This is a genomic window from Streptomyces sp. NPDC087901, assembly GCF_044742205.1.
GTDB lineage: Bacteria > Actinomycetota > Actinomycetes > Streptomycetales > Streptomycetaceae > Streptomyces.
Genome location: NZ_JBIUUC010000016.1, coordinates 1 through 56534 on the forward strand (window position 1 = coordinate 1; position 56534 = coordinate 56534).

Consider the following 56534-nt stretch of genomic DNA (forward strand, 5'->3'; position numbering starts at 1 on the left):
AAACGCCCGGTTACATTCCGAACCCGGAAGCTAAGCCTTTCAGCGCCGATGGTACTGCAGGGGGGACCCTGTGGGAGAGTAGGACGCCGCCGAACAATCTTTGAAGGACCCTTGGTCCCAGCGTTCAACGCTGGGACCAAGGGTCCTTTTTGTTTTTCCGAAGCGCGTCGGTTGACCGGCTGCGCAAGAATGTCTGTAGTACCCGATGACAGGAGCACCACCGATGTCCACCAACTCTCCCGACGATCGTTCGGAGCGCGAGCCGCGTCGCCGGGACGGCGGTGACCGGGGCGGCTTCAGCAGCGGTCGTGACGACCGGTCAGGCGGCCAGCGGCGGGACAACGACCGCGGCGGAAACCGTCGTGACGACAGCCGTCCCACCAGCAGTGGTGGCGGAAACCGTCGTGACGACAGCCGTCCCACCAGCAGTGGTGGCGGAAACCGTCGTGACGACAGCCGTCCCACCAGCAGTGGCGGCGGCTTCCGTCGCGACGACCGTGACAGGGATCGCGCGCCGCGTCGTGATGACAGCCGTGGTGGTTCGTCGTCCGGTGGTGGCTTCCGTCGTGACGACAGCCGTGGTGGTTCCGGCGCCTCGGGTGGTGGGTTCCGTCGTGATGATCGGGCTCCGCGTCGTGATGATGACCGTGGTGGGCGTCCGAGTGGTGGCTTCGAGCGTCGTGACGACCGCCCGCGCGGGCCGCGTCGCGACGACGACAACCGCAGCGGCGGCTTCCGTCGTGATGACAGCCGTGGTGGTTCGTCGTCCGGTGGTGGCTTCCGTCGTGACGACAGCCGTGGTGGTTCCGGCGCCTCGGGTGGTGGGTTCCGTCGTGATGATCGGGCTCCGCGTCGTGATGATGACCGTGGTGGGCGTCCGAGTGGTGGCTTCGAGCGTCGTGACGACCGCCCGCGTGGCCCGCGTCGCGACGACGACAACCGCAGCGGCGGCTTCCGCCGTGACGACAGCCGCGGTGGTCCGTCGTCCGGTGGTGGGTTCCGTCGTGATGATCGGGCTCCGCGTCGTGATGATGACCGTGGTGGGCGTCCGAGCGGTGGCTTCGAGCGTCGCGACGACCGCCCGCGCGGCCCGCGTCGCGACGACGACAGCCGTGGTGGTTCGTCGTCCGGTGGTGGGTTCCGTCGTGACGACAGCCGTGGTGGTTCGTCGTCCGGTGGTGGGTTCCGTCGTGACGACAGCCGTGGTGGTCCGTCGTCCGGTGGTGGCTTCCGTCGTGACGACAGCCGCGGTGGTTCGTCGTCCGGTGGTGGCTTCCGTCGTGACGACAGCCGCGGTGGTTCGTCGTCCGGTGGTGGGTTCCGTCGTGATGATCGGGCTCCGCGTCGTGATGATGACCGTGGTGGGCGTCCGAGTGGTGGCTTCGAGCGTCGTGACGACCGCCCGCGTGGCCCGCGTCGCGACGACGACAACCGCAGCGGCGGCTTCCGCCGTGACGACAGCCGCGGTGGTCCGTCGTCCGGTGGTAGCTTCCGCCGTGACGACAACCGTGGCGGTGGCGGTGGCTATCGCGGTCAGCGGGACGACCGGGACAAGGGCGGTTACCGTGGGCGCGACGACCGCGGTGGGTACGAGCGGCGCGACGACCGTGACCGTGAGCCCATCAAGCGGCTTCCCATCCCTGACGACGTCACCGGTCACGAGATCGACAAGGACGTCCGTCAGGAGCTGATGAGTCTCCCGAAGACTCTGGCCGAGGACGTGGCCAGGAACCTGGTCATGGTGGCCCGGCTCCTCGACGAGGACCCCGAGCAGGCGTACGCGTACTCCCGCATCGCCCTGCGGCTCGCCTCCCGTGTGGCCGCTGTGCGTGAGGCCGCCGGCTTCGCCGCCTACGCGACCCAGAAGTACGCGGAGGCCCTGGCGGAGTTCCGGGCGTCCCGGCGGATGACCGGTTCCGTGGAGCTGTGGCCCGTCATGGCGGACTGCGAACGCGGACTGGGCCGGCCCGAGCGGGCGATGGCCATGGCGGGCGAGCCCGAGGTGCAGAAGCTGGACAAGGCAGGCCAGGTCGAGATGCGCCTGGTGGCAGCGGGGGCCCGCAGGGACATGGGGCAGATCGATGCCGCCATCGTGACGTTGCAGAGTTCCGAGCTCGCGTCCAGCGCCGTGCACCCGTGGACGCCGCGTCTGCGTTACGCGTACGCAGACGCGCTGCTGGCTGCAGGGCGCGAGGACGAGGCGCGTGAGTGGTTCGGCAAGGCCCTGGAGGCCGACAAGGACGGCTCCACGGACGCGTCGGACCGCCTTGCCGAGCTGGACGGTGTCGAGTTCGTCGACGCCCTCGGTGACGACGAGGAAACCACCGCCGCCACCGCCGACGTCGAGGCGCCGGTCGTCGTCGATGCGGACGACGACATCGACGACGATGACGATGACGACGACGTGGATGACGAGGACGACGGTCCGGTCAAGGCGTAACGCATAGGAGGAGGGCGGCACCCATAGGGGTGCCGCCCTCTTCTGCGTTCGGGGCGGGTCAGCCGAGAGTCAGGCTGCGCAGGACCAGGCCCGTGGCCGGCTTGGGGCCGAAGGAGGTCGACTTGCGGGGCATGGTCACACCCTGCCGGGCCAGGTCGCGGACGACCTCTTCGCGTACCGGATGCATCAGTACGGCCGTGGAGTCGTGGCGCTCGGCCTGTTCGACGGCTGCCTCGGTGTCGTGGATGTAGGCGATGTGCGCAGGGTCGTCGGGGATCTGCCAGACATGGTCGAGCAGCGCCGAGTGCAGGACCGTCGCATCGAGGGTGCGCCAGGCCGCCGGCCGGTCCGCCGGAACGGTTCGGGCCAGCAAGGGCTCGGACGGGCGGTCGACCAGATGGAAGGCTCCGTCGCCCGCGAGCAGGAAGGCATTGCCCTCCGCTGCCGCCTCGGCCAGGGCGTCCAGGGCCTGGGGGAGCGGCCCCTCGACGATGCGGACGCGGAACAGGCCGTCCAGCGCGGCGAGCGCGTCGGCGACAGGCAGTCCGTGCAGCAGCCTGTGTATGGAGCGGACCCGGAGCGGGTAGCGAGCCGTGTCGACCAGGAGGACCAGGCCGAAGTCCCAGGGGCCGGGGCCGGAGTGCTCCTGCTGGAGGCGGAGGTAGGTGGCCCAGCGGTGATGGCCGTCGGCGATGAGAGCCTGATGACCGGCCAGGTCCGTTTCGATCTCCGCCCGGTCCGTGGGATCGGTGACCGCCCACAGCCGGTGGCTGTAGCCGTCCTCGGTGGTCGTGGCGAGCAGCGGCGGACGGTGGATGGTCCGCTCGATGACCGCGGTCGCGCCTGTGGCGTTGCCGTCGCTGCGGTAGGTCAGCAGCAGCGGTTCGAGGTGGGCTCCGGTGGTCCGCATCAGATCGGCCCGGTCCTCGACGACATGGGCCATCACGTCCTCGTGCGGGAGCACGATGCCGTCCGCGGGGCCCGAGAGTGCCAGGGCGCCGACGACGCCGCGTTGCAGGATCTCGCCGTTGCGCTGCTCGTAGACGTACAGCGCCGGTTCGGCATCGGGGGCGAGGACGCCTTCGGCCAGCCAGCGGTTCAGGGTCGCGGCGGCCTGTTCGTGCCGGGCCGCCGCGGTGTCGGCCTGCGGCAGGATCAGCCGAACGATGTTGTGCGGGTCCGCGGATTCCAGGTGGTGCAGCCCGTCGGGCCGTACGACCACGTCGTACGGGGGCGAGGTCACCGCCGCGAGGCTGCCTACCCGCTCGGGGACGTAACGCAGTCCACGGAACGGAATGAGACGCAGTCCCTCGTCCTCGGGGCCTCGTGTGTTCATTTCTGCATCGTATGTGCGGTCCGGCGATGCGCGATGATCGGGGGACAGACAGGCAATGAGGAGCGCAGGATATGAGCCAGGCGAGCAGGACCGGACCGAGCGGGAGCAGCACCGCGCTGAGCGAGGCGTACGACACGGCGCTGCTCGATCTCGACGGGGTGGTGTACGCGGGTGGGCAGGCGATCAACCATGCCGTCGATGCTCTCGGTGCCGCACGGGACGGCGGTATGCATCTGGCGTATGTCACCAACAACGCGCTGCGGACGCCCGCTGCCGTGGCTCAGCATCTGACCGAAATCGGGGTGCCCGCCGAGCCCGCCGACGTGATCACTTCGGCGCAGGCCGTGGCCCGGCTGGTCGCGGATCAGCTGCCGGCCGGGGCACGGGTGCTGGTGATCGGGGGCGAAGGGCTGCGGGTGGCGCTGCGTGAACGCGGGCTGGAGCCCGTGGAGTCCGCGGACGACGACCCGGTCGCGGTGGCGCAGGGATATGGCGGGCCGGACATGGCGTGGGGCAGGTTCGCCGAGGCCTCGTACGCGATCAATCGCGGACTGCCGTGGTTCGCGTCCAACACGGACCTGACGATTCCGAGCGCCCGCGGCATCGCGCCGGGCAACGGAGCGGCCGTGGAGGTCGTACGGATCGCGACCGGAGCCGAGCCGCAGGTGGCCGGGAAGCCGCTGCCGCCGATGCACCGGGAGACGGTGCTGCGGACCGGGGCCGAGCGGCCGCTGGTGATCGGGGACCGCCTCGACACGGATATCGAGGGGGCGTTCAACGGGGGAGTGGACTCGCTGCTGGTGCTGACCGGAGTGACGGATGCTGCCCAGCTGGTGGCCGCGGTGCCCGAACACCGGCCGATGTACGTGGACGCCGACCTGCGCGGGCTGCTGACGGGGCAGCCCGAGGTGACGCGGACGGACAACGCGCACGCCTGCGGCGGCTGGACGGCCTCCGTGCGCGGTGAGGAACTGGTGCTGGAGGGCGACGGGGACGCGCTCGACGGTCTGCGGGCACTGTGCGGGGCCGCGTGGACGCATGCAGGGGACGGCTCGTGCGCACTGGACTCGGGGAAGGCAGTGGCCCGGCTCGGGCTGTAGCGGTGGTGAGGGGCTCCCCGCTGTCGGCGGGCGCGCTCCCGGTCAGCTGAGAACGGCGAGGTCCAGGCGCTGGAGGCGTGCGGGGTCGGCGATCACGTCGTACTCGGCGATCCGGTCGTCCTCGACGGTGAAGGTGAGCGCGAACAGCAGTCGGCCTCTCGGGGCCACGACGACCCCCACTGTGCCGTTGACCAGCGCCAGTTCGGCGAGCTGCGACCTGTGGGCAAGGGCGGCTGTCCCCTCCGCGACGGCTCGCGCACCGCGGGCCTCGGTCGCTCCGCCCGGCGGCACCGCGACGGGGTCGGCCCGTCGCACCACATCGGGAGCCAGTACCGCGAGGATCGCGGTGAGGTCACCGGCCCGCGCGGCGGCGAGAAACGCCGAGACGACCTGGCGGTTCCGGACGAGTTCGTCCGCCGGGGCCACGGGAGTGCCCTGCACCTTGTGGCGCGCGCGGCTGGCGATCTTCTTCGCGGTGACCGGTGTGCGCTCCACGATGGGTGCGATCTGCCGGAACGGCACGGCGAACATGTCGTGCAGCACGAACGTGATCCGTTCGATGGGCTCCAGGGTGTCCAGAACCACGAGCAGTGCACGGCTCACCGAGTCGGCGAGCACGGCCTCGTCTTCCGGGGGACTCCCCTGAGCGGCGGCCGAGACCTGGTCGAGTACCTGTTGATCGGCCAGGTCCTCCCTGCGTGACCTGCGAGAACGCAGCATGTCGAGGCAGATGCGCGTGATCACGGTCCGCAGCCAGCCGGCCAGGTTGTCGACCTCGTCGGCGTCGACCCGGCACAGGCGTAGCCATGTCTCCTGGACGGCATCATCGGCCTCGTCCAGCGAACCGAGCATCCGGTGGGCGACTGCGCGCAGCCGGCCCCGCTGCGCCTCGAAGCGTTCCGCCAGTGTCTCGTGTTCGTCCATCGGTCACCTCTCCCGGTCCTGCTCCGTCACCTCTCTTGTCCCATGACGAACGCAACCCGGCTGAAGTGACAGGAGAAACCGGTGACCTCCTTGCTGCACCTGGATTCCAGTGCCAATCGCTCCGACGCCTCGGTCAGCAGGCGATTGACCACGTTGTTCGCGGACACGTGGCGGGCGGTGCACGGCCCGGCCGGATACCGCTACCGGGATCTGGCCGCCGACCCCGTGCCGCCGCTGGAGACCGCCTACTGCTCGCTCGGCCGGCGAGTCGAACGAAACGGCCTTGTCCCCCCGGCCGGAGTGGACACGCTGATCGGGAGCCCGGCCGAGAGACGGGAGTGGGCGCTGACCCGCCCACTGATCGATGAACTGCTGGAGGCCGACACCGTGCTGGTGGGAGCCCCGCTGTACAACTACTCGGTGTCAGCGGCGCTGAAGACGTGGATCGACCGGGTGGGTTTCCCGGGAGCGTTCACCGACCCGGACACCGGGGACAGCCTGTTGCGGGGGACGAAGGTCGTGGTGATCAGCTCACGAGGTGGTGCCTACGGCCCGGGGACCCCACGGGAGGGCTGGGACTTCCAGACGCCCTACCTCCGGGCGTACTTCGGTGACAAGGGGGTGGAGGAGGAGGACGTGCGTTTCATCAACGTCGAGATGACCATGGCCGGCCTGGTCCCGGAGCTGTCCCGGTTCAGGTCGTTCGGGGCGAGCTCTCTGGCTGCGGCGCGCGCCGAGGTGACCGCGGCCGCGTCCGGCGGGTAGCCGGACCTCGGTGGCGGTGGCGGTGGCGGTGGCGGTGACGGAGGCCAGATCAGAGCCACAGCAGGCTAGGCTAACCTAACCCCGTGTTGGTTGAGAGTCCTCCGAACCCGAGCGCAGGCCCGATAGCCGCGCCGGACAGCGCCGCGCCTCCCAGGCGCCATGCGGTACGTGCCGCAGGGCTCCTGGTGGCGTCGGCCGCCCTGGTGCTGATGTGCCTGGCAAGTATCGCGATCGGCGCCAAGGGCCTGCCGCTCGCCGACGTGTGGCACGGCCTGTTCCACTACGCGGGGAGCGGCGACGACGTCCTCGTACGGAAGGTGCGGATCCCCCGGACCGTGCTCGGGCTGATCGTCGGCGCCGCACTCGGGCTCGCCGGGGCCGTGATGCAGGCGCTGACCCGCAATCCGCTCGCCGAGCCAGGGCTGCTCGGCGTCAACGCGGGTGCGTCGGCGGCGGTCGTCTCCGCCATCAGCTTCTTCGGCGTCACCTCGCTGACCGGATATGTCTGGTTCGCCTTCGCCGGAGCCGCGATCGTCTCGGTCGCCGTGTACCTGCTCGGCGGCAGCCGGTCCGCCAATCCCGTACGGCTCGCGCTCGCCGGAACGGCCGTCACCGCCGCGCTGTACGGGTACGTCAACGCCGTGCAGTTGCTGGACTCGGCGGCGCTGGACCGGCTGCGGTTCTGGACCGTCGGCTCGCTGGCCTCCGCGAACATGGAAACCGTCGGCAAGGTGTGGCCGTTCATCGCACTCGGCGTGCTGCTCACGCTGCTCATCGCCCGCCCGCTCAACGCCCTGGAGATGGGCGACGACACGGCACGGGCCCTCGGCGCCCATCTGACCCGGACCCGGGTCCTCGCGATGCTCGCCGTCACCCTGCTGTGCGGGGCCGCGACGGCCGCGTGCGGGCCGATCGTCTTCATCGGGCTGATGATCCCGCACCTGGTGCGTGCGATCACCGGCCCCGACATGCGGTGGATCCTGCCGTACGCGGCCGTGCTCTCCCCGGTGCTCCTGCTCGGCGCGGACGTGGTCGGCCGGGTCGTCGCCCGTCCGTCCGAACTCCAGGTCGGCATCGTCACCGCGCTGGTCGGCGGACCCGTCTTCATCCATCTCGTACGACGCAAGAGGATGTCCCAGCTGTGAAGGCCACCAAGGAGGAGACCGGAGAGACGGCGGAGCCGAAGGGGCCGGTGGGGACGGCCCGGTCGGTGCGGGCCGTGCGGACGGCCGGCGGGTACTCGTTCCGGATGAACGTCCGGGCGTCCCTCGTCATTCTGCTGCTCGCCGTCGTGGCAGCGACCGCAGCCGTCGTCCTCATCGGCAGCGGGGACTTCGCGATGACGCCGGGCGAGGTCGTCACCACACTCTTCGGACACGGCACCTTCCAGCAGGAGTTCATCGTCACGGACCTGCGCCTGCCGCGGGTGCTGGTCGGACTCCTCGTCGGGGCTGCGCTCGGTGTCGGCGGCGCCGTCTTCCAGACCATCTCGCGCAACCCGCTCGGCAGCCCCGACGTGCTCGGTTTCGGCCAGGGCGCGACCGTGGGTGCGCTGACCGTGATCGTCCTCTTCCAGGGCGGGGCGGCAGCGGTCGCGGGCGGCGCGGTCGTCGGCGGACTGCTGACCGGGGTCGCCGTCTACCTGCTGGCGTGGAAGCGCGGGGTGCACGGATTCCGGCTCGTCCTGGTGGGGATCGGCGCGGCCGCCATGCTCACCGCCGCGACGCAGTACCTGATCACCAAGGCCAACCTGGTCGACGCGACCCGTGCCGTCGTCTGGATGACCGGCTCGCTCGACGGCCGGGACTGGGCGCAGGTCTGGCCACTGCTCGTGGTCTGCGGCGTGCTGCTCCCGCTGGTGTTCGGGCACGGACCGGCCCTGCGGGCGATGGAGATGGGCGACGACGCCGCGTACGCGCTCGGCGTACGGGTCGAACGCACCCGGCTCGTCCTGATGGGCTCCGCCGTGCTGCTCGTCGCCGTCGCCACGGCCGCGGCGGGACCGATCGCCTTCGTCTCGCTGAGCGCCCCGCAGCTGGCCCGCCGGCTCACCCGCTCCACCGGCCCCAACCTGGTGGCCGCGACCTTCATGGGGGCGGCGCTCCTCCTCGTCGCCGACTGGATCTCGATGGAGGCCTTCGGCGACCGGCAGCTGCCCGTCGGAGTGGTCACCGGGGTGCTGGGCGGCTGCTATCTGCTGTGGCTCCTGGTGTCCGAGCGCAAGGCGGGCCGTATATGAAGGCCCGTGCACGGGGCGCGGAGCGGGCGCCCGGCACCGAACCCGCACTCCAATCCCTCACCGAACCGACCCACCCCCGGAGTACGACCATGCAGCGCCTCACCGCGGACTCGGTGACCCTCGGCTACGACCAGCGGGTCATCGCGGAGGATCTCTCGGTCGAGATCCCCGACCACTCGTTCACCGTGATCGTCGGCCCCAACGCCTGCGGGAAGTCCACGCTGCTGCGGGCGCTCTCCCGGATGCTGAAGCCGACCCGCGGCAGGGTGCTGCTGGACGGGGAGGCGATTCACGGCCTGCCCGCGAAGAAGGTCGCCAGGACCTTGGGGCTGCTGCCCCAGTCCTCCATCGCTCCGGAGGGCATCACGGTGGCGGACCTCGTGGCCCGGGGGCGCTACCCGCACCAGGGGCTGCTGCGGCAGTGGTCACCCGAGGACGAACGCATTGTCGAGGAATCGATGGCATCGACCGGTGTCGGTGCACTGGGCGATCGCTATGTCGATGAATTGTCCGGAGGTCAGCGCCAGCGGGTCTGGATCGCGATGGCGCTCGCCCAGCAGACGCCGCTCCTGCTGCTCGACGAGCCGACGACGTACCTCGACATCCAGCACCAGATCGACGTGCTCGACCTGTGCGCCGAACTGCACGAGACGCAGGGGCGCACGCTGGTGGCGGTCCTGCACGACCTGAACCACGCCGCGCGGTACGCCACGCACCTCATCGCCATGCGGGAGGGCGAGATCATCGCGGAGGGCGAGCCCGGGGAGATCGTCACCGCGGAGCTCGTGGAGCGGGTGTTCGGGCTGCGGTGCCAGGTGATCCCCGATCCGGAGACGGGGACGCCGCTCGTGGTGCCTGCCGCGCGGGTGCGGGCGCCGCGGGGTGCGGGGGCGTAGGGGCCCGCCGGGGGTGGGGGTGTGGGGGCCCGCCGGGGGTGGGGCGGTGCGGGTGCGTGGCCGGCCGCGTGACCTTGGGCCACACCTTGTCCTCAAGCGCCGGACGGGCTTGATCTGGCGGGACGGGCTTGATCCGGTGGCTACAGCAGTGACCTGAGCTTCAGGAGGTCGCGGAAGCCGGCCTCGAGTCGGACCCGGCCCGAGCCCCACGCCTTGGCGAAGTTCAGTTCGCCGTCCACCATCGCCACCAGGTCGTCCCCGGTCATCGCGAGCCGGATCTCCGCCTTCTCCGGGGGCGGACCCTGGACCGTGTCCAGGACCTGGATCCGGCCGCCTGCGAGGCGTCCGGTGAACGTCACGTCGAGGTCCTTGATGTGGCAGCTGAGCGAACGGTCGAGCGCCGCCGCACCGCGCACATCGCCGTCGGCCCCCGCGAGGTTGTCGGAAAGTCTGTCGAGTGCGCTGCGGCACTCCGCCATGGTCGCCATCGTGACCGACGGTACCGCAGCCCTTCGCGGTAGCGTTTCCCGCATGAGCGACTCGATGCCGGGGCCGGACCCGGCCGCCGGAACCGCGCCCGGGGAGATGCCGCAGGACGTACCGCAGGAGCCGCCCGCCACGGTCTCGCACGAGCCCGCCGGTCCGGGGCCCCTCGGTGTCGTACGCACGCCCACGGGCAGCGCCGGCGTGGACGCGCACCTGGAGCGTCTGGCCGATGCGGACCACCTCCCGGCGGACGGACACATCGAGGTGTACGAGGATGTACACCGTGGCCTGCGCGACACGCTGACCGCGCTGGACGCCAGGCCCGCACCCGCGCCGGTGCCCGCACCGACGCCCTCGTACAACGACTCGTACAACAACAGGAGCTGAACCGAACGTGGCAGGAGTGGCCCGTCGCCGCCTCGACGCCGAGCTGGTACGCCGAAAGCTTGCCCGCTCACGCGAGCATGCGAGCCAGCTGATCGCCGCAGGACGGGTGACCGTCGGCGGCAACACCGCGACCAAACCGGCCACCCAGGTCGAGACGAGTGCCGCGGTCGTCGTCACCAAGGACGACAGCGACCCCGAGTACGTCTCGCGGGGCGGCCACAAACTGGCGGGCGCCCTCGCCGCCTTCGTCCCGCTCGGGCTGAAGGTGGAGGGACGGCGGGCACTGGACGCCGGGGCGTCGACCGGCGGGTTCACCGACGTGCTGCTGCGGGCCGGAGCGGCCCGCGTCCTCGCCGTGGACGTCGGCTACGGCCAGCTCGCCTGGTCGCTCCAGTCCGATGAACGCGTCATCGTCAAGGACCGTACCAATGTGCGGGAACTGACCCTGGAGGCGATCGACGGCGAGGCGGTGGACCTGGTGGTGGGCGATCTGTCGTTCATCCCGCTCGGTCTCGTACTGCCCGCCCTGGCGCGTTGCTCAGCCCCCGACGCGGACCTGGTCCTCATGGTCAAGCCGCAGTTCGAGGTCGGCAAGGAGCGTCTCGGCAGCGGCGGTGTGGTGCGCAGCCCCGAGCTGCGCGCCGAAGCCGTACGGGAGGTGGCCCGCCGGGCCTGGGCGCTGGGCCTGGGGGTCCGGGGTGTGACGGCCAGCCCGTTGCCCGGGCCGTCGGGGAATGTCGAGTACTTTCTGTGGCTGCGGGCCGGAGCACCGGAGCTGGATCCCGCAGATGTCGACCGTGCAGTGGCGGAGGGGCCTCGTTGACGACGAATGCGGCACGAACAGTATTTCTCTTGGCGCACACTGGCCGGCCGGCCGCGATCCGCAGCGCCGAGCTGGTCGTCCAGGGGCTGCTCCGCAGCGGCCTGGGCGTGCGGGTCCTGGCGATGGAGGCGGCTGATCTGCCGCTGCCGCCATCCGTCGAGACCGTGACCGATGCCTCGCCCGAGGCGGTGAACGGCTGTGAGCTCCTGATCGTGCTGGGCGGCGACGGGACGCTGCTGCGGGGCGCCGAACTCTCGCGCGCCTCCGGGGTCCCGATGCTCGGCGTCAACCTCGGCCGGGTCGGCTTCCTGGCCGAGGCCGAGCGCGACGACCTCGACAAGGTCGTCGACCGGGTCGTCACCCGGGCGTACACCGTCGAGGAACGCATGACGATCGACGTCCTCGTGCACAGCAACGGCGACATCGTCCACACCGACTGGGCGCTCAACGAGGCGGCCGTGCAGAAGGTGTCACCCGAGCGGATGCTCGAGGTCGTGCTGGAGATCGACGGCCGGCCGGTGACCGGGTTCGGCTGCGACGGCATCGTGTGCGCGACGCCCACCGGCTCGACCGCGTACGCCTTCTCGGCCGGCGGCCCCGTCGTCTGGCCCGAGGTCGAGGCGCTGCTGATGGTCCCGATCAGCGCCCACGCGCTGTTCGCCAAGCCGCTGGTGACCTCGCCGACCTCGGTGCTCGCCGTCGAGGTCCAGCCGCACACCCCGCACGGGGTGCTGTGGTGCGACGGGCGCAGGACCGTGGAGCTGCCCGCAGGCGCGCGGGTCGAGGTGCGGCGCGGCGCCGTACCCGTACGGCTGGCCCGGCTGCACCAGGCCTCGTTCACGGACCGGCTGGTCGCCAAGTTCGCGCTGCCGGTGTCGGGGTGGCGGGGCGCACCGCACTGACCCAGGGGACGCTCCCGCGCCGACGGATCCGACGCCGTGACCGCAGCCCGTGTGCGCGCGGGCCATGAAACCTCGTATGGTCATGTGCGTGTTGGAGGAGATGCGGATACGGTCGCTCGGAGTCATCGACGACGCGGTGGTGGAGCTGTCACCCGGTTTCACCGCGGTGACCGGTGAGACCGGCGCGGGCAAGACCATGGTCGTCACCAGTCTGGGACTGCTGCTCGGCGGGCGCGCCGACCCCGCCCTGGTGCGGATCGGCGCCAAGGCCGCTGTCGTCGAGGGCCGGATCACGGTGGCCGAGGGCGATGCGGTGGCGTTGCGGGCCGAGGAGGCCGGGGCCGAGATCGAGGACGGTGCGCTGCTCATCAGCCGTACTGTTTCCGCGGAAGGGCGTTCCCGGGCCCATCTCGGCGGCAGATCCGTGCCGGTGGGGGTGCTGGCCGAACTCGCCGACGAACTCGTCGCCGTGCACGGCCAGACCGACCAGCAGGGGCTGCTCAAGCCCGCCCGGCAGCGGCAGGCCCTGGACCGGTACGCGGGCGACGGCGTCGCCGTGCCCCATGCCAAGTACGCGGCGGCCTACCGGCGGCTGCGCGAGGTCGCCGGTGAGCTCGACGAGCTGACCACGCGCGCCCGTGAGCGTGCCCAGGAAGCCGATCTGCTGCGTTTCGGGCTGAACGAGATCGCCGCCGTCGAACCGCTGCCCGGCGAGGACACCGAGCTCGCCGCCGAGGCGCAGCGCCTCGGCCACGCCGATGCGCTGGCCTCCGCCGCCGCCCTCGCGCACACCGCGCTGGCCGGCAACCCCGAGGACCAGGAGGCCGTCGACGCGCGAGCCGTCGTCGCGGCCGCCGGGCAGGCCCTGGACGGGGTGCGCGCCCACGACCCGGCGCTCGCCGCTCTCGCCGACCGGGTCGGCGAGATCTCGATCCTGCTCTCCGACGTCGCGGGCGAACTGTCCGGTTACGCCGACCAGCTGGACTCGGATCCGCTGCGGCTCGCCGCGGTCGAGGAGCGCCGTGCCGCGCTCACCGGTCTCACCCGCAAGTACGGCGTGGACATCGCCGCCGTGCTGGCCTGGGCCGAGGACGGGGTGGCCCGGCTGACCGAGCTGGAGGGCGACGACGACCGGATCGGCGAACTGGCCGCGGAACGCGACGCGCTGCGCGCCGAACTCTCCGGTCTCGGCCAGGCGTTGACGGATGCCCGTACGGCGGCCGCCGCGCTATTCGCCGATGCGGTGACCGCGGAACTCGCCTCCCTCGCCATGCCTCACGCCCGCGTCTCCTTCGACATCCGGCAGACCGAGGCGGCGGACGAGGCGTCGGGCATCGGGATCGACGGACGCAACGTGGCGTACGGACCGTCCGGTGCCGACGAGGTCGAACTCCTGCTGGCCCCGCACCCCGGCGCCCAGCCCCGCCCGATCGCCAAGGGCGCGTCGGGCGGCGAACTGTCCCGGGTGATGCTCGCCGTCGAGGTGGTCTTCGCCGGCTCCGACCCCGTACCCACCTACCTCTTCGACGAGGTCGACGCGGGCGTCGGCGGCAAGGCGGCCGTCGAGGTCGGCAGGCGGCTGGCGAAGCTCGCCAAGTCGGCCCAGGTCGTGGTCGTCACCCACCTGCCCCAGGTGGCCGCGTTCGCCGACCGCCAGCTGCTGGTCGAGAAGACCGTGGACGGCTCGGTGACCAGGAGCGGTGTCACGGTCCTGGAGGGCGAGGACCGGGTACGGGAGCTGTCGCGGATGCTCGCGGGCCAGGAGGACTCCGAGACGGCCCGGGCGCACGCGGAGGAGCTGCTGGCCACGGCACGGGCGGACGGCTGAGGGCCCGGTACGCATGAGCGGACGCGGCCGGCGCGCACCCGCCGATGGAGGGGGCGCACGTCGACGGGGCGCGGCGTGGCCCGTCCGTCGCCGCGCGGACGGAGACAGCCACGGCCACGGCCACCGCGTCATCCGGCTAACCGAGGCGCTCGGTAGGCGCTGATCCGGGCGTCCGGGGCCGTCAGGATCCGTCCGGAATTCACCCGTGCGGGTGGCGCGCCACGCCCGGTTTGTCGCGGTGCGCACCGGCGTATCGGTCCGCCCGTGCCGGAACGTGCGTACGGACTGGCATCCTTGGCGGTGTACTTACGGCCGTCGGGTGACGCCGTTACCCCCGACTCGGGAGCCCCGGGAGCCATTCAACGTGTCACAGCTGCGTACGGTCCAAGTGCTGGGCGGCGGCAGTGCGGGCAGCAGCGCCCATGTCGGATCGCTGGCGGCCGGACTGGTCGCGCGAGGCGTGCACGTCACCGTCTGTGCGCCCGCCGCGCTGGAGCGCGCCTACGAATTCTCCGGCACGGGCGCCCGTTTCCTGCCCGTGCCGCGACGCAGTGACCCCGCCGCCGTCGCCGCGCTGCGCGCCGCCTGCGCAGGGGCCGACGTCGTGCACGCACACGGACTGCACGCCGCCGTGCGGGCCGCACTGGCGCTCGGCGGCCGACAGGTCCCGCTGGTCATGACCTGGCACGCCCGGGCCCACGCCGAGGGCGCGCGCCGCCGGCTGCTGCACCTGCTGGAGCGGAGAGCCGCCCGTGCGGCGTCGGTTGTGCTCGGCACGTCGTCGGACCTGGTCGACCGGGCCCGGCGACGCGGTGCGCGTGACGCACGCCTCGCGCCCGTGGCCGTTCCCGCACCACGTGCCCCAGCGCCGGTACCCGAGAGCAAGGTGCGGGCCGAACTCGGCGCGGTGGAACGGCCGTTGATCGTGGCGGTGGGCAGTCTCGTGCCGCATCACGGGTACGACACGCTGCTCGACGCGGCACGGATGTGGCGCCGGCTCGACCCCGTGCCCCTGCTGGTCATCGCGGGTGAAGGGCGTGAGCGGGCGGCGCTGCGGCGCCGGATCAAGGCCGAGGACCTGCCTGTTTCGCTGATCGGCAGCCGTACCGACGTTCCCGAACTCCTGGCCGCAGCCGACCTGGTCGTGCTGCCCAGCCGCTGGGAGGCGCGTTCGGTACTGGCCCAGGAGGCGTTGCGGATCGGCGTGCCGCTGGTCGCGACCGCGGTCGGCGGAGTGCCCGAACTCGTGGGTGACGCGGCGGAACTCGTGCCGTACGCGAACGCGGAGGCGCTCGCCCGGGCCGTCGCCAGGCTGCTCGGCGATCCGGCGGAACGTGAACGACTGGCAGCCGCCGGGCCCAGGCAGGCCGCGAGCTGGCCGACCGAGGACGACACGATCGCCCAAGTGCTCAGCGTGTACGACGAGTTGGTTCAGCCGCTCGCGGTGGCCCGTACCCGCTGAGGCCACCGGTCACGTCGTGTGGCGGCGGGCGCGCAGGGCCAGGCTCAGTGCCAGGACGGCCTGCGGGTCGTCCAGATCGGTGCCGAGCAGTTCACCGATGCGGGCCAGCCGGTTGTACAGCGTCTGGCGGTTCAGATGCAGTTCGCGCGCCGTCTCCGCCTTGCGGCCCGCATGGGCCAGATACGTCTCCAGGGTGGGCAGCAGCGGCGGGCGCGAGGTGCGGTCGTGATCGCGCAGCGGGCCGATCGCCCGCTCGACGAACGCCGCCAGATCCGGATGGTCCCGCAGCCGCCACAGCAGCAGGTCGATGTCGAGCCGCCGTGCGTCGTACCAGGGCCGGTCGCCGAGCCCCTGCGCCGCCGTGGCGGTCTCCGCCGCGTGCCGCAGCCCCGCGCCGGCCGCCGCCCAGCCGCCCGCCACCCCGACCACCACGACGGGGGGATGGGAACCCGCCCGCTCCAGACCGGCCCGCTCCACCCCGGCCCGCAGCGCCGCGGCGACCCGGTCGGCCACCGCCGTACGCTCCGTCTCCGTACGCAGCCCCAGCAGCAGCGGCACCCGGCCCTCCACCGGCCGCACCCCGAGCAGCACCGGCACCCCCACCGAGGACAGCTCCTCCAGGACCGCGCGCGCCAGCAGCGCCCAGTTCCCGGAGGGGGAGAGCTCCGGGGCCAGCCGCATCACCACGGGCAGCAGCGGCATCTCGCCCGGCTTGAAGCCCAGCACGCGGGCCTGCGCCGGTGCGTCCTCGGGGGCGATGCGGCCCTCCGCGAGGTCGGTGAGGAAGTCACCGCGGCCGCGCGCCGCGAGCTCCTCCTCCTGACGGGCCTGCATCAGCACCACAGCGAGGATGCCCGCCGCCCGTTCAGCCGCCATCCGGTGCACCGGCACCAGTGGCCCGTCCACCGCCAGCAGGACCAGCCTGGCCCGCACCGAGCCGGTCCCCGGACCACCCCCCGGCACATCCACCAGCACCGCGCCGACGGGGGGCGACTCGCGGGCGGCCCGGCCGCCGCGCATCCCGTCCCAGACCTGGAGCGGATCGGGGGAGACCGGGCCCGACCCGGTGCCCGCCGCGTACAGCAGCTGGCCGTCCGCCGTCTCCAGGAAGACCGGGTTGGCCGTGAAATCCGCCAGGATGCCGAGCACCTGGGGCACCCCGCCGCCACCGAGCAGCGCCTGGGTGCAGCGTCGGTGGACCTCCTCGGCCTGTTGCAGGAGCGCGTAGTGACCGTTGACGATCTCGGTGTGGATCTCCTCCGTCACCGTCACGAACGGCACCTCGCGGTGCAGCTGGACCAGTGGCAGCCCGGCCGCGCGGGCGGCGTCCACGATCGAGGACGGCAGCCTGCTGAAGCGCGGACCGAGCTCCACTACGAGGGCGGCGATACCGCGGTCGGCGAGCCGTCGGACGAACGCGCGCTGTTCGGCAGGGCGGGTGCCGAGGCCCAGGCCGGTGGTGAGGAGCAGTTCGCCGCCCTTGAGCAGCGACGCGATGTTGGGGACCTCGCCCGCGTGCACCCAGCGCACGGTACGGCCGAGCCGGTCGGCTCCGGTCACCACCTCGGGGAGTCCGCTGCGCAGCCCCGGCAGCTCAAGGGCTCGCTGCACGGTGATGCCGCCTTGGGTCTCCACTGGCTCTGGCCTCGCGTTTCGCGTCTGTCGGACCGGGCGGTCGCACGATTGCGGTCGCCCTGATCAGGAAGGTACCGGCCCGGGGCCCCCGGGGCTCCGTCGGGGCGGTACGCCGTTGACAGGGTCCGGACCCGCTGCGATCTTGAAGATCCTGTACCCGGACGAGTGGGGAACCATGGGTAGCGATGTGTCGCCGCACGACGAGGCCCTGCCCGGTCCGCTGGTCGGCGCCGACTGGCTCGCCGGACGGCTCGGCTCCCCGGGGCTTCTGGTGCTCGATGCCTCCGTCGGCGCGCACCGGGAGGCCGCGCAGCGGATCGTGGGGGCGCGGCCGTTCGACATCGACGGCGCGCTCTCCGACCCCGCGGGAGCGCTGCCCCACACCATGCCCGACGCCGGCCGGTTCACGGAGGAGCTGCGCTCGCTGGGCCTCCACGACGGCGACACGGTCGTGGTCTACGACGCGGTGGGCGTCTACTCCAGTGCCCGGGCCTGGTGGATGTTCCGTGCGATGGGCTTCGACCGGGTCGCGGTGCTCGACGGGGGCCTGCCCGGCTGGGCGGCTGCCGGACTGCCGACGGAGGACGGCGCATCGCCCGTCCCCGCGGAGCGCGGTGACTTCACCGCCAGGCCGCGCGCGGGACTGTTCGTGGGCGCCGACGCGGTGGCGGCGGCCCTCACCGACCCGGCGTCCGCCGTCTTCGACGCCCGGTCCCGGGAACGCTTTGGCGGTACGGCCCCCGAGCCGCGTGCGGGCCTGCGAGGCGGCCATATGCCCGGGGCGGTCAGCCTGCCCTTCGGCGAGATCCAGCACGAGGGCCGGATGCGCCCGGAGGCGGAACTGCGGGCCGCGTTCCGAGACCTGGCGCAGGACCGGGAGCGGCTGTTCTTCAGCTGCGGATCGGGTGTCACCGCCTGCGTGCTGACGTTGGGCGCCGCGCTGGCCGGGTACCGCGACCTGGCGGTGTACGACGGCTCCTGGAGCGAGTGGGGGCTGCCCTCGGGGCGGCGCCCGGTCGTGACGGGCCAGGAGACGGAGTCCTCCCGAGCTTGAAGCCGAAGCGGCCCCGTGCAGCGGCGGGATGCGCGGGTGTGCGCGGGTGGCACCCCCCGACGTCGCCGGCCTCGCTGCCGAGGGCGAGCAGCGAGGCCGCTCCTGCCTGTCGTCTCGCCCCGGTCGTGCCAGGGAACCAGGATGAGCTGTCTGCCGATGACCCGGCAGCGGCGCTGCGGTGAGCCGCCCGGCCCACCGCGACACCTCCCGCCGCGGCCCGTCAGCCCACGTACGCCCCGCTTGCCGTCAGCCGCAGTGCCGTGTCGATCAGCGGCACATGGCTGAACGCCTGCGGGAAGTTCCCCACCTGGCGCTGCAGCCGCGAGTCCCACTCCTCGGCCAGCAGGCCCAGGTCGTTACGGAGGGACAGCAGGCGCTCGAAGAGCTGGCGGGCCTCGTCGACCCGGCCGATCATCGCCAGGTCGTCCGCCAGCCAGAACGAACACGCCAGGAACGCGCCCTCGTCGCCCTCCAGACCGTCCACACCGGCGTTCTCGCCCGTGGTGGGGTAGCGGAGCACGAAGCCGTCCTCGGTGGACAGCTCCCGCTGGATCGCCTCGATCGTGCCGATGACCCGCTTGTCGTCGGGCGGCAGGAACCCCATCTGGGGGATCAGCAGCAGGGAGGCGTCCAGTTCCTTCGACCCGTAGGACTGGGTGAAGGTGTTGCGCTCCTTGTCGTAGCCCCGATCGCAGACGTCGCGGTGGATGTCGTCGCGCAGCTCGCGCCACTTCTCCAGCGGCCCGTCCGTGTCGCCGGACTCGATCAGCTTGATGGTCCGGTCGACCGCGACCCAGGCCATCACCTTGGAGTGCACGAAGTGCCGGCGCGGCCCGCGTACCTCCCAGATGCCCTCGTCCGGTTCGTCCCAGTGGTTCTCCAGGTACTCGATCAGCTTGAGCTGGAGACCGGTCGCGTAGTCGTTACGGGTCAGCCCCGTCATGTGCGCCAGGTGCAGGGCCTCGGTGACCTCGCCGTACACGTCCAGCTGGAGCTGGCCCGCGGCGCCGTTGCCGACGCGGACCGGGCCGGAGTTCTCGTAACCGGGCAGCCAGTCCAGCTCGGCCTCGCCCAGCTCCCGCTCGCCGGCGATGCCGTACATGATCTGGAGGTTCTCGGGGTCGCCCGCGACCGCCCGCAGCAGCCACTCGCGCCAGGCACGGGCCTCCTCGCGGTAGCCGGTGCGCAGGAGCGAGGAGAGAGTGATCGCGGCGTCGCGCAGCCAGGTGTAGCGGTAGTCCCAGTTGCGCGAACCGCCGATGTCCTCCGGGAGGGAGGTGGTCGGCGCGGCGACGATGCCGCCGGTCGGCGCGTACGTCAGGGCCTTCAGGGTGATCAGCGAGCGGACCACGGCCTCGCGGTAGGGGCCGTGGTACGTGCACTGGGCGACCCACTCGCGCCAGAAGTCCGCGGTGGCCTCCAGCGAGCCCTCCGGGTCCGGGAGCGCGGGCGGCTCGCGGTGGGAGGGCTGCCAGCTGATGGTGAACGCGATCCGGTCACCGGGGGCGACGGTGAAGTCGGAGTACGTCGTCAGGTTCTCGCCGAAGGTCTCGGCGGGGGTGTCCAGCCAGACCGAGTCCGGGCCCGCGACAGCGACCGTGCGGCCGTCCACCTTGTGCACCCACGGGGTGACGCGCCCGTAGCTGAACCGCATCCGCAGCTCCGAGCGCATCGGCACCCGGCCGCTGATTCCCTCCACGATCCGGATCAGCTGGGGCGCGCCGTCGCGTGGCGGCATGAAGTCGGTCACTCTGACCGTGCCGCGCGGCGTGTCCCATTCCGATTCCAGGATCAGTGAGTCCCCGCGATAGCGGCGACGGTCCGCCTGCGGCGGTTCCGCGCCCTCCGCGCGAGCCGGTCCCAGGCGCCAGAAGCCATGCTCCTCGGTACCCAGCAGTCCCGCGAAGACGGCGTGTGAGTCGAAGCGGGGCAGGCACAGCCAGTCGGCCGTGCCGTCCCGGCAGACCAGGGCGGCGGTCTGCATGTCTCCGATGAGTGCGTAATCCTCGATGCGCCCGGCCACGTGCGTCTCCAGTCGAACGGCCATGTCGCCCCGTGGGGCGCTTACTGCGGGTCAAGAGGTCGTTGCAGGGGGTTGATGTGGGGGAACCTGCGAGCTCATACCTCGCCCGGAGCGAGTGTCCGAGCAGGATACGACGCACCTGGGTGATCCGCGCGACGCTCTTGGCAACAGAGGTGAGCTGAACGGGTGGGGCGTGAGAGACATGCGGTGATCCCGTGTGCGGGATGTGCCGGGAGTGGCCGGAAGCAGGCTCCCCTCGTCGCTGTTACCCTGGTAGCCCGTGGACCGGTGGTCGTCGGCAACAGCAGACGAGGCCCCCGAACCGCAGCGACGGCACCTCCGGATCAGCCGGATGGGAATGCCGGTACGCACCTCACGATCGCGACCACGGGAGCCCCCTTTGGCTATGCAGCCCACATCCACGACGACCAAGCACATCTTCGTCACCGGGGGTGTCGCCTCTTCCCTCGGCAAGGGTCTGACTGCCTCCAGCCTCGGTGCCCTGCTCAAGGCGCGCGGCCTTCGGGTCACCATGCAGAAGCTCGACCCGTACCTGAACGTCGACCCGGGCACGATGAACCCCTTCCAGCACGGCGAGGTGTTCGTCACCAACGACGGCGCCGAGACCGACCTGGACATCGGCCACTACGAGCGCTTCCTCGACGTGGACCTCGACGGCTCCGCCAACGTCACCACCGGCCAGGTCTACTCGACGGTCATCGCCAAGGAGCGGCGCGGCGAGTACCTCGGTGACACGGTGCAGGTCATCCCGCACATCACCAACGAGATCAAGCACCGCATCCGCCGCATGGCCACCGACGACGTCGACGTCGTCATCACCGAGGTCGGCGGCACGGTCGGCGACATCGAGTCGCTGCCGTTCCTGGAGACCGTCCGCCAGGTCCGCCACGAGGTCGGCCGGGACAACGTCTTCGTCGTGCACATCTCGCTGCTGCCCTACATCGGCCCGTCCGGCGAGCTCAAGACCAAGCCCACCCAGCACTCGGTGGCGGCTCTTCGCAACATCGGTATCCAGCCGGACGCCATCGTGCTGCGCGCAGACCGCGACGTACCGACCGCCATCAAGCGCAAGATCTCGCTGATGTGCGACGTCGACGAGGCGGCCGTGGTGGCCTGCCCGGACGCCAAGTCGATCTACGACATCCCGAAGGTGCTGCACTCCGAGGGCCTGGACGCCTACGTCGTGCGCAAGCTCGACCTGCCGTTCCGCGACGTCGACTGGACCACCTGGGGGGATCTGCTGGACCGCGTCCACAACCCCGACCACGAGGTCACGGTCGCGCTGGTCGGCAAGTACATCGACCTGCCCGACGCCTATCTCTCGGTCACCGAGGCCATCCGGGCCGGCGGCTTCGCCAACAAGGCCCGTGTCAAGGTCAAGTGGGTCGCGTCCGACGACTGCAAGACCCCGGCCGGTGCCAAGAAGCAGCTCGGCGACGTCGACGCCATCTGCATCCCGGGCGGTTTCGGCGAGCGCGGCGTCATCGGCAAGGTCGGCGCCATCCAGTACGCCCGCGAGAACAAGGTGCCGCTGCTCGGCCTCTGCCTGGGCCTGCAGTGCATCGTGATCGAGGCGGCGCGCAACCTCGCCGAGATCCCCGACGCCAACTCCACCGAGTTCGACGCGGCCACCTCCCACCCCGTCATCTCGACGATGGAGGAGCAGCTGGCGTACGTCGAGGGTGCGGGCGACCTGGGCGGCACCATGCGGCTCGGCCTGTACCCGGCGAAGCTCGCCGAGGGCTCGCTGGTCCGTGAGGCCTACGACGGCCAGCCGTACGTGGACGAGCGCCACCGTCACCGCTACGAGGTCAACAACGCCTACCGCGCCGAGCTGGAGAAGAAGGCCGGTCTGGTCTTCTCCGGCACCTCCCCGGACAACAAGCTCGTCGAGTACGTCGAGTACCCGCGCGAGGTCCACCCCTACCTGGTCGCCACCCAGGCACACCCGGAGCTGCGCTCCCGCCCGACCCGCCCGCACCCGCTCTTCGCGGGCCTGGTGAAGGCGGCCGTCGCGCGCAAGACGGGCGCCACGCCGGGCAAGTAACGGCATCCCCGCAGGCGTTACGGTTGACCGGGGTACGCATCCTTCGAGGACGCGTACCCCGGTCACTGTTTTTTGTGGGAGGACGTAGATGGGTTTCCAGGACACGCCCGAGGAATGGCCGGTCACCGCGACCGAGACTCCGTTCCGGGGCAACAAGACCAGCGTCCGTACCGATGACGTGGAGATGCCCGACGGCACGATCGCGCGCCGCGACTATCAGGTCCACCCCGGCTCGGTCGCCGTGCTGGCACTCGACCACGAGGACCGCGTCCTCGTGCTGCGCCAGTACCGCCACCCGGTGCGCCACAAGCTCTGGGAGATTCCGGCCGGACTCCTCGACGTACCCGGTGAGAACCCGCTGCACGCCGCGCAGCGCGAGCTCTACGAGGAGGCGTACGTCAAGGCCGAGGACTGGCGGGTGCTGACCGACGTCTTCACGACGCCCGGCGGCTGCGACGAGGCTGTACGCATCTTCCTCGCCCGGAACATCTCCGAGGCGGACGGGGAGCGCTTCGAGGTCTCCGAGGAGGAGGCCGACATGGAGCTGGCCCGGGTTCCGCTCCAGGATCTCGTGCGGGGTGTCCTCGCCGGAGACCTGCACAACAGCTGCCTGGTGGTGGGGGTGCTCGCGCTCGCGGCGGTACTCGCGGGCGACGGGACCGACTCGCTGCGGCCCGCGGAGGCGCCCTGGCCCGCCCGGCCGTTCGAGGCCTGACGACACGTCGGGAATGCCGGGAGGGAGACGCTCGCGCGGCCCCCTGCGGGTGCTCCCTCGCAGCCCCCGGTCGGAAAACATGCTGATCCGATCGGGGGACCTCCCCGCCGCGCTCCACCCGATTCGCCCACTCGCCTGAACTACGCTCGGAATGCCCTGACCGGAGTCCCGGCGGGCGACGCGTGCAGCGAAGTGGAGCGTGGCCCGTGACGGATCAGGCGGTGGACACCAGCGGCCCGGCCGAGGCAGCGGGGACCGAGGAGCCGGCCGCCGTCGAACCACCCCGATTCTTCGGGCGCGAGCGCGAGTTGAAGGAACTGCGGGCCGATATCGAACGGGCCGGACTGGACACCATGGCCGGTCGCAAGAGCGGCCGGGCCAGGGTCCTGCTCATCGCGGGCCGCCCCGGTTCAGGCCGTACCGCACTGGCCGGGGAACTCACCCGGCGGCTGCTCGGGACGGGCGAGTACCCCGACGGGCTGATCCGCGTCCGGCTCACCGAACCCGGTGGCACCCCCGTCCCCGCCGAACGCGCCGCGCGCGAACTCCTGGGCGGGCTGGACGTGGCCGGCCCACCCGGCGCGGACGCGGACGAACTGTCCGAGATGGTCCGCGAGGCGCTCGCCGTGCGCCGCGTCCTGCTCCTGTTCGACGACGCCTCCGACGCCGAACAGGTCGACCCGCTGCTGCCGGACAATCCGGACTGTCTCGTCATCGCCACCGCTCAGGGCCCGCTGACAGGCATCTCCGGCGTCCGCCCCTGCACCATCGGTGGCCTGGACGCGGGCTCCGCCGTCGAGCTGCTCGCCGGTGTGATCGGCCAGGTCAGGATCACCGTCGACCCGCTGACGGCGGAGGCCCTGGCGGAGGAGTGCGGGGGGCAGCCCGCCGCACTGCTCATGATCGGGGGCTGGCTGGCCACCCATCCGACGGCCTCGGTTGCCGACGTCACCAAACAGCTGAGGGAACTGCCGGACGACACCGAGCAGCCCACCGGCGCCCGCCCGCTGGCCCGCGCCTTCCGGCTGGTCCACGACTCGCTGCCGCCGACCGCCGCCCGGATACTGCGGCTGCTCTCCCTCGCCCCGGCCGGGCTCGCCGACGCCCACACCGCGTCGGCGCTCGCCGGCTGTTCCGTCTCGGCAGCCCGGACCACCCTCGACGACTTCGTGCGGCTGGGGCTGCTGCGGAGCGACGGTGCCGAGGAGCCGCAGTACGAGGTACCCGGCTGCCTCGCGGCGCTGCTGCGGGCGTTGCTGGAGGACCGGGACCGCCCGGCCGAGATCCAGCTCGCCCAGGCCCGGATGCTGGAGCGCACCGTGCGGCTGCTCCAGTCCTGCCGCGCGGTCACCGAACCCGAGGGCTCCCCGGCCCGGCGCAAGCTTGCCGGGCTGCCGCGCTCCTTGCGGTTCCCCGGCCCCGAGGCGGCCGCCGCCTGGCTGCGGATCCGCAGGCCCGCACTGGTCGCCTCCGCCCGGATCGCCGTCGGGGACGGTGAACTCGACACCCTGGCAAGGCGGTTGGTGGCCGCTCTGGTACGGGCGCTGGCCGTGCACGAAGGCACCGAGGCGGCCGCGCCCGACCTCTACGGACTGCACGGTCTGGTGCTGGCCGTCGCGGAGCGGCGCGATCTGCCCCGGGAGCGGGCGGCCGCGCTGCTCAACCTCGCCGATCTGGACGCCGGGACCGGCCGGACCCGGGAGGCGCTGGCCCGCTACCGGGCCGCGCTGGATGCCGGACGGGCGGCGAAGGACCAGTACGCCACCGGCCGCGCGATGGAATCCGTAGGCGGTGCCTATGCCGAGCTCGGCGACTTCCACCGGGCCGCCGACTGGTACGGCCGGGCGCTCGCGCAGCGGCTCACCCAGGGCGAACGGGCCGACGAGGCGCGGCTCTACGGGAGGCTCGGCACCGTCCACACCTACGCGGGCCGGTACGGCGAGGCGCTGCGGAACTGGCGGGCGGCGGCGGCCGGCTACCGCAGGCTCGGCGATGTGCCCGCCCAGGCGCGGGCGCTGAGTGAGGTCGCCCGGGTCCAGGAGTACGCGGGCCGTCCGCAGGAGTCGCTGCAGACCTGCCGGGAGGCCGTGGAGTGGGCGCGCCAGGCCAAGGACCTGCGGCTGCAGGCCGCGCTGGAGCTCCGGCTGGCCGACACCCTCGACCGCCTCGGCGACCCCGCAGCCGCGGGGCTGCACAGGGGTGCGGCCGAGAGATTGCTGGGTGAGGAGAGCGCAGCCTACGAAATCCGTAGTGCTACGACAGAAAATTAATGCTTTGTAAGGCTAGACAGGGAGAAGCCCTTCATTAGACTGGCTCTGCCGCGGGTGTTCGCGGTGTCTCCATTTACGCTGCGTCTATCCGGGTATGTATAGCTATGTCCGGGTAACCCTCTGAGCCAAGGACCGTGATCGACGTGAAGGTCGGCATCCCCCGCGAAGTCAAGAACAACGAGTTCCGCGTGGCGATCACGCCTGCCGGTGTGCACGAGCTCGTCCGTCACGGCCACCAGGTCGTCGTCGAGGAGAACGCCGGGGCCGGCTCCTCCATCACGGACGAGGAGTACGTCGCCGCCGGGGCGCAGATCCTGCCCACCGCCGACGAGGTCTGGGCCACCGCGGACCTGCTGCTCAAGGTCAAGGAGCCGGTTGCCGAGGAGTACCACCGCCTCCGCAAGGACCAGACCCTCTTCACCTACCTGCACCTCGCCGCCTCCCGCGCGTGCACGGACGCCCTTCTGGAGTCCGGCACCACGGCCATCGCCTACGAGACCGTCGAGACCGCGAACCGCGCGCTGCCGCTGCTCGCCCCGATGTCCGAGGTCGCGGGCCGGCTGGCCCCGCAGGTCGGCGCGTACCACCTGATGCGTTCGGTCGGTGGCCGCGGCGTGCTGCCCGGCGGTGTCCCGGGCACGGCGGCCGGCAGGGCCGTCGTCATCGGCGGCGGTGTCTCCGGCTGGAACGCCACGCAGATCGCCGTCGGTCTCGGCTTTCACGTCACGCTGCTCGACAAGGACATCAACAAGCTTCGCGAGGCCGACAAGATCTTCGGCACCAAGGTGCAGACCGTCGTCTCCAACGCCTTCGAACTGGAGAAGGCCGTCATCGAGGCGGACCTCGTCGTCGGTGCCGTGCTGATCCCCGGCGCGAAGGCCCCGAAGCTGGTCACCAACGAGCTCGTCGCCAAGATGAAGCCCGGAAGTGTACTTGTCGACATTGCAATTGATCAGGGCGGCTGCTTCGAGGACTCGCACCCGACGACGCACGCCGAACCGACCTTCATGGTTCACGACTCGGTCTTCTACTGCGTCGCGAACATGCCCGGCGCGGTCCCGAACACCTCCACGTACGCCCTCACCAACGCGACGCTGCCCTACATCGTGGAGCTCGCGAACCGTGGCTGGGCCGAGGCGCTGCGCCGCGACGCCGCACTCGCCAAGGGCCTCAACACCCATGACGGGCAGGTCGTTTACCGCGAGGTGGCCGAGGCGCACGGCCTCGACCACGTCGAACTGAGCACGCTTCTCGGCTGACGGGTCAACACCGTTCGTCAACCTCACGCGTCCGGCCGGACCTTGCCGAGCAAGGTCCGGCCGGACGCGTGTCGGGCCTCCCCGGGGCCGCGCGCAACTCGTCTCGAAGGTAACCCTTTAACCGATTCGTGCACCTGTGAAAAGTGCGCCCAGGAGGCTGCGCGCCCTTGACAGCGGGGTGTTCGATTGCCGACACATCGGGCCGGGTCCGGCGGATTGTGTTGCTGCGGACCGGTGACACGCCATAGAGTCGCCAATCGTCGGCATGGTGCCACGCTGACCTATCGATAAGTTTCCTGGTCATGTCCAAGGAGGTAAGACGACTTGTGAATGAGTCGACATTTACTCCCGGGGGTGTTCATCCAGGGATGCCGGCGCGGGGCCAGAGCCCGAACGGGCTGGAGGCTGTCGGCTCCGTCGCTGTCCGCACCTTCGCCACCCACCAGCACATGACGACAGCCCCCCAGATGATGGACGGCCTACACGTGAACGCCATGGCCGGCAACGAGAGTGGCCGGGACACCGCCCACTTCGCCGACTTCGATGCAGCGCCCCAGGGGCACTTCTACGACCCGGACGCCGAGTACGAGCCCGATCCGGAGTACGCGGCCACCCTCGCGCCCGACGCCGCCCGGCAGCGCCGCGAGCGGATCGGCCCGACGGGCCGGCCCCTGCCCTACTTCCCGATCCCGGGCCCGCTGACCGATCACGGTCCCGCGAAGATCATCGCGATGTGCAACCAGAAGGGCGGCGTCGGCAAGACCACGTCGACCATCAACCTGGGTGCCGCGCTCGCGGAGTACGGCCGGCGTGTCCTGCTCGTCGACTTCGACCCGCAGGGAGCCCTGTCGGTCGGCCTCGGCGTCAACCCGATGGAGCTCGACCTCACCGTCTACAACCTGCTCATGGAGCGGGGCATGGCGGCCGACGAGGTCCTCCTGAAGACCGCAGTGCCCAACATGGACCTGCTGCCGAGCAACATCGACCTGTCGGCCGCCGAGGTTCAGCTGGTCAGCGAGGTCGCCCGCGAGTCCACGCTCCAGCGCGCCCTGAAGCCGCTGATGGCCGACTACGACTACATCGTGATCGACTGTCAGCCCTCGCTCGGCCTGCTCACGGTGAACGCGCTGACCGCCGCGCACAAGGTGATAGTGCCGCTCGAGTGCGAGTTCTTCGCGCTGCGCGGTGTGGCGCTGCTCACCGAGACCATCGAGAAGGTCCAGGAGCGGCTCAACCCGGACCTGGAGCTCGACGGCATCCTCGCCACCATGTACGACTCCCGTACGGTGCACAGCCGCGAGGTCCTCGCGCGCGTCGTCGAGGCATTCGACGATCACGTCTACCACACGGTCATCGGGCGCACGGTCCGCTTCCCGGAGACCACGGTCGCCGGTGAGCCCATCACCACGTACGCCTCCAACTCGGTCGGTGCCGCCGCCTATCGCCAGCTCGCCAGGGAGGTGCTCGCCCGGTGTCACGCCGAGTGAGTCTGCCCGGGGCCGACGAACTGTTCCGTACCACCGGGGGGATGGGGCTGCAGTCCTCGTCCCCCGCGGAGCGGCGGCGCAAGGCGAACGGCGAGGCCCGGGTACCGGCTCCGGCCGGCGAGGGGGATTCCGGGGACAGCACGTCGGGGGAGGGCTCCGAAGCCTCCGCGGGCGCGGCCCCCTCCTCGCAGGAGCACTCCGCGGCGGACGCCGACGCCAACGCCGGCGGCTCGCGCAGCCGCGGCGGTGAGAACGACCGCGTCGCGGTGGCCGCACAGGCCGGGCGCCGCCCGCAGCCGCCGTCCTCGCAGGAGCCGGTTCCCGCCCCTGTCGTGCAGCAGCAGCGCAGACGCGGTGGCGGGCGCGGGGCGAACCGCAGGCCCAGTGGCCGGGAGCGCCACGACGAGAAGATCACGGTCTATGTCTCCGCCGAGGAGCTGATGGACCTCGAACACGCGCGGCTCGTGCTGCGCGGCGAGCACGGCCTGGCCGTCGACCGCGGGCGCATCGTCCGTGAGGCCGTCGCCGTGGTCCTCGCGGACCTGGAGTCGCGGGGCGACGCGAGCATCCTCGTACGGCGGCTGCGCGGCCGCTGAGCGGTGCGGCGCCGGTAGCCTGCCCGGAGGGCGGCCGCCGGCCGAGCGGTGCGGCCTGTCCCGTCCCGTACGGGCCGCCGCCCGCCGCCCGTGTCCCGTCGCACCCTGGATCTCCATGCCTCCTCCCGACCAGTCCGCCCGTACCTCCCGCCGCCCCCTGGGCCGCGGGCCGGGCGGTGGACCCGTGTCCGGGGGCGGACCGGGCGGGGGGGATGTCTTCCCGGTTCCGGTGGTGGACGGGGCTCCGGTCGGGGACGGGGCTCCGGCGGTCCCGGCGGGTCCGGTGGTGGACAATGCCCCGGCGGTCCCTGTGGCCCCGGCGGGGGACAACGCCCCGGCGGTCCCGGTGGCCCCGGTGGCCCCGGCCCCTGCTCCCGACGACGGGCGTTTCACCGTCCGGCTGGCGAACTTCGAGGGGCCGTTCGATCTGCTGCTCCAGCTGATCTCCAAGCACAAGCTGGATGTGACCGAGGTCGCCCTGTCCAAGGTCACCGACGAGTTCATGGTGCACATCCGGGCCATGGGACCGGACTGGGACCTCGACCAGACCACCGAGTTCCTCGTGGTCGCCGCGACCCTCCTCGATCTGAAGGCGGCCCGGCTGCTGCCCGTCGCCGAGGTGGAGGACGAGGGTGACCTGGCGCTGCTGGAGGCCAGGGACCTGCTCTTCGCGCGGCTGCTGCAGTACCGCGCGTACAAGCGCATCGCCGAGATCTTCAGTGCCCGCCTCGAATCGGAGGGCCGGCGCTTTCCTCGTACCGTCGGGCTGGAACCGCACCACGCCGAGCTGCTGCCCGACGTCGTCATCAGCATCGGGGCCGAGGGCTTCGCCCGGCTCGCCGTGAAGGCGATGCAGCCGAAGCCCAGACCGCAGGTCTACATCGACCACATCCACGCCCCCCTGGTCAGTGTGCGCGAGCAGGCCGGAATCATGGTGGAGCGGCTGCGGGAAGTGGGGGAGATCAGCTTCCGGGAGCTGGCCGAGGACGCCCCGGACACCCTCACCGTCGTCGCACGGTTCCTCGCCCTGCTGGAGCTCTACCGGGAGAAGGCCGTCGCCCTGGACCAGGACGAGGCGCTCGGCGAGCTCATGGTGCGCTGGGCCGGGGGAGAGGGAGCCGGGCCCACCGTGACGGACGAGTTCGACCAGGAGGCACAGGACGTGCGCGACGCGCAGCAGGACGTGACGGCGCAGGACGTGAAGGCACAGGACGTGCGCGGCCCGCAGCAGGACGTGACGGCATGAGCGAGCAGGACGTCACCGGCTCCGCCGTCGCGGACCTCGATCTCAAGCCCGCGCTGGAGGCCGTCCTCATGGTCGTCGACGAGCCCGCGACCGAGGAGCATCTGGCCAAAGTGCTGGAGCGGCCCCGGCGGGCCGTCGCCGACGCGCTGCGGGAACTGGCCGACGAGTACACCGTCCAGCGCCGCGGTTTCGACCTCAGGCTCGTCGCGGGCGGCTGGCGCTTCTACACGCGCCCGGAGTACGCGGCGGCGGTCGAGGGCTTCGTCCTGGACGGGCAGCACGCCCGTCTGACGCAGGCGGCTCTGGAGACCCTGGCGGTGGTCGCGTACCGGCAGCCGGTGAGCCGGTCGAGAGTCTCGGCGGTGCGAGGCGTGAACTGTGACGGGGTCATGCGGACCCTGCTGCAGAGGGGTCTGGTCGAGGAAGCGGGCGCGGAACCCGAAACAGGTGCGATCCTGTACAGGACGACGAACTACTTTCTGGAGCGAATGGGCCTGCGTGGCCTGGACGAGCTCCCGGAGCTCGCGCCCTTCCTCCCCGAGGCGGACGCGATCGAGGCTGAGACGCTAGAGGGTGTGCCGTCGTTCGATCCGGACGCACCGGACACCCCGGATACTCACGCACACGACAAGACGGAATTTTGATGCGAAGCAGTGGCAGGAACAGCGGCAGCAGCGGCGCCGGCGGCAGGAGCGGCGGCAGCAGCGGCGCCGGCGGCAGGAGCGGTGGCAACAGCGGCGGCGGCGCCAGGAGCGGCGGCAGCGGCGGCGGCAGGAGCAGCAGGAACAACACCGGCACGGGCAGGAACAGCAACCCGAATGCCCGGACCCCCGGCTCCGGGCGCGATGACAATCAGGAGCAGCGCGCCCGCCGTCCCCGCCCCGAGGAGCGCCGCTACGACGTCGGCAACGACAAGCCGGGCGGCGACGGCGGCACCCGCAAGGGCCGCGGCGAGGCCGCCCGCGGCGGTGCCAAGGGCGGTCCGAAGGCGGCGTCGAGTGGCTCCAGGGGCGGCGGCCGGCGTGCCCCGTACGGCTCCCCGGCCCGCTCGCGCGAGCTCGACGCCAAGATCGAGCAGCGCAACCGTGACAGGTACGCGGACAAGCCCGAGATCAAGACGCCCAAGACCCACCCGGGCGCCGAGCAGGAGGGCGAGCGGCTGCAGAAGGTCCTCGCCCGGGCAGGCATGGGCTCGCGCCGTGCGTGCGAGGAGCTGATCGAGCAGTCCCGCGTCGAGGTGAACGGCGAGATCGTCGTCGAGCAGGGCAAGCGCGTCGACGTGCACAAGGACGAGATCAAGGTCGACGGCCTGACGGTGGCCACCCAGTCGTACCTCTTCTTCGCGCTGAACAAGCCGGCCGGTGTCGTCTCCTCCATGGAGGACCCGGACGGCCGTCAGTGCCTCGGCGACTACGTCACCAACCGTGAGACGCGTCTCTTCCACGTCGGCCGGCTGGACACCGAGACCGAGGGCATCATCATGCTCACCAACCACGGCGAGCTGGCCCACCGTCTCACCCACCCGAAGTACGGCGTGAAGAAGACCTACCTCGCGGCCATCCAGGGCCCGCTCCCGCGCGACCTGGGCAAGCGGCTCAAGGACGGCATCCAGCTGGAGGACGGGTACGCCCGCGCCGACCACTTCCGCGTGGTCGAGAACACCGGCAAGAACTACCTCGTCGAGGTGACCCTCCACGAGGGCCGCAAGCACATCGTCCGCCGGATGCTGGCCGAGGCCGGCTTCCCCGTCGAGCGGCTCGTGCGTACGTCGTTCGGGCCGATCCCGCTGGGCGACCAGAAGTCGGGCTGGCTGCGCCGGCTCACCAACACCGAAGTGGGCATGCTGATGCGTGAGGTCGGTCTGTAGACCACCCGCACACCGCTCACGGCCCGCGGCCGGTTCCTGGATTTCGATTTTCGAACAGGAATCGGCCGCGGGCCTTTTGCTGTCCCCGTTCTGCCTTTATAGTCAGAGTGACTATTAAGGAGGCGGGCGTGAGTCTCGCGGATGTACTCGATCCCCTGCAGCAACCCCTGATGACGGTTCTGGACACCCCGGTCAGCTGGACCGAGGTGCTGGGCTTCGGCAGCGGAGCGCTGTGCGTCTGGCTCGTGGCCCGCCAGCACCTCGCCAACTGGCCGATCGGCATCGCCAACAACGTCTTCTTCATCCTGCTGTTCGCCCAGTCCGGTCTGTACGCGGACGCGGGCCTCCAGATCGTCTTCATCGCCCTTGCCGCGTACGGCTGGTGGACCTGGACCCACGGGGGTGGACCAGGGACGGACGGCCTGCCGGTGCGGCGCACCACCCGCACCGAGTGGACCGGGCTGCTCGCGGCAGGGGTGGTGGGGACCCTCGCACTGACCGTCCTGCTCGACCGGGCCACTGACTCGACGGTGCCCTTCTGGGACGCGCTGACGACCGCCCTGTCGCTCGCGGCGACGTACGGGCAGTGCAGAAAACTCGTGGAGTCGTGGTGGCTGTGGATCGCCGCCGACGTGGTCTACATCCCGCTGTACGCGTACAAGGAGCTCTATCTGACCTCGCTGCTGTACGCCGGCTTCCTGACGCTGTGCCTGATCGGCCTGCGCAACTGGAGGCGGGATCTCACCGTTCGGCACCCGGAGCCCGTGGAGGCCCAGGCATGAAGCGCTTCGCACACGGGCTGGTGCTCGGGAAGTTCTACCCGCCGCACGCCGGCCACCACCACCTCGTCCGTACGGCCCGGGACCGCTGCGAGCGGCTGACCGTGCTGGTCTGCGCCGCCTCGGTGGAATCCGTGCCGCTGGCGGACCGGGTCGCCTGGATGCGCGAGGTGCACCCGGACGTGACGGTGGTGGGCGCCGTCGACGACACCCCGATGGATCTCCACGACCCGGCGATCTGGGACGCCCACATGGCCGTCTTCACCGCGGCCGTGCCCGAGCCCGTGGACGCCGTCTTCACCTCGGAGTCGTACGGGGACGAACTCGCCCGCCGCTTCGGCGCCGAGTCCGTCTGCGTGGACCCCGGCCGCACGGTCTTCCCGGTCTCCGGCACTGCCGTCCGCGCGGACCCGGCCGGCTGCTGGGACTTCCTCGAACCCCCGGTCCGGGCGGCGCTCACCCGCCGCGTCGTCGTCCTCGGCGCCGAGTCCACCGGCACCACCACCCTGGCCCGCGACCTCGCCGCCTATTACCGGCGGCGCGGCGGCATCTGGGCGCACACCGGCTACGTCGCCGAGTACGGGCGCGAGTTCAGCGAGCAGAAGCTCGCCGCGCTGCGTGCCCGGTGGCCAGAGGCCCAGTGGGAGGACGTCTCCTTCACCACTCACGACTTCCCCCTCATCGCCGAGACCCAGAACGCCCGCGAGGAGGCCGCCGCCCGCACCGGCTCCCCGCTGCTCGTGTGCGACACGGACTCCTTCGCCACGACCGTGTGGCACGAGCGGTACGTCGGAGGCCGCAACCCCCTGGTCGAGCGGACCGCCGACCGGGTCACCCACCACCTGTGGCTGCTCACCGACCACGAGGGCGTCGCCTTCGAGGACGACGGACTGCGCGACGGCGAGGAGCTGCGGCCCTGGATGACCGACCGCTTCCGGGCCGAACTCGCCCGTACCGGAAGGACATTCACCGAGATCACCGGCAGCCGCCAGGACCGTCTGACCGCAGCCGTCACGGCTGTCGACGCCCTGCTCGCCACCGGCTGGGACTTCGCCGCCCCCCTCCCGGAGCGACGATGAGTGCCGCCGGCCCCGAGGGCTACGACCCGCACGCCTTCGAACCCTTCGCCGTCACCGTCGACCTCGCCGTCTTCACGGTCCGCGAGTCACGGCTGCACGTCCTGCTCGTCGAACGCGGCGAGGACCCGTACAAGGGCCACTGGGCGCTGCCCGGCGGCTTCGTGCTGCCCCGGGAGTCCGCCGGGACCGCGGCGCGCAGGGAACTGGCCGAGGAGACCGGACTGACCGAGGACACCGTCTCGGCCCTCCACCTGGAGCAGTTGCGCACCTACAGCGACCCGGACCGCGACCCGAGGATGCGGGTCGTCTCCGTCGCCTACGCCGCGCTCGTCCCCGATCTGCCCGAACCGCGCGGCGGCGGCGACGCGGCCAGCGCCCAGTGGTGGGACGCCGGGCGGCTCGGCGCGCTCGCCTTCGACCACGACCTCATCCTCGCCGACGCCCGCGCCAGGATCGGCGCCAGACTCGAGTACACCTGCCTGGCCACCGCGTTCTGTCCGCCGGAGTTCACCCTGGGAGAGCTCCAGCAGGTGTACGAGACGGTCTGGGGCGTCGAGCTGGACCGGCCCAACTTCCGGCGCAAGGTCCTTGCCACGCCCGGCTTCGTCCAGGCCTCGGAAGGATCACCGCGCCGCACCGGCGGCCGGGGGAAACCGGCCGCCCTGTACCGGGCGGGTGCCGCGACCGCCCTGCACCCCCCACTGCTGCGACCGGAAGGAAGAAGCACATGATCGTGACCAGGACCCTCACCAAACAGGCCGCCACCGGCGCGCTCACCGGGCTCGCGCTCGGCGACGCACTGGGCTTCCCGACCGAGTTCAACAACGTCCCCTCGATCCTCGCCAAGTGTGGGCCGTGGCGCCAGATGCGGCTGCCGAAGCCGGCGATCGTCACCGACGACACCCAGATGACCCTGGCCCTCGGACGCGGAATCCGCACCGCCATGGACCGCGGACTGCTCACCCCGCTGCGCCTCGTACGGCCGGTGCGCGACGAGTTCGTCGACTGGTACCACTCGCCCGACAACAACCGCGCCCCCGGCCGCACCTGCATGACCGCCTGCCGGATGCTCGACAGCGACCGGATCTGGCAGGAGGCCAGCCAGACCGGCTCCAAGGGCTGCGGCGCCAACATGCGCGTCGCGCCCGTCGGGCTCGTCCCCGGCCTGAGTGAGGAACAGCGCGCCGGCGCCGCCCAGCTCCAGGCCGCGCTCACCCACGGACACCCGACCGCACTCGCCGCGTCCGACCTGATGGCCCGCGCGGTCCACCTGCTGGCGCAGGGCGCGGAGCCGATGGGCCTGATCGGGCAGCTGCGCAGCTACGCCTACGAGAACAGCGGCCGCTACCTCACGCGCTGGCTCGGGGACCTCTGGCGCTACGCGGGCGACTCCTCCCCGGAGCTGTACATCCAGCGCGGCTGGGACGAGTGCCTCACCGCCCTGGCCCGGGTCCAGGACGCCCTGCGCCACCCGTCCCCGGAGACCGACCCCTGCGAGAGCACCGGCGACGGCTGGATCGCCGAGGAGGCCCTCGCCACGGCCCTGCACTGCTTCCTGCTCTTCCCCGACGAACCCGTCACCGCCCTGCGCAGGGCCGCCTGCACCCGGGGCGACTCGGACTCCCTCGGCTGCCTGACCGGCGCCCTGGCAGGAGCGCACCTCGGCTCGGCGGCCTGGCCCAAGGAATGGTCCGAGCGGATCGAGTACCGGAGCGATCTCCTGTCGCTGGGGGCGCTCTGGGACGCTTGAGCCATGCCTACGGACACCATGCACCTCCAGCACGCCGGGCTGCCGGTCACCGACCTCGGCCCGGTCCTCGCCGGTGAACGCCACCCGCTGCTGTTCGCCACGGTCTCCGGGGCGCATCTGTACGGATTTCCCTCCCGGGACTCGGATGTGGACCTGCGGGGGGTCCACGTCCTGCCCGTGGAGGATCTCCTCGGGCTCCGGGAGCCCGAGGAGACGTGCTCGCGGATGTGGGACAGCGACGGCGTGGAGATGGACCTCGTCACCCATGACCTCCGCAAGTTCGTCCGCCTGATGCTGAAGCCGAACGGCTACGTCCTGGAGCAGCTGCTCTCGCCCCTGGTCGTCCACACGACCGCCCTGCACCGGGAACTGGTGGCGCTCGCGCCCGGCGTCCTCACCAGCAACCACGCCCACCACTACCGCGGATTCGCCAGCACCCAGTGGCGCCTCTTCGAGAGGACCGGCGAACTGAAGCCGCTGCTCTACACCTTCCGGGCGCTGCTCACGGGTATCCATCTGATGCGCAGCGGCGAGGTGCTGGCCCATCTGCCGTCCCTCCTCGCCCGGGTGGAGGCGCCGGCCTGCCTCCCCGGCCTGATCACGGCCAAGGCCGAGGCCGAGCACGGGGGCGCGGAGGGCGTGGACCGGGCGGAGGCGGCCCGGGACGTCGAGTCGCTGCACCGGGTGCTCGACGCAGCGCAGGCGGACACGGGGCTGCCGGACGGGCCGAGCGGGTTCGACGCGCTCCACGAACTGGTGGTGCGGGCGCGTCTCGCCCCGGCCTCGGCCGGCTGAGCCGCGCCGCCTCTTCCCGGCCTCAGCCGGCCGAACCGTCCCCGGCAGGCAACCCGGCCAGCGCCGACGCCTGCCGGGTGCGGATCAGGAAGTCCTCGATCCGTGCCCGGTCCGGCTCCGCCGGCAGCGGGGAGGCGGCGGCCGCCTCGTCGTTCTCCTCGGCCAGCCTCGCCATGCGCCGCTCCACCTCCGGCCAGGGCACCTCGCCCCGCCTGACCGCCAGCAGGTCCTCGCGGTCCGCCCCTGCGTCGATCGTGAGCTCTCCCGTAAGCAGCAGTTCCCGGCCGCTCGCCAGCAGCCGCAGCAGATGCATGGCGTGCTTCCAGCGCGGTGCCCCGTACTGGCGTACGTCCGCGTCCAGCTTCCTGCGCTGGCCCAGCGCGTAGCGGACGAAGGTTCCGTGGGCCTGCCGGGACAGGAACGCCCCGCGCAGCGAGAGGAGTTCACGGCCGGTCGCGTCGATCCGCTCCACCAGGGGCGAGTGCAGGCACTCCAGCACATTGGGGTTGGCCCGCAGGGCCAGTTCGCAGAAGCGTTCCAGCTCCCAGGAGAACTGCTCAGCGTCCGGTCCCTCGACATGGGCCGGAGGCTTGTCGAACCGCCAGAACAACGGGGTCGGCGCAAGGAAGACCCCCCGCCGGTCGGTGTCGCTGCCGTCCGTGGCGAGCCCGAAGGCGCGCGAGCCCATCACGCAGGAGTAGACCGTGTGGTCGCGTACCAGCGCCTCGTCGGAGGGAGTGATCATGCGGGGGAGGGTACGCGAGAGCCCGCCGGCCCCTGCCCGGGGCGGGGCTCCGGAGCTCCGAGGACCCATCGATTTCCTGTACAGTTGTCCAGGAAGTCGATACGGAAGGTCGTCAGGTCGCTCACCATGCAGACAGCAGCCCAGGTGCTGGTCGCGCTCGTCGCGCTGATCCACGCCTATTTCCTGGTCCTCGAAATGTTCCTCTGGGACACCCCGCGCGGCCGCAAGGTCTTCGCCACGACACCGGAGTTCTCCCGGGAGAGCGCGCCGCTGGCCGCGAACCAGGGGCTCTACAACGGATTCATGGCCGCCGGGCTCGTCTGGAGCCTGATCGCCGGTGACCCCGTCGCCCGCCCGGCGCAGATCTTCTTCCTCTGCTGCCTCGTCGTGGCCGGGGTGTACGGCGCGGCCACCGTCAGCCGGAAGATCCTCTTCGTGCAGGCGGTTCCTGCCGGGGCGGCCCTCGTGCTCGTCCTGACGGCGGGCTGAGCGGTGGCTCCGGCAGCGGTCGCGGGCAGCAGCGACCCGCGTACCGCCCGGACCCGGGGCAGGCTGCGAGAGGCGCTCCTCGCGGCGTGCGAGGAGCGCCCGCTGGACCGGGTCAGCGTCTCCGAGATCGTCCGCCGGGCCGGAGTGGGCCGGGCCACCTTCTACCTCCACTACGACGATCTGCGCGCCCTCGCGGTGGACGCCTGCGCCGAGATCGTCCGGCAGGCCGTGGACGCCCTGCACGCCTGGGACGGGGCGCCGCCAGGGCCCGATGCGCCGCCCGCGGAGCTGACCGGCCTGCTGGACGCCGTACGGGACCGTGCCGAGGTCTACCGGAGCCTGCTGGGCACGGGCGGTGGCGGGCCGCTCGGCGAGCTGCTGCACGAGGAGCTCAGGGCGCGCAGCCTCGCCGAGCTCACCCGCCGCCGCCCGGCCACGACCGGGGCCGACGTGATCGCCAGTGCCGTCGCCGGGCTGTTCGCCGGGGTCCTCGCCGACTGGGTGCACGGGCGCGTCGACGCCACCGCTCCACAGCTCGCCGCACGGGTCTGGCGGATGCTGGTAGCCGTGCACGCCACCGCCGCGTCTCACGGACAGGGCGCCCCGGCACGGGACGGTGCCGCCCCTCTAGGCTGAAACGCAAGCGCAGACGCGGCAGGCACAGGCGAGGAGTACGACGTGGCGGTACGAGCGGTCCGCGGAGCCGTCCAGCTGGAGCGGGACGAGGCCGGACACATGGACGAGCAGGTCAGCGCCCTGCTCACCGCGGTCCTGGAGCGCAACAGCCTGGTCGCGGACGACCTGATCAGCATCTGGTTCACGGCCACGCCCGACCTGCACTGCGACTTCCCGGCCGCCGCGGCGCGCGGGATCGGTATCGTCGACGTACCGCTGATCTGCGCCCAGGAGCTGGACATCGAAGGGGCCATGCCCCGGGTGGTCCGGATCCTCGCCCACGTCGAGACGTATCTCGCCAGGTCCGAGATCGCCCACGTCTACCTCGGCGCCACCGCCTCCCTTCGCAAGGACATCGCCCAGTGAGAACCGCCGTCGTCATCGGAACGGGCCTCGTCGGCACCTCCGCGGCCCTCGCCCTCGCCGGGCGCGGCATCAAGGTCCACCTCGTCGACCACGACCCGGAGTCGGCCCGTACGGCGGCCGCCCTGGGCGCCGGCACGGACGAGCCGCCCGAGGGCCGCGTCGACCTGGCGGTCGTCGCCGTACCGCCTGCCCACACCGCGACCGTGCTGGCCACCGCGATGAGCAGCGGTGTCGCCCGCGGCTACCTCGACGTCGCGAGCGTGAAGGGCGGGCCGCGCCGCGAGCTGGAAGCGCTCGGCGTCGACCTCACCCCGTACATCGGTACGCACCCCATGGCCGGCAAGGAGCGCTCCGGCCCGCTCGCCGCCACCGCCGACCTCTTCGAGGGGCGCCCCTGGGTCCTCACACCCACCCGCGACACCGACACCGAGGTCCTCAACCTCGCGCTGGAGCTGGTCGCGCTCTGCCGTGCCGTCCCGGTCGTCATGGACGCCGACGCCCACGACCGGGCCGTCGCCCTCGTCTCCCACACCCCGCAGCTGATCTCGTCGATGGTCGCCGCCCGCCTGGAGGAGGCCGACGAGACCGCGGTGCGCCTCTGCGGCCAGGGCATCAGGGACGTGACCAGGATCGCGGCCTCGGACCCCCGGATGTGGGTGGAGATCCTTTCCGCCAACCCCGGCCCCGTCGCCGACGTCCTCGCCGGGATCGCCGCCGACCTCGACGAGACCGTCACCGCGCTGCGCGGGCTCCAGTCCGCCGACGAGGACAAGCGGCGCGAGGGCACCGAGGGCATCCAGGACGTCCTGCGCCGCGGCAACGCCGGCCGGGTCCGGGTGCCCGGGAAGCATGGCGCCGCCCCCTCCTCGTACGAGGTCGTGGCCGTCCTCATCAGCGACCGCCCCGGCGAGCTGGCCGGGATCTTCGCGGACGCGGGCCGGGCCGGGGTCAACGTCGAGGACGTACGGATCGAGCACGCCACCGGTCAGCAGGCGGGCCTCGTCCAGCTGATGGTCGAACCGAGTGCCGCCCCGGCCCTGAGTGCGGCGCTGCGCGAGCGGGGCTGGTCCCTCCGGCAGTAGCCCTTCGGGGCGTCTCGCCGGTCAGGACCGGGGCCGCGACGCCCGGCCGGCCCTGACCGGCGAGACGCCCCTTGGGACGCAAGGCCGGGAGGCACTTGTCCACAGGGGTGGTCGGGCCCGCCCCGGCACTCGGTAACCTTGTGCGGGGCGGGTTCACGCGTCCCCGTCCCGCCCACCCCGTGTACCAGGAAGGTGTCCACCACCGTGGAAACCGTAAGCGCCGCCGCCCGGACCGCCCCGGCCGCAGTGATCGTCGCCATCGACGGCCCCTCCGGAACCGGCAAGTCCAGCACGTCCAAGGCCGTCGCCGCCCAGCTCGGCCTGAGCTACCTGGACACCGGTGCCCAGTACCGGGCGATCACCTGGTGGATGCTGAACAACGGCATCGACGTGAACGACGCGGCGGAGGTGGCGACCGCGGCCGCCAAGCCGGTCATCGTCTCCGGCACCGACCCCACCGGCCCGACGATCACCGTCGACGGTGAGGACGCCTCCGGCCCGATCCGTACGCAGGAGGTCACCTCCAAGGTCAGCGCAGTCAGCGCCGTCCCGGAGGTGCGCACCCGGATCACCGAGCTGCAGCGCACCATCGCCGCCGGAGCGGAGCGGGGCATCGTGGTCGAGGGCCGGGACATCGGCACCACCGTGTTGCCCGACGCCGACATCAAGATCTTCCTGACCGCGTCGCCGGAGGCCCGCGCGGCCCGCCGCAGCGGCGAGGTCAAGGGTTCCGATCTGGCCGCCACCAAGGATGCGCTGATCAAGCGGGACGCCGCCGACTCCGGCCGCAAGACCTCGCCGCTCGCCAAGGCGGACGACGCTGTCGAGGTGGACACCACCGAGCTGACCCTCCAGCAGGTCATCGAGTGTGTTGTCACCCTCGTCGGGGAGAAGCAGGCCGCGAAGTGACACCTGCCACGGGCGCGCCCACGCTGCGCGGAGCGGCGGTCGGACGCGGCATCGGGATCGGGCTGATGTACGGGCTTTTCAGGCCCCGTGTCCTCGGCGCATGGCGGGTCCCCGCCTCCGGACCCGTCATACTCGCGGTGAACCACTCGCACAACATCGACGGGCCGATGCTGATGGGCACCGCGCCCCGGCCCGTCCACTTTCTGATCAAGAAAGAGGCGTTCGTCGGCCCCCTGGACCCGTTCCTGCGCGGAATCGGTCAGCTGAAGGTGGACCGATCGATCGCCGACCGCACCGCCATCACCCACGCCCTCGGCGTGCTGGGGAACGGCGGGGCACTCGGGATCTTCCCCGAGGGCACCCGAGGCGAAGGAGACTTCGCCTCGCTGCGCGCCGGACTCGCGTATTTCGCGCTGCGCAGCGGGGCGCCGATCGTGCCCGTGGCCGTACTGGGAAGCACCGAGCGCCGCGGACGGTTGATATCGGCACTGCCGCCGCTGCGCAGCCGTGTCGACGTCGTCTTCGGTGAGGCGTTCGCTGCCGGAGACGGCAGCGGCCGTCGGACGCGCGGCGCGCTCGACGAGGCGACGTTGCGGATCCAGGGACGGCTGACCGGCCACCTGGAGCAGGCCAGGCGCCTCACCGGGCGCACCGAGTAAGACTTGAGTAGTGGACCGCGTGCTGCGTGGTCCATCGATGATGATGCAAAGAGGAACGGACTTCATGAACGACCAGATTCACTCCGGCGGCTCGGACCACGAGCACGGAGCGCTTGGCGATGCCGAGTACGCGGAGTTCATGGAGCTCGCCGCGCAGGAGGGGTTCGACCCCGAGGACGTCGAGGGTGCCATCGGTGAGGCCGGTCACGGACCGCTCCCCGCTCTCGCCGTCGTCGGCCGTCCCAACGTCGGCAAGTCGACGCTGGTGAACCGGATCATCGGCCGTCGCGAGGCCGTGGTCCAGGACAAGCCCGGCGTCACCCGTGACCGCGTCAGCTACGAGGCCGAATGGGCGGGCCGCCGCTTCAAGGTCGTCGACACCGGCGGCTGGGAGCAGGACGTCCTGGGGCTGGACGCCTCCGTCGCGGCCCAGGCCGAGTACGCGATCGAGATGGCCGACGCGGTCGTCTTCGTGGTCGACTCCACGGTCGGCGCCACCGACACCGACGAGGCCGTCGTCAAGCTGCTGCGCCGGTCCGGCAAGCCCGTCGTGCTCTGCGCGAACAAGGTCGACGGGCAGAGCGGCGAGGCGGACGCCACCGCGCTCTGGTCGCTGGGCCTCGGCCAGCCGCACCCCGTCTCCTCGCTGCACGGCCGCGGTACCGGCGACATGCTGGACGCGGTGCTGGAGGCGCTTCCCGAAGCCCCGGCCCAGTCGTTCGGCACGGCGGTCGGCGGCCCGCGCCGTATCGCGCTGATCGGCCGTCCGAACGTCGGCAAGTCCTCGCTGCTGAACAAGGTGGCCAACGAGGACCGCGTGGTCGTCAACGAGCTGGCAGGCACCACCCGCGACCCGGTCGACGAGCTGATCAACCTCGGCGGCATCACCTGGAAGTTCATCGACACGGCCGGTATCCGGCGCCGGGTCCATCTCCAGGAGGGCGCGGACTACTACGCCTCGCTGCGTACCGCGGCCGCCGTGGAGAAGGCCGAGGTCGCCGTGATCCTGATCGACTCCAGCGAGTCGATCAGCGTCCAGGACCAGCGCATCGTCACCATGGCCGTCGAGGCCGGACGCGCGATCGTCGTCGCCTTCAACAAGTGGGACACCCTCGACGAGGAGCGCCGCTACTACCTGGAGCGCGAGATCGAGACGGAGCTCGCGCAGGTCGCGTGGGCCCCCCGGGTCAACGTCTCGGCCCTCACCGGCCGCCACATGGAGAAGCTGGTCCCGGCGATCGAGACCGCGCTGGAGGGCTGGGAGACCCGCGTTCCGACGGGCCGGCTGAACGCGTTCCTCGGTGAGATCGTCGCCTCCCACCCGCACCCCATCCGCGGTGGCAAGCAGCCGCGTATCCTCTTCGGCACCCAGGCGGGCACCAAGCCGCCGCGCTTCGTGCTCTTCGCCTCCGGCTTCCTGGAGCACGGCTACCGCCGCTTCGTCGAGCGCCGGCTGCGTGAGGAGTTCGGCTTCGAGGGCACTCCGATCCACATCTCGGTACGGGTCCGCGAGAAGCGCGGCCGCAACAAGTAGGCAACCGGGCGCCGTCCGGCGCGTGAGGCGCCAGGAAGGCCCCCAGCAGGCCCGTAGGGGCCCGGGGAGCCCTGGGCGCCTTACGTGGCCCCTGGGGGCCTCACGCCACCCCTGGGGACTCGGACGGCACACCCCGGACCGTACGACGGAGCCCCGGACCACTCGCTCAACGAGTGGTCCGGGGCTCCGTCGTACGTCAGGCGTCCCGTGAGCCCGGCGGCAGCGCCGCGGGCTGGACCCGTCCCGCGTGCCGCCCGACCCGCTGCCACGAGCCCAGGCTGCCGGTGTGGCTGCCCGGGCCGCTGCTGTGCCCGGTGCCGCCGGCGCTGCTTCCGGCCCCGCTGTGCCCGGAGTGCGCAGAGTGGACGCTCAGCGAGGTGTGCGAGCCGAAGAACCCGGCACCGAAGGCCGGCAGGCCCAGACTCTCCTCGCCGCTCCGATCACCCGGCAGCGCCCTGAACGACCTGCGGTACTCGGAGTACAGCGCGTCGTAGATCGGGGTGTGGGACGGGCCGCCCGAAGGTTCCTGCGCGGGACGCATGGCAGGGATCGGGCTCGGACGCTGGTGGGAGGGGTCGTATGAGTGCACGTATGTGCCAACGACCCCGCCGTCCGTCGGATGCGGGCCCGCGGGAGAAATAGCTGTTCGTCGTGGGTGCGCGGGGCGCGCGGGCATGATCAGGTCCCGGCCAGCGGCATCGCGGCCGCTACCAGGAACCCGCCGGCCGCGGCCTTCTCCAGGGCGTCGCGCAGCAGGTCCTCGCGGGGCTGCTGGCCGATCGAACCGGCCGGTGCGGCATAGACCAGCACGGTCTGCGACTTGTTGGCCGCGGTCCGCCAGCCCTCCGTGACCTGCAGGGGCGCGTGCGCCTGCCACCAGGCAACCGGGGCGCCGCCGCCCGTGCCCGGCTGGAGCACCGCGTGCAGCTGTCCCATGGCGAGCAGGATGGACCAGCCGTGCAGCACCTCCGGAACCTGGTCCATCCGATGGACCGGCCGGAAACTCTGCTCCAGCAGCAGTTGCAGGAACTCGTCGCCGCCGCTGCCGTCGGTGCCGGGGCGGGCGATCGCCCCGGTCGGCTCGACGACCAGGGCAGGGTGGAGCTCGTCGTCGATCAGGACCAGGCCGCTGGTGATGCCGAGCACCGCCTGCTCGGGGACCGACAGGTCCGGGCCCCCCTCCTGCTCGTTGCCGGTGATGCTGCGTACGGCCCCCTGCAGCTGTTCCTCGGCCACCTGGACCACCTGCGAGGGGATGCAGGTCGCGTGGGCGAAGGCGAGGACGGCGGTCTCGTCGCCGACGAACAGCACCGTGCTGGTGCGTTCCTGCTCGGAGTCGCCGGGGGTGCGGCAGGAGGTGCAGTCGTAACTGCCGGGGGCGTTGTCGCCGACGAGCAGCCGGTCGGCTTCGGCGTCGCCGATCTCGGCGCGTACGTCCTCGCTGACGTCGAGCATGCGCGGCACGGGTGGCTCCTCGAACTCGGTACGTGCGCCGGGCGGTTCCCGGCTCATGAAGAGACAACGGGTGAGCCGCGGTCGGGGTCACGCGGGAAGGGGAACGGAATCGAACCGCCCAGGGCGACCAGGTCGCGACCGGACAGGTGATACCTGGACAAATGCCGAACTCATGGAACCTGCCGCGGGCGTCCTGGCCACTGGTGGTGGAGGAAGGGCCCTGCCCCGGCGGGCCCCCGCGAGCGGCGTCCGCCCCGATGTCCGCCCCGGCGTCCGCCCCCAGACGTTCGCCTTGCTGCACGGGCCGGAATGCGGATGATCCGGATGTCCGCTATACGGGCAGAAGGGGGCGATGCGGGGTGGGTCGGTGGTGGGATGGTGTGGATATCATCACCTCGAGATAAGGGTGCGATAAGGAAGAGTGAATTCCCGGTGGTGTGTTCATTTACGGGTGGTCATTCCGACGTGAAACCGAAGTCACCCGGGAGTGGGTATTGCGCTCGTTTTCCGGGTCGCCCCGCCTCGTTCCGGTGATCATTTTCGGCTCTGTGTGATTACTGTGCGTCCGCCGAATCGTGCGTCCGAACGAATGACTTCGAGGGGAACGCGTGTGGTGATCCTGTGACACAAGCGTGACCGGCGAGGTACGTGAGGATGCGATGTGACCGGGTGGCGCCCGGGCTTCCGCCGCCGCCCGGGGCCGCCTACGGTGGGAGACATGGCATCCGTACCGAGTCCTTCCGCCCAGCCGGACGACAGCCCCGGCGCCTACGTCGGCCTCGCCGCCGGGACCGCCGAACGGCGGGCCCGGGAGCGCGGCTGGGCCACCGTCAGAGCCCTGCCGCCGGGCATGGTCATCACCATGGAGTTCCAGAGCGGCCGGATCAACTTCGAGGTCGACGCAGGCGTCGTCAGGCGCTGCTGGACCGGCTGAGGGCTCCGTACGGCCCCTGCGCCCCACCCCGCGTATGACTGAAGGCCCCGACCGGAGTCGGGGCCTTCAGTCATACGCGGGGTGGGCTGTGCGCACCGTTCCCGCAGCTCTACGGGTCAGCCGCCGGCCACCGGCCGGGCCGGAGCCGGACCGCTGCGGGGCGTACGGTCCGCGTGCGGCGGGCGACGGCTGCCTGCAGGGGTGACCGGGGTCCGCTCGGAGCGCGCCGGGTGACCCTGGTACGCGGGCGGCGCCGTGTGTGCGCGCGGGCGGCTGCCAGTGGCTGTGACCACCGCTGACTGGTGCACGCTCGCCCCGGAGGTAACTGCGGAGGCAGCCCCGGAAACAGTCCCGGGCACCGTGTGGGCCGGGCTCCGCGCCGGCTCGGAGGCGGCCTGCCGGCCTGCCGCCACGGGCTGGGGGGCGCCCGCCGTGACGGGTGCCGGTGCCACGGTCCTGCCGCGCGCGCTCAGCCACTCACGGGCTGCGAAGATCCAGTTCTCGGCCCGGGTGATCAGCGGCTCGACCCAGGGCAGGCCCAGGAGGATCAGCAGCCCGGCCGCCCAGCCGAGGACCACGTCGCTGAGCCAGTGCGTACCGAGGTAGACCGTCGTCAGGCCGACCCCCAGCGAGACGATCGCGGACATGGCCGACAGGTAACGCCTGGCTCGCGGTGTGGCGGCCAGATAGGCGAGGATTCCCCAGGTCACAACGGCGTTGGCGGTGTGTCCTGACGGAAATATATCGCCGCCGGCGAAGAGCTCGGCCGATCCGATCTGGGTCGCGTAGTGCGGGCCGAGCCGACCGAGGCCGATCTTGACCGCGCCCACCGTCACGTTGAGCAGCAGGAGCGAGGCGCCCAGCGTCAGCAGGGGCCGCAGGGTGTGCTGCCGCCAGGAGCGCCAGCCCAGCCAGCAGGCGACCATGACCGCCGTCGGTCCGCGCTGGCCGAGGACGACGTAGTAGTCGAGGAAGGCGTGGATGCTGGGCCACTGCTGGTACGGCCGGAAGAGCATGACCTTCCAGTCCAGGGTCACCAGCCAGGAAGACATGAGCACGGCAATGACGATGGCCAGATAGAACGCCAACGTCCCGCCGAAGAGAGCGATGCGGTGACGACTCATCCGCGGTGTCTCTATCTTCGGCGGTTCCGGCTCCCGGTCCAGACGGGCAAAGATGTCGGTACGCACCCAATCGACGTTACAGCGAGTGAGTGGGTGACCCGGTCGATCCGGCCGCTTTGTGATGACGATGTGATGTGGACTATGTCTCAGTTCGGTTCGCCTTTCCGGGTGTCCGGAGAGCCCTGACTTCCTCTTCTTTCATTTTTTGGCGGGCACTCCGTAAGTGCATTCGGGCATTGACGGAATAGTGCGCCGGATGGCGAAGTGGGTTAATCGGGAGGGTCATCGGGGCCGAACGGACGGTATCGGTCCGGTTACTGCCCGCCTGCGGCCGGCGTGCTGCGGAGGGTTCGCGCGGAGGCCGGGGCCCGTTGCCCGTGCGGCAGGACGGCCGGTCGTCGCAGGTCGGGGTGGCGCCCCGGGGGGCCCGGGCGGGCGGCCGCAGTGGCGTACGCCACACTCGGCGGAATCGGCAGGTATGAGATGGGCCACGTGTGCCCCTGTCGAACTCGCGTACTCTGACGGATCACTCGCCCGTCGATGCCGGGCCCGGGGGGACAGCGACGCTGAAATTCCCCGGGGGCCCGCCGAGCGCGAGGGACCTTCTGGGAGGTAGATGCATGTCCGGGACGACCACAGCCCGAATCCGTCTGCGCGAAGCCGCCGACGGAGCCAATCGATGGCTCGTGCTGGTCGTCCTCTGCCTCAGCCTGCTGCTCGTGGCACTCGACGCGACCGTGCTCCACGTCGCCGTCCCCGCCGTCACCGAGGACCTGCGGCCCAGCGCCGTCGGTCTGCTGTGGATCGTGGACGTCTACCCGCTGGTCTGCGCGTCCCTGCTGATCCTCTTCGGAACGCTCGGTGACCGGGTCGGGCGCCGGCGCATCCTGCTGATCGGCTACGCACTCTTCGGGGTCGCCTCCGCCGTCGCGGCCATGGCCGACACTGCGGGCGTGCTCATAGCGGCGCGGGCCCTGCTCGGCGTCGGCGGCGCGATGATCATGCCGGCGACGCTGTCGATCCTCCGGCAGGTGTTTCCCGACCGCCGCGAGCGGGCCATGGCGATCGGCGTGTGGAGCGCCGTCGCCGCCGTCGGCGCCGCCACCGGACCGGTCATCGGCGGCTTCCTCGTCGAGCACTTCTGGTGGGGCTCGGTCTTCCTGATCAACATCCCGCTGATGGCCCTGATCCTGCCGGTCGGCCGGCTCCTGCTCCCGGAGTCGCGTGGCAGCGACGACGGGCCCTGGGACGTGTTCGGTGCGCTGATGGCCGCCGCCGGTGTGCTCGGCGTCGTCCTCGGTGTGAAGCGCGCGGGGACCGGCGAGGAGCTGCTGGGCCCGGGCACGCTCGTGCCGCTGCTGGGCGGGGCCCTGCTGCTGGTCGCGTTCGTCCGCCGCCAGAAACGGCGGACGCATCCGCTGATAGACATCGGGATGTTCTCCCGGCCCGCCTTCACCACCGCGGTGGGCTGCATCGTCCTCGCCATGCTGGCCCTGGTCGGCCTGGAGCTGATCGCCGTCCAGTACCTCCAGCTCGTTTTGGACCTCAGTCCGCTGGAGACCGGTCTGCGGCTGCTGCCGCTCACCTTCGCCGCCATGGCCGCGGGCGCCACCGGCTCGTACAGTCTGCGCCGGATCGGGCCGCGCCGGATGGTCGGCTGGGGCTTCGTCCTCACGGCGGTGGCGGTGCTGATGCTGACCGCGATGGGGCAGCACGACCGGCCCGGCCTGCTGACCGTGTCCTTCGTCGTGCTGGGCTTCGGTCTGCAGTCCACGCTCTTCGGTGCGTACGAGTCCATGCTCAGCGAGGCGCCGGCCGAGCGGGCCGGCGGGGCGGCCGCGATAGGCGAGACCGCCTACCAGCTGGGTGCCGGCATGGGGATCGCCCTGCTCGGCAGCGTGATGAACGCCGCGTACGTCCCCGGCCTGGCCAAGCTCCCCGCGGAGGGAGTCCCCGCCTCCGCCGGTGCCGCGGCCTCGCGCTCCCTCGGCGAGGCGTACCAGGTTGCCTCGCAGCTGGGCGGTCCGCTCGGCGCCGTACTGCGCAACACCGCCCGGAATGCCTTCGTCGGCGGCCTGCACATCACCTTGCTGGTCAGTGCGGGTCTGCTGCTGCTCGGGGCGCTTGCCGCGCTGAAGCTGCCGCGTGTGATGGAGTGCCCGCCGCTGCTCTGCGAACCCCAGGAGCCCACGGAGGGTCCCGTGGTGCCCGGTGCGAGGAACGCGCAGGAGCCACTTGGCCCCGGCGAGCTCCCGGGCTCCCGCGAGCTCCCGGTCCAGGAGCGGCCCGACGTGCTGCTCCGGCTGCCCGCGCGGCGCAGGCCGGCCGAGGCGACGGGCTCTGGACGCGCGGCACACTGAGTCGTAACGTCGGCACGGCGCCGTAACTAACGCTGCTAGTTTTTGGCGCCCCCCCCCACCGACATCGGTACCGTGCGAGCCGCCGGAGGCACTCCCTCATGTCCACCGCTCCGTCCTCGAAACTCCCGCCCTTCGACCCCCGCGACCCGATCGGCATCGACGACCTCCTGGGTGCCGAGGATCTCGCGATCCGCGACACGGTCCGAGTCTGGGCCGCCGACCGGGTCCTGCCGCACATCGCTGAGTGGTACGAGAACGGCGAGCTGCCCGGCATCCGTGAGCTGGCCCGTGAACTCGGTTCGCTCGGGGCCCTGGGCATGTCCCTTCAGGGGTACGGCTGTGCGGGCGCCACCGCGGTCCAGTACGGACTGGCCTGCCTGGAGCTGGAGGCCGCCGACTCCGGGATCCGCTCACTCGTCTCCGTGCAGGGCTCCCTCGCCATGTACGCCATCCACCGCTTCGGATCCGAGGAGCAGAAGCAGCAGTGGCTGCCCGGAATGGCGGCCGGCGAGATCATCGGCTGCTTCGGCCTCACCGAACCGGACCATGGCTCCGACCCCGCCGGCATGCGGACGTACGCCAGGCGCGACGGTGAGGACTGGGTCCTCAGCGGCCGCAAGATGTGGATCACCAACGGCTCGGTCGCCGGGGTCGCCGTGGTCTGGGCGCAGACCGACGAGGGCAGCGAGGGCAGCGGCATCCGCGGATTCGTGGTGCCCACCGACGCGCCGGGCTTCTCCGCGCCGGAGATCAGGCACAAGTGGTCCCTGCGCGCCTCGGTCACCAGCGAGCTGATCCTCGACGAGGTCAGGCTGCCGGCCGGCGCCGTGCTGCCGGGCGTCACCGGACTGCGCGGCCCGCTCAGCTGTCTCAGCCATGCCCGCTACGGCATCGTCTGGGGAGCGATGGGCGCCGCCCGGTCCAGCTTCGAGGCGGCCGTCGACTACGCGAGGACGCGCGTGCAGTTCGGGAAGCCGATCGGCGGCTTCCAGCTCACCCAGGCCAAGCTCGCCGACATGGCCGTCGAACTGCACAAGGGGATCCTGCTCGCCCACCACCTCGGCCGTCGGATGGACGCGGGCAGGCTCCGTCCGGAGCAGGTCAGTTTCGGAAAGCTGAACAACGTGCGGGAGGCCATCGAGATCTGCCGCACCTCGCGCACGATCCTCGGCGCCAACGGGATCTCGCTGGAGTACCCGGTGATGCGCCACGCGACGAATCTGGAGTCGGTGCTCACCTACGAAGGAACCGTGGAGATGCACCAGCTGGTGCTGGGCAAGGCGCTCACCGGCCTGGACGCGTTCCGGTAGACGGGGGTCGCGGCCGGACCGATCCGGTGAGCGCCCCGCTCAGCTCTGGTTGAAGAAGCTGTCGGCCGGCCGGCCGGCGGCTTCGCCGTTGACGACCTGGGTGTCGGCGGGGGTCAGCAGGAAGACCCGGGTGGCCACGCGGTCGATCGACCCGCGCAGTCCGAAGATCAGTCCCGCGGCGAAGTCCACCACGCGCTTGGCGTCGGTGGAGTCCATGGACGTGAGGTTCATGATCACCGGGACGCCGTCCCGGAAGAGCTCTCCGATGCCCCGGGCGTCCCGGAAGCTGTCCGGGGTCACCGTGGCGATCCGGCGGCCCGTCTCCTCGGCCGCCTCCGAGACCACCTGCACCCGCGGATCGGTCACCCAGGCCTGACCGGTCCCGGTCCGTGCACCTTCGGCGTACTCGTCGTCGTCGTAGTACCGCTCGTCGTTGTCCTCTACGAGGCCCAGCCAGGCACTCGCCTTGCGTACCGATCCCATGGACGCCTCCTCTCACCGCGGTTCCTTGGCGTTCCGCATGTCTTTCGTATCCCTATGGTCGTCCATCATGCGGATCGTGCGCCAAGGGGATACGCGGCGCGCAGGGCATTCGTGACGGTACTGGTGCAGAAGATGTGGCGATTCGTCAAGGTTCCTCCTGCATAAGGGCCCTGGGGATAAGAAAATATGCTCCTCCGGTCCGTACGGGTGACATGGGGGACGTACGGGTGAACGGGTCACTCGATACGATGCACGTCGCGCACGCGCCCGACTGCGGCGCACAGGTGAACGGCTCCCGGGGGGACGGCTGTGTTCGGAATCGTGAGGCCCTGCACTCATCGCTTGTCGGAAGGGCTCAAGGCCGAGTGGATGGCCCATCTCTGTGGGCTCTGTCTCGCGCTTCGCTCCGACCATGGACAGTTCGCCCGGATCGTCACGAACTATGACGGCCTGATCGTCTCGGTCCTGACGGAGGCTCAGACCGACCGCACCCCCGCACAGCGGCGCACAGCGGGGCCCTGCCCCCTGCGCGCCATGCGCACCGCCCCGGTCGCGCGCGGCGAGGGCGCCAGGCTGGCGGCCGCCGTCTCGCTCGTGCTGGCCTCCGCCAAGGTGCGCGACCACGTGGCCGACCGGGACGGCCTGTTGGCGCGACGCCCGGTCGCCGCGGCCGCGCGCAGGGTGGCGGCGGGCTGGGACCGGGCGGGGGCACGCACCGGCGCACAGCTCGGCTTCGACACGGCGCTGCTCGTCGACGCCGTCGACCGGCAGACCGGCATCGAGCTGCTCGCGGGGCCCGGCACCCCGCTGCTGACGGTCACCGAGCCCACCGAGACCGCGACCGCGGCGGCCTTCGCGCACACCGCCGTACTCGCGGGCAAGCCGCAGAACGCCGAGCCGCTCGCCGAGGCCGGGCGCCTCTTCGGCCGCCTCGCGCATCTGCTGGACGCCGTGGAGGACCAGGAAGCTGACGCCGCGTCGGGTGCCTGGAACCCGCTCACCGCGACCGGCACCTCGCGTACCGAGGCCCGGCGACTGTGCGACGACGCACTGCGTGGCGTACGGCTGGCGCTGCGCGACGCGGAATTCACCGACGACAAGCTCGCCCATGTGCTGCTGGCGCACGAACTGCGGCGTTCGGTGGACCGGGCCTTCGCCACGGATGTCTGTTCCCATCAGGGTGGCGGGCTCCTGACCGGAGCCGGTGATCCGTCAGGAGGGCGGCCCACGGCGTCGTTCGGGCCGCCCCCGGGCAATCCGTACGCCCCCACCGGGCCCGGGGGACCCTTCGGTCCGCCGCAGCCGCCGGAGCCGCCGCGCGACCGGCGCGGTCTCGTCCTGGGGTGCCTGGTGTGGGCGGGGCTCGCCTGCACCTGCCAGATGTGCTGCGGCACCTTCGACGACCCGTGGAGCCGGCAGCGGCGCGAGGGGTTGTGCAGTCAGTGCGACTGCGGGGACTGCTGCGATGCATGCGACTGCTGCAGCAACTGCGGGGACTGCTGCGACGGCTGTGACTGCTGCGGGTGCGACTGCAGCTGCTGACCTTCCGTCGCGCGGCGCGGCTGCGGGTGCGACTGCAGCTGCTGACCCTGCGTCGCGCGGCTGCGTCTGCTGGCCTCCTTCCGGCATGCCGTGTGACTGCGGCCGCTGCCCTTGCGGTGCGGGGGCCACGGCTGCTGACCCCGCGTCACTTGATCTCGGGCGGCGAGATCTGCGAGGTCTCGACGGCCGAGGCGGAGATGCCCCACTTCTTCAGGATCCGGTCGTAGGTGCCGTCGGCCTTGAGACGGTTGACGGCGGCCTGGAAGGCGGGCGCGAGCGGGGTGCCCTTCTTGAAGGCGAAGCCGACGTCGAGACGCTTGAACTCGTTGAGGAAGCGCACACCCTCCTGCTGCTGCACGGCGTACCTGAGTCCGTTGATGGTCGACATCACCACGTCCGTACGCCCCTGCTGGAGCGAGGTCCAGACTGCCGACGCGTCGGAGTACGTCTTCACGTCGTACGCCTTCTTGCCGGCCTCGGAGCACCGGTGCCGGTTCTTCTCCAGCGTCACCTCGAACGTGGTGCCCGCCGTGGTGCCGACGGTCAGGCCGCAGAGCTGGGTGAGATCGGTGATCTCGGCCAGCTTGCTGTCGTCACGGACCGCGAAGCCCTGGCCGTCGTTGAGGTAGGTGACGAAGTCGATCGTCCGGCTGCGTTCGTCGGTCACGCCGAAGTTGCCGGTGCCCACCTCGTACTTCCCGCTGTCGAGCGCGGGCAGGATCGCCTCGAACGCGGCGACCTCCCGCTTCGGCTTCAGCCCGAGCACCCTGGCCACGGCGTCCCCGAAGTCGATGTCGGTGCCGGCCAGGGTCGTACCGTCCGTGAGATAGGTGGCGCCGGGTGGGCTGCCGACGCTGGAGGCGATGTCCAGGGTGCCGGCGGAGCGGACCTCGGCGGGCAGCAGGGCAGCCGCGGCCGGGTCCTTCTTCACTCCCGACACGACATCGGTGGTGGGGACCGCGCCCTCGGCGGCGGAACCGGCCGCGCCCGCGGGGGCGGCCGCCGGATCACCCGACCCGCACGCGGTCAGCGTCAGCGTGGCGGCGGTGATCAGCGCGAAGGCAGCGGTGTGCCGGGTACGGGGCATCAGGGGTGGTTCTCCAGTTTCGTCGGCCGTGGGCGGGCGCGGGGCAGCGCGCGACGGCCCACGGACGGGCGGAGGAAGGCGGAACACGGCGGAAGACCGGTGTGAGGGGAGGGCGGTGCGGTGTTGTGTACGCGAGGGCACGCGGGGAAGAGCTCAGACGCCGTTCACGGCGCGAGCAGGAATGCGGGGCGGAGCAGGGCGTCAGCTCAACAGGAACAGGACCACACGCGACCGAAGTCGATGTGGGAGCGCTTGACCAGCCACTGCTGCGAATGCATGGCCTAAGTGGAACAGGCATCCGGTGGTCCGTCAACTGACCTGAGACGTACGGCTCACAGTGTGGACAGGGTTGACAAGCCGCTGTGAACAGCGCTTACCTCGGAGGCGGATCGGGCTGAGGGGCCCGGTCCCTGTTGTGTTCCACCGTTGTGTTCCGTGCCGAGGGCGCGCCCCGTGTTCGATCGCCGCATCCACGGAGCCCTCGCATGTCCGCACAGACAGACACCATTCCGCCGGCCTGCCCGGCCGAGCCCCTCGAAGACAACGATGCCGACCGGCTGCGGATCGTCCCGGTGCGCCGGACCGGCCAGTGGACGGCGGCCGTCGCCGTACTGATCGTGCTCGGCCTCGCACTGAACTCCGTGATCCGCAACGACGCCTTCCAATGGGATGTCGTGGGCGACTACTTCACCACCACGGCGGTGCTGCGCGGCCTCGGGCTCACGCTCTGGCTCACCGCGCTCGTGATGGCGCTCGGCTTCGCGCTGGGGACGCTGCTCGCCGTCCTCAGGCTCTCCGCCAACCGCGTGCTCCAGGCGGTCGGCTGGGGGTACGTATGGCTCTTCAGGTCCACCCCGATCCTGGTCCAGTTGCTGTTCTGGTTCAACATCGGAGCGCTCTACCCGGAGATCCTCGGCGTCCGTACCGTCAACCTCCTCGGCCCCGTCACGGTCGCCGTCATCGGGCTGACGCTCCACGAGGCCGCGTACGCGGCGGAAGTCGTCCGCGGCGGCATCCTGTCCGTCGAACGCGGACAGCTGGAGGCAGCCCAGTCCCTCGGCCTCGGCCCGTGGCGGCGGCTGTACCGGATCGTGCTGCCGCAGGCGATGCGCTCCATCGTGCCGCCCGCCGGGAACATGCTCATCGGCACCCTCAAGGGCACCTCGATCGTCAGCATCATCGCCGTGCAGGACCTGCTGTACTCGGTTCAGCTCGTCTACCACCGCACCTACCAGGTCATCCCGCTGCTGCTGGTCGCCACCCTCTGGTACGTCGTCGTCACCTCGCTGCTCGGCGTCGGCCAGCACTACGTCGAGCGGTACTACGCGCGCGGCACCGGGGACGCGCGGTGAGCGCCGTACCGACGCTGGTCGTCATCGGGGCCGGACCGCGCGGCACCGGTCTCATCGAGCGCATCGCAGCCAACGCCCCCTCGCTGTACGGCGGCAGGCCGCTGGACATCCATATCGTCGACCCGTTCCCGCCCGGCGGCGGCCGGATCTGGCGCCACGACCAGTCGCCGCTGCTGTGGATGAACTCCATGGCCGAGGACGTCACCATGTTCACCGACGACACCGTCCGCCAGGAAGGTCCCGTACGTCCCGGGCCGGCGCTCGACGCCTGGGCGGCCGACGTGCGCGAGGGGCGGACCGAACCCGGACCTGACGTCGCCGCCGAACCCGGACTCCTGGGCGAGATAGGGGCGTTGAAGGGGGCGGACTTCCCGAGCCGGCGGCTGCAGGGCGCTTACCTGCGCTGGGTGTACGAGCAGTCGGTGGCCGCGCTCCCGCCCACCGTCACCGTCCACGAACACCGCGTCCGCGCCCTGCGCGTCACCGGCCCCCGCGGCGGCCGCCAGTCCGTCCGTCTGGAGGGCCGTGCCGAACCGCTCACCGCCGACCTCGTGGTCCTCACCATCGGCCACCTCGACGCCGAACCGGACGACGAACAGCGGCGGCTGTCCCGCTTCGCGGACCGGCACGGCCTCGTCCACCTGCCGCCCGACTTCACCGCAGACAGCGACCTGAGCGCCCTGCCCGCAGGCGAACCCGTCATAGTCCGGGGCTTCGGACTCGCCTTCATCGACCTGATGGTGCTGCTCACCGAGGGCCGCGGCGGACGGTACGAGAACGGCACGTACCTGCCCTCCGGGAAGGAACCCGTCCTGTACGTCGGATCGCGGCGCGGCGTCCCGTACCACTCCAAGATCGGATACGTCCGGCCCGGCGAGCGGCCGCCGCTCCCGCGCTTCTTCGGTCCCGACCGGGCCGAGGAACTCCTGAACCGGCCGGAGCCACCCGACTTCCGCCGCGACATATGGCCCCATGTCGACAAAGAGCTCGGCTACGCCCACTACCACCGCCTCTTCGCCTCCCACCCGGAGCGCACCGCGGCCGACTGGAGCGCCTTCGAGGAGAAGTACGCGGCCGCCGACCCGGGCAGCGCCGAACTGCGGGCGGTGATCGCCGCCGGCGTCCCCGACCCCGCCGACCGGCTCGACCTGGCGGCGCTCGACCACCCGCTGGACGGGGTGCGCCATACCTCGGGCGCCTCCTTCCAGGAGGCGACGCGCGCCTACATCACCGCGGACCTGGCACGCCGGCACGATCCCGGACACAGCGAGGACCTCGCCGTCTTCCTCGGACTGCTCTCCGTGTACGGCCAGTTGATCCGGTTCGGCGACATCGGGGACTGGTGGCACGGCTTCTTCAGCTACCTCGCCTCCGGGCCGCCCGGCCCCCGGCTGCGACAACTGCTCGCCCTCTCCCGGGCCGGTGTCGTCCGCTTCCTCGGTGCCGGGACGACGGTCGAGACCGACGAGGAACAGGGCCTCTTCCGGGCAGGCGGCGCAACGGTTCCGGGGGAGCGGACGGAGGCCCGCGCCCTCGTCGAGGCCAGGCTGCCCGACCCCTCGCCGCGACGCACCCGCAGCACCCTGCTCCGGGCGCTGTACGAGGACGGAGCCGCCGCCACCGCCACCGGACTGCTCGCGGTCGACCCCGGAGACGGCCGGATCCTGGACCGCGACGGCCTCCCGCACCCCCGCCGCTTCGCGCTCGGCCCGCACACCGCGGCGCGCACGAGCGGCGCCTTCACCAGGCCACGCACCGGCGGCCCGGCCTTCGGGCAGAACGACGCCACCGCACGCGCCGCTCTCACCTTCCTGCGCGACCTCGGCGGTACCGATGGCTGACCGGCGCGCGCACTCCCGATCCGAACCGCCCGAGGACATCACCATGAAGACGATCAGCCGTCCCCCGAAGAGCGAACCGGCCGCCGCACCTGCTCACGGGGCCGCCGCCCCCATGGTGGAGATCCGGGGCGTGCACAAGAGCTTCGGCCCACTGGACGTCCTGCGCGGCATCGACCTGTCCGTACGCACCGGCGAAGTGACCGTGGTCCTCGGACCCTCAGGTTCAGGCAAGTCCACCCTGCTGCGCACGATCAACCACCTGGAGAAGGCGGACCGTGGATCGATCACGGTCGACGGGGAGTTCGTCGGTTACCGCAGGAAGGGCGACAAGCTGTACGAACTCCCCGAGCGTGAGGTCCTGCGCCGCCGCACCCGG

52 protein-coding genes and 1 rRNA gene (1 of these 53 running past the window's edge) are annotated in these 56534 nt (G+C 71.6%); 42 read left to right on the forward strand and 11 right to left on the reverse strand.

The features are described from left to right. The 3 genes from rrf to ACIOEW_RS34145 all read left to right on the forward strand — a co-directional run. A 5S ribosomal RNA gene (rrf, locus tag ACIOEW_RS34135) occupies positions 1-95 on the forward strand; the annotation flags it as partial. Between the two features lie 213 nt (positions 96-308). After that, a complete protein-coding gene (locus tag ACIOEW_RS34140) occupies positions 309-1691 on the forward strand; it encodes a hypothetical protein (RefSeq protein WP_401968759.1) in 1383 nt (460 codons plus the stop codon). Further along, the gene (locus ACIOEW_RS34145) at positions 1691-2440 is read left to right on the forward strand and encodes a tetratricopeptide repeat protein (RefSeq protein ID WP_401968761.1); all 750 of its coding nucleotides are present in this window, start codon (positions 1691-1693) and stop codon (positions 2438-2440) included. The genes ACIOEW_RS34140 and ACIOEW_RS34145 overlap by 1 nt, the downstream gene beginning before the upstream one ends. A 58-nt stretch (positions 2441-2498) precedes the next feature. Here the strand turns inward: ACIOEW_RS34145 and ACIOEW_RS34150 are convergent, their stop codons facing one another. Further along, positions 2499-3776 (reverse strand): DUF1015 domain-containing protein, encoded by a 1278-nt coding sequence (locus ACIOEW_RS34150; RefSeq protein ID WP_362556899.1) that lies wholly within the window; start codon positions 3774-3776, stop codon positions 2499-2501. 71 nt (positions 3777-3847) lie between these two features. Between ACIOEW_RS34150 and ACIOEW_RS34155 the strand changes: the two genes are divergently transcribed. After that, positions 3848-4876 (forward strand): HAD-IIA family hydrolase, encoded by a 1029-nt coding sequence (locus ACIOEW_RS34155; RefSeq protein ID WP_401968763.1) that lies wholly within the window; start codon positions 3848-3850, stop codon positions 4874-4876. A 42-nt stretch (positions 4877-4918) separates the two neighbouring features. On the opposite strand, the gene ACIOEW_RS34160 is transcribed toward ACIOEW_RS34155, so the two are convergent. Next, positions 4919-5800: a sigma-70 family RNA polymerase sigma factor gene (locus ACIOEW_RS34160; protein ID WP_401968766.1), complete on the reverse strand. Its 882-nt coding sequence runs from the start codon at positions 5798-5800 to the stop codon at positions 4919-4921. A gap of 81 nt (positions 5801-5881) precedes the next feature. Between ACIOEW_RS34160 and ACIOEW_RS34165 the strand changes: the two genes are divergently transcribed. From ACIOEW_RS34165 to ACIOEW_RS34180, 4 genes are all read left to right on the forward strand, one after another. Next, complete coding sequence (locus tag ACIOEW_RS34165) at positions 5882-6565, forward strand: FMN-dependent NADH-azoreductase (protein ID WP_401968769.1); 684 nt, start codon at positions 5882-5884, stop codon at positions 6563-6565. Positions 6566-6750: 185 nt separating this feature from the next. After that, positions 6751-7710: a FecCD family ABC transporter permease gene (locus ACIOEW_RS34170; RefSeq protein ID WP_401968985.1), complete on the forward strand. Its 960-nt coding sequence runs from the start codon at positions 6751-6753 to the stop codon at positions 7708-7710. Continuing rightward, positions 7707-8804, forward strand: a complete 1098-nt coding sequence (locus ACIOEW_RS34175; RefSeq protein ID WP_401968772.1) for a FecCD family ABC transporter permease — start codon at positions 7707-7709, stop codon at positions 8802-8804. Before ACIOEW_RS34170 ends, ACIOEW_RS34175 begins: the two co-directional genes overlap by 4 nt. Before the next feature lie 89 nt (positions 8805-8893). After that, the gene (locus ACIOEW_RS34180) at positions 8894-9700 is read left to right on the forward strand and encodes an ABC transporter ATP-binding protein (RefSeq protein ID WP_401968986.1); all 807 of its coding nucleotides are present in this window, start codon (positions 8894-8896) and stop codon (positions 9698-9700) included. 140 nt (positions 9701-9840) lie between these two features. On the opposite strand, the gene ACIOEW_RS34185 is transcribed toward ACIOEW_RS34180, so the two are convergent. After that, positions 9841-10188 carry an SCP2 sterol-binding domain-containing protein gene (locus ACIOEW_RS34185; protein WP_351001709.1) on the reverse strand — a complete coding sequence of 116 codons (348 nt, stop codon included), beginning with the start codon at positions 10186-10188 and terminating at the stop codon, positions 9841-9843. Positions 10189-10231: 43 nt separating this feature from the next. Here ACIOEW_RS34185 and ACIOEW_RS34190 point away from each other — a divergent pair, with 43 nt between their 5' ends. The 5 genes from ACIOEW_RS34190 (at position 10232) to ACIOEW_RS34210 (ending at position 15588) form a co-directional block, all read left to right on the forward strand. After that, positions 10232-10573: a hypothetical protein gene (locus ACIOEW_RS34190; RefSeq protein ID WP_401968775.1), complete on the forward strand. Its 342-nt coding sequence runs from the start codon at positions 10232-10234 to the stop codon at positions 10571-10573. A 7-nt stretch (positions 10574-10580) separates the two neighbouring features. Next, positions 10581-11396, forward strand: coding sequence for a TlyA family RNA methyltransferase (locus ACIOEW_RS34195; protein WP_362556908.1), 816 nt, complete (start codon positions 10581-10583; stop codon positions 11394-11396). After that, positions 11393-12298: an NAD kinase gene (locus ACIOEW_RS34200; protein ID WP_362556910.1), complete on the forward strand. Its 906-nt coding sequence runs from the start codon at positions 11393-11395 to the stop codon at positions 12296-12298. Before ACIOEW_RS34195 ends, ACIOEW_RS34200 begins: the two co-directional genes overlap by 4 nt. 82 nt (positions 12299-12380) lie before the next feature. Continuing rightward, a complete protein-coding gene (gene recN / locus ACIOEW_RS34205) occupies positions 12381-14126 on the forward strand; it encodes a DNA repair protein RecN (RefSeq protein ID WP_401968777.1) in 1746 nt (581 codons plus the stop codon). 364 nt (positions 14127-14490) lie between these two features. Continuing rightward, the gene (locus tag ACIOEW_RS34210) at positions 14491-15588 is read left to right on the forward strand and encodes a glycosyltransferase family 4 protein (RefSeq protein ID WP_401968780.1); all 1098 of its coding nucleotides are present in this window, start codon (positions 14491-14493) and stop codon (positions 15586-15588) included. 9 nt (positions 15589-15597) lie between these two features. Here the strand turns inward: ACIOEW_RS34210 and ACIOEW_RS34215 are convergent, their stop codons facing one another. Next, positions 15598-17223: a PucR family transcriptional regulator gene (locus ACIOEW_RS34215; RefSeq protein ID WP_401968783.1), complete on the reverse strand. Its 1626-nt coding sequence runs from the start codon at positions 17221-17223 to the stop codon at positions 15598-15600. 175 nt (positions 17224-17398) lie between these two features. Between ACIOEW_RS34215 and ACIOEW_RS34220 the strand changes: the two genes are divergently transcribed. Next, positions 17399-18277, forward strand: coding sequence for a sulfurtransferase (locus tag ACIOEW_RS34220; RefSeq protein WP_401968989.1), 879 nt, complete (start codon positions 17399-17401; stop codon positions 18275-18277). A 220-nt stretch (positions 18278-18497) separates the two neighbouring features. On the opposite strand, the gene ACIOEW_RS34225 is transcribed toward ACIOEW_RS34220, so the two are convergent. Then, positions 18498-20300, reverse strand: a complete 1803-nt coding sequence (locus ACIOEW_RS34225) for a glycoside hydrolase family 15 protein (protein WP_362556961.1) — start codon at positions 20298-20300, stop codon at positions 18498-18500. A 406-nt stretch (positions 20301-20706) separates the two neighbouring features. On the opposite strand from ACIOEW_RS34225, the gene ACIOEW_RS34230 reads away from it, so the two are divergent. From ACIOEW_RS34230 to ACIOEW_RS34295, 14 genes are all read left to right on the forward strand, one after another. Continuing rightward, positions 20707-22368: a CTP synthase gene (locus ACIOEW_RS34230; RefSeq protein WP_362556916.1), complete on the forward strand. Its 1662-nt coding sequence runs from the start codon at positions 20707-20709 to the stop codon at positions 22366-22368. Between the two features lie 88 nt (positions 22369-22456). After that, positions 22457-23083: an NUDIX hydrolase gene (locus tag ACIOEW_RS34235; protein ID WP_362556918.1), complete on the forward strand. Its 627-nt coding sequence runs from the start codon at positions 22457-22459 to the stop codon at positions 23081-23083. A gap of 206 nt (positions 23084-23289) precedes the next feature. Further along, complete coding sequence (locus tag ACIOEW_RS34240) at positions 23290-25353, forward strand: tetratricopeptide repeat protein (protein WP_401968786.1); 2064 nt, start codon at positions 23290-23292, stop codon at positions 25351-25353. Between the two features lie 143 nt (positions 25354-25496). Next, positions 25497-26612 (forward strand): alanine dehydrogenase, encoded by a 1116-nt coding sequence (ald, locus tag ACIOEW_RS34245; RefSeq protein WP_362556963.1) that lies wholly within the window; start codon positions 25497-25499, stop codon positions 26610-26612. A 368-nt stretch (positions 26613-26980) separates the two neighbouring features. Continuing rightward, positions 26981-28099 (forward strand): ParA family protein, encoded by a 1119-nt coding sequence (locus tag ACIOEW_RS34250; RefSeq protein ID WP_362556922.1) that lies wholly within the window; start codon positions 26981-26983, stop codon positions 28097-28099. Then, a complete protein-coding gene (locus ACIOEW_RS34255; RefSeq protein ID WP_401968992.1) occupies positions 28096-28695 on the forward strand; it encodes a hypothetical protein in 600 nt (199 codons plus the stop codon). The genes ACIOEW_RS34250 and ACIOEW_RS34255 overlap by 4 nt, the downstream gene beginning before the upstream one ends. 115 nt (positions 28696-28810) lie before the next feature. Further along, on the forward strand, positions 28811-29941 hold the full coding sequence (locus tag ACIOEW_RS34260; protein WP_401968788.1) for a segregation and condensation protein A: 1131 nt from the start codon (positions 28811-28813) through the stop codon (positions 29939-29941). Continuing rightward, on the forward strand, positions 29938-30585 hold the full coding sequence (gene scpB, locus ACIOEW_RS34265; RefSeq protein WP_136328129.1) for an SMC-Scp complex subunit ScpB: 648 nt from the start codon (positions 29938-29940) through the stop codon (positions 30583-30585). Before ACIOEW_RS34260 ends, scpB begins: the two co-directional genes overlap by 4 nt. Then, a complete protein-coding gene (locus tag ACIOEW_RS34270; protein WP_401968789.1) occupies positions 30585-31808 on the forward strand; it encodes a pseudouridine synthase in 1224 nt (407 codons plus the stop codon). The genes scpB and ACIOEW_RS34270 overlap by 1 nt, the downstream gene beginning before the upstream one ends. A gap of 128 nt (positions 31809-31936) precedes the next feature. Further along, a complete protein-coding gene (gene pnuC / locus ACIOEW_RS34275; RefSeq protein ID WP_401968791.1) occupies positions 31937-32590 on the forward strand; it encodes a nicotinamide riboside transporter PnuC in 654 nt (217 codons plus the stop codon). Further along, a complete protein-coding gene (locus ACIOEW_RS34280; protein ID WP_401968792.1) occupies positions 32587-33666 on the forward strand; it encodes an AAA family ATPase in 1080 nt (359 codons plus the stop codon). The genes pnuC and ACIOEW_RS34280 overlap by 4 nt, the downstream gene beginning before the upstream one ends. Beyond that, a complete protein-coding gene (locus ACIOEW_RS34285; protein ID WP_362556931.1) occupies positions 33663-34397 on the forward strand; it encodes an NUDIX domain-containing protein in 735 nt (244 codons plus the stop codon). The genes ACIOEW_RS34280 and ACIOEW_RS34285 overlap by 4 nt, the downstream gene beginning before the upstream one ends. Then, complete coding sequence (locus ACIOEW_RS34290) at positions 34394-35416, forward strand: ADP-ribosylglycohydrolase family protein (RefSeq protein ID WP_401968794.1); 1023 nt, start codon at positions 34394-34396, stop codon at positions 35414-35416. The genes ACIOEW_RS34285 and ACIOEW_RS34290 overlap by 4 nt, the downstream gene beginning before the upstream one ends. A 3-nt stretch (positions 35417-35419) precedes the next feature. Then, entirely contained in the window at positions 35420-36211 is a 792-nt protein-coding gene (locus ACIOEW_RS34295) for a DNA polymerase beta superfamily protein (RefSeq protein ID WP_401968795.1), read from the forward strand. 22 nt (positions 36212-36233) lie between these two features. On the opposite strand, the gene ACIOEW_RS34300 is transcribed toward ACIOEW_RS34295, so the two are convergent. Then, the gene (locus ACIOEW_RS34300) at positions 36234-36956 is read right to left on the reverse strand and encodes a DNA polymerase beta superfamily protein (protein ID WP_401968797.1); all 723 of its coding nucleotides are present in this window, start codon (positions 36954-36956) and stop codon (positions 36234-36236) included. Positions 36957-37082: 126 nt separating this feature from the next. Between ACIOEW_RS34300 and ACIOEW_RS34305 the strand changes: the two genes are divergently transcribed. The 7 genes from ACIOEW_RS34305 to der all read left to right on the forward strand — a co-directional run bounded on the left by ACIOEW_RS34305 (position 37083) and on the right by der (position 42670). Further along, entirely contained in the window at positions 37083-37445 is a 363-nt protein-coding gene (locus tag ACIOEW_RS34305; RefSeq protein WP_401968799.1) for a DUF1304 domain-containing protein, read from the forward strand. A 3-nt stretch (positions 37446-37448) separates the two neighbouring features. Next, a complete protein-coding gene (locus ACIOEW_RS34310; RefSeq protein WP_401968801.1) occupies positions 37449-38081 on the forward strand; it encodes a TetR/AcrR family transcriptional regulator in 633 nt (210 codons plus the stop codon). A 42-nt stretch (positions 38082-38123) separates the two neighbouring features. Then, positions 38124-38486 (forward strand): chorismate mutase, encoded by a 363-nt coding sequence (gene aroH / locus ACIOEW_RS34315; protein WP_401968803.1) that lies wholly within the window; start codon positions 38124-38126, stop codon positions 38484-38486. After that, positions 38483-39568 carry a prephenate dehydrogenase gene (locus ACIOEW_RS34320; RefSeq protein ID WP_362556944.1) on the forward strand — a complete coding sequence of 362 codons (1086 nt, stop codon included), beginning with the start codon at positions 38483-38485 and terminating at the stop codon, positions 39566-39568. The genes aroH and ACIOEW_RS34320 overlap by 4 nt, the downstream gene beginning before the upstream one ends. A gap of 192 nt (positions 39569-39760) precedes the next feature. Beyond that, complete coding sequence (gene cmk / locus ACIOEW_RS34325) at positions 39761-40477, forward strand: (d)CMP kinase (protein ID WP_362556946.1); 717 nt, start codon at positions 39761-39763, stop codon at positions 40475-40477. After that, a complete protein-coding gene (locus ACIOEW_RS34330; RefSeq protein ID WP_362556948.1) occupies positions 40474-41136 on the forward strand; it encodes a lysophospholipid acyltransferase family protein in 663 nt (220 codons plus the stop codon). Before cmk ends, ACIOEW_RS34330 begins: the two co-directional genes overlap by 4 nt. Before the next feature lie 64 nt (positions 41137-41200). Then, a complete protein-coding gene (gene der, locus ACIOEW_RS34335; protein WP_351001663.1) occupies positions 41201-42670 on the forward strand; it encodes a ribosome biogenesis GTPase Der in 1470 nt (489 codons plus the stop codon). Between the two features lie 196 nt (positions 42671-42866). On the opposite strand, the gene ACIOEW_RS34340 is transcribed toward der, so the two are convergent. Both ACIOEW_RS34340 and ACIOEW_RS34345 read right to left on the reverse strand, forming a co-directional pair. Beyond that, positions 42867-43211 (reverse strand): hypothetical protein, encoded by a 345-nt coding sequence (locus ACIOEW_RS34340; protein ID WP_362548786.1) that lies wholly within the window; start codon positions 43209-43211, stop codon positions 42867-42869. A gap of 137 nt (positions 43212-43348) precedes the next feature. Further along, positions 43349-44134, reverse strand: a complete 786-nt coding sequence (locus ACIOEW_RS34345; RefSeq protein WP_362548783.1) for a hypothetical protein — start codon at positions 44132-44134, stop codon at positions 43349-43351. Positions 44135-44843: 709 nt separating this feature from the next. On the opposite strand from ACIOEW_RS34345, the gene ACIOEW_RS34350 reads away from it, so the two are divergent. Next, positions 44844-45059 (forward strand): I78 family peptidase inhibitor, encoded by a 216-nt coding sequence (locus ACIOEW_RS34350; RefSeq protein WP_401968807.1) that lies wholly within the window; start codon positions 44844-44846, stop codon positions 45057-45059. A 116-nt stretch (positions 45060-45175) separates the two neighbouring features. Here ACIOEW_RS34350 and ACIOEW_RS34355 read toward each other — a convergent pair whose 3' ends face one another. Further along, entirely contained in the window at positions 45176-46249 is a 1074-nt protein-coding gene (locus tag ACIOEW_RS34355; RefSeq protein WP_401968810.1) for a phosphatase PAP2 family protein, read from the reverse strand. A 554-nt stretch (positions 46250-46803) separates the two neighbouring features. Here ACIOEW_RS34355 and ACIOEW_RS34360 point away from each other — a divergent pair. Both ACIOEW_RS34360 and ACIOEW_RS34365 read left to right on the forward strand, forming a co-directional pair. Continuing rightward, the gene (locus ACIOEW_RS34360) at positions 46804-48543 is read left to right on the forward strand and encodes an MFS transporter (protein ID WP_401968812.1); all 1740 of its coding nucleotides are present in this window, start codon (positions 46804-46806) and stop codon (positions 48541-48543) included. Positions 48544-48641: 98 nt separating this feature from the next. Then, positions 48642-49853 (forward strand): acyl-CoA dehydrogenase family protein, encoded by a 1212-nt coding sequence (locus ACIOEW_RS34365; RefSeq protein ID WP_362548771.1) that lies wholly within the window; start codon positions 48642-48644, stop codon positions 49851-49853. 39 nt (positions 49854-49892) lie between these two features. On the opposite strand, the gene ACIOEW_RS34370 is transcribed toward ACIOEW_RS34365, so the two are convergent. Next, a complete protein-coding gene (locus ACIOEW_RS34370) occupies positions 49893-50336 on the reverse strand; it encodes a cell division protein SepF (protein WP_401968815.1) in 444 nt (147 codons plus the stop codon). A gap of 309 nt (positions 50337-50645) precedes the next feature. On the opposite strand from ACIOEW_RS34370, the gene ACIOEW_RS34375 reads away from it, so the two are divergent. Next, positions 50646-51878 carry a DUF5685 family protein gene (locus ACIOEW_RS34375; protein WP_401968818.1) on the forward strand — a complete coding sequence of 411 codons (1233 nt, stop codon included), beginning with the start codon at positions 50646-50648 and terminating at the stop codon, positions 51876-51878. A gap of 145 nt (positions 51879-52023) precedes the next feature. Here ACIOEW_RS34375 and ACIOEW_RS34380 read toward each other — a convergent pair whose 3' ends face one another. Beyond that, the gene (locus ACIOEW_RS34380; RefSeq protein WP_362548760.1) at positions 52024-52965 is read right to left on the reverse strand and encodes an ABC transporter substrate-binding protein; all 942 of its coding nucleotides are present in this window, start codon (positions 52963-52965) and stop codon (positions 52024-52026) included. 485 nt (positions 52966-53450) lie between these two features. Here ACIOEW_RS34380 and ACIOEW_RS34385 point away from each other — a divergent pair, with 485 nt between their 5' ends. The 3 genes from ACIOEW_RS34385 to ACIOEW_RS34395 form a co-directional block, all read left to right on the forward strand. Beyond that, a complete protein-coding gene (locus tag ACIOEW_RS34385; RefSeq protein ID WP_401968820.1) occupies positions 53451-54317 on the forward strand; it encodes an amino acid ABC transporter permease in 867 nt (288 codons plus the stop codon). Continuing rightward, positions 54314-56158, forward strand: a complete 1845-nt coding sequence (locus ACIOEW_RS34390; RefSeq protein ID WP_401968822.1) for an FAD/NAD(P)-binding protein — start codon at positions 54314-54316, stop codon at positions 56156-56158. The genes ACIOEW_RS34385 and ACIOEW_RS34390 overlap by 4 nt, the downstream gene beginning before the upstream one ends. A gap of 112 nt (positions 56159-56270) precedes the next feature. After that, positions 56271-56534: the 5' end (the start) of an amino acid ABC transporter ATP-binding protein gene (locus ACIOEW_RS34395; RefSeq protein ID WP_362548803.1), read on the forward strand. Its footprint extends 489 nt past the window's final position; 264 of the gene's 753 nt are visible here — the first part of the coding sequence; it begins with the start codon at positions 56271-56273; its stop codon lies off the right edge, out of view.

Coding starts and splice junctions, on each gene's coding strand:
- ACIOEW_RS34230 (WP_362556916.1), top strand. CDS start 20,707: ATGCAGCCCACATCCACGACGACCAAGCACATCTTCGTCACCGGGGGT.
- ACIOEW_RS34290 (WP_401968794.1), top strand. CDS start 34,394: ATGATCGTGACCAGGACCCTCACCAAACAGGCCGCCACCGGCGCGCTC.
- ACIOEW_RS34260 (WP_401968788.1), top strand. CDS start 28,811: ATGCCTCCTCCCGACCAGTCCGCCCGTACCTCCCGCCGCCCCCTGGGC.
- ACIOEW_RS34190 (WP_401968775.1), top strand. CDS start 10,232: ATGAGCGACTCGATGCCGGGGCCGGACCCGGCCGCCGGAACCGCGCCC.
- ACIOEW_RS34340 (WP_362548786.1), bottom strand. CDS start 43,211: ATGCGTCCCGCGCAGGAACCTTCGGGCGGCCCGTCCCACACCCCGATC.
- ACIOEW_RS34365 (WP_362548771.1), top strand. CDS start 48,642: ATGTCCACCGCTCCGTCCTCGAAACTCCCGCCCTTCGACCCCCGCGAC.
- ACIOEW_RS34380 (WP_362548760.1), bottom strand. CDS start 52,965: ATGCCCCGTACCCGGCACACCGCTGCCTTCGCGCTGATCACCGCCGCC.
- ACIOEW_RS34150 (WP_362556899.1), bottom strand. CDS start 3,776: ATGAACACACGAGGCCCCGAGGACGAGGGACTGCGTCTCATTCCGTTC.
- ACIOEW_RS34350 (WP_401968807.1), top strand. CDS start 44,844: ATGGCATCCGTACCGAGTCCTTCCGCCCAGCCGGACGACAGCCCCGGC.
- ACIOEW_RS34160 (WP_401968766.1), bottom strand. CDS start 5,800: ATGGACGAACACGAGACACTGGCGGAACGCTTCGAGGCGCAGCGGGGC.
- ACIOEW_RS34270 (WP_401968789.1), top strand. CDS start 30,585: ATGCGAAGCAGTGGCAGGAACAGCGGCAGCAGCGGCGCCGGCGGCAGG.
- ACIOEW_RS34385 (WP_401968820.1), top strand. CDS start 53,451: ATGTCCGCACAGACAGACACCATTCCGCCGGCCTGCCCGGCCGAGCCC.
- ACIOEW_RS34220 (WP_401968989.1), top strand. CDS start 17,399: ATGGGTAGCGATGTGTCGCCGCACGACGAGGCCCTGCCCGGTCCGCTG.
- ACIOEW_RS34185 (WP_351001709.1), bottom strand. CDS start 10,188: ATGGCGACCATGGCGGAGTGCCGCAGCGCACTCGACAGACTTTCCGAC.
- der (WP_351001663.1), top strand. CDS start 41,201: ATGAACGACCAGATTCACTCCGGCGGCTCGGACCACGAGCACGGAGCG.
- ACIOEW_RS34300 (WP_401968797.1), bottom strand. CDS start 36,956: ATGATCACTCCCTCCGACGAGGCGCTGGTACGCGACCACACGGTCTAC.
- ACIOEW_RS34305 (WP_401968799.1), top strand. CDS start 37,083: ATGCAGACAGCAGCCCAGGTGCTGGTCGCGCTCGTCGCGCTGATCCAC.
- ACIOEW_RS34235 (WP_362556918.1), top strand. CDS start 22,457: ATGGGTTTCCAGGACACGCCCGAGGAATGGCCGGTCACCGCGACCGAG.
- ACIOEW_RS34250 (WP_362556922.1), top strand. CDS start 26,981: ATGCCGGCGCGGGGCCAGAGCCCGAACGGGCTGGAGGCTGTCGGCTCC.
- ACIOEW_RS34295 (WP_401968795.1), top strand. CDS start 35,420: ATGCCTACGGACACCATGCACCTCCAGCACGCCGGGCTGCCGGTCACC.
- ACIOEW_RS34285 (WP_362556931.1), top strand. CDS start 33,663: ATGAGTGCCGCCGGCCCCGAGGGCTACGACCCGCACGCCTTCGAACCC.
- scpB (WP_136328129.1), top strand. CDS start 29,938: ATGAGCGAGCAGGACGTCACCGGCTCCGCCGTCGCGGACCTCGATCTC.
- ACIOEW_RS34155 (WP_401968763.1), top strand. CDS start 3,848: ATGAGCCAGGCGAGCAGGACCGGACCGAGCGGGAGCAGCACCGCGCTG.
- ACIOEW_RS34280 (WP_401968792.1), top strand. CDS start 32,587: ATGAAGCGCTTCGCACACGGGCTGGTGCTCGGGAAGTTCTACCCGCCG.
- ACIOEW_RS34145 (WP_401968761.1), top strand. CDS start 1,691: ATGAGTCTCCCGAAGACTCTGGCCGAGGACGTGGCCAGGAACCTGGTC.
- ACIOEW_RS34180 (WP_401968986.1), top strand. CDS start 8,894: ATGCAGCGCCTCACCGCGGACTCGGTGACCCTCGGCTACGACCAGCGG.
- ACIOEW_RS34360 (WP_401968812.1), top strand. CDS start 46,804: ATGTCCGGGACGACCACAGCCCGAATCCGTCTGCGCGAAGCCGCCGAC.
- recN (WP_401968777.1), top strand. CDS start 12,381: ATGTGCGTGTTGGAGGAGATGCGGATACGGTCGCTCGGAGTCATCGAC.
- ACIOEW_RS34370 (WP_401968815.1), bottom strand. CDS start 50,336: ATGGGATCGGTACGCAAGGCGAGTGCCTGGCTGGGCCTCGTAGAGGAC.